The sequence below is a fragment of the Enterobacteriaceae bacterium Kacie_13 genome, assembly GCA_013457415.1.
GTDB lineage: Bacteria > Pseudomonadota > Gammaproteobacteria > Enterobacterales > Enterobacteriaceae > Rahnella.
Window position 1 is genome coordinate 115,343 of sequence record CP045666.1, and the last position, 57,671, is coordinate 173,013.

Sequence of the window (57,671 nt, forward strand, 5' to 3'; positions counted from 1 at the left end):
TTCAAAAGCGGTTGTCCGGTCACAGTTTCAGCCCGATAACCACGTCACCGCCGACTAAGATATTACGATAATGTTAATAAGGAGACGGAAATGACGGTGTTACGCAGTAGTGAGTATTTCCCCTCAGGAGATTTCCCGGTCGCCATTGAACCCCGTTATCCGCAGGAGACCTTTCCTGAACATCATCATCAGGATTTTAACGAAATTGTGCTGGTCGAACAGGGCACCGGCACCCACGTCTTTAACGATCAGCCGTTGATCCTCAGCGCGGGCAGCGTCTGTTTTGTGCGTCACCGCGACCATCATTTGTATGAAGATACCGACAATCTGCACCTGACCAACGTGCTGTACCGCAGTCCGGATGCGTTTCGCTTTCTGAGCGGCGTCGGCGATCTGCTGCCGCAGGAAGTTGACGGGATTTATCCGGCGCACTGGCGCATCAATCCCGCACAGGTCGCGCAGGCCAAAACGCTGATCGACCTGCTGGCGCAAAAACCCGTCGGCCAGTCACCGGAGTCGCAGGCGCAGCAAGAACTCTACTTTATGCAGCTGTTATTGCTGCTGCGTAAAGGTAATCGTGATGTCGGTTATGGCGGGCAGGGCGGCGATCTCAATAATTTGCTCGACTGGATGAACGAACATTACGACGAAGAAATCGACTGGCCGGTACTTGCCGAACGGTTCTCGATGTCTTTGCGCACGCTGCACCGCCAGATGAAACAACAGACCGGCAGCACACCGCTGAACTACCTCAATCGCCTGCGGCTTATCAATGCCCGCAACCTGCTGAGATTCAGCGACAGCTCAATCACTGATATCGCCCATCAGTGCGGCTTCTGTGACAGTAACTACTTTTCGACCCTCTTTAAACGTGAATTCGGCTACGCGCCGCGTAATGCCCGCCTCTGACTCCTGATCTCCTCCTTCATCAATAATTTGCAAAAATGTTACTTCGGGCAGTCCGACCATGACATTTTTGCCATTTTCTACGCCCGGCTGGCAGCCACGGAAAGGTAAAACGCCGGCGGGTGGAACAGGCTGTTAAAACTTCACAAAAAAGAACTTATTTTTTAACAACTCGTTCATCACCTCTATCCTTACTTGGGAGAAATCTTATATGAGCACAGTTCAGAAACGTATGTATATCAACGGCGAATTCGTTGAAAACACCGGCGGAAAGTGGATTGACGTTGTGAATCCGGCGACTGAACAGGTGATCTCGCAGATCCCGGAAGGCTCGCCAGAAGATGCCCGCCGCGCCATCGATGCTGCCGAAGCGGCCCAGCCGGGCTGGGAAGCGTTGCCTGCGGTAGAACGTGGCGTATGGTTGCATAAAATCGCTGCCGGGATCCGCGAGCGCGAGCCAGAACTGACCGGGACGATTATTGCTGAAGGCGGGAAAACCTATGGTCTGGCGCAAACCGAAGTGTTGTTCACCGCCGATTACCTTGATTACATGGCCGAATGGGCACGCCGTTACGAAGGTGAGATCATTCAGAGCGACCGGCCTAACGAGAACATTTTTGTCTTTCGCAAAGCCATCGGCGTGACCACCGGCATTTTGCCGTGGAATTTCCCGTTCTTCCTGATCGCCCGCAAAGCTGCTCCGGCACTGATCACCGGCAACACCATCGTCATCAAACCGAGCGAAATCACGCCTAACAATGCGATTATCTTCGCTGAAATCATCCATAAAATCGGCCTTCCAAAAGGCGTGCTGAACATCGTGACCGGCTACGGTCCGACCGTTGGCCAGGAGCTGGCGGCCAATCCGAAGGTCGGGATGGTCAGCCTGACTGGCAGTGTCGCCGCCGGGATCGCCACCATGACCGCTGCGGCGCAAAACGTCACCAAAGTCTCCCTGGAGCTCGGTGGTAAAGCCCCGGCTATCGTCATGAATGATGCGGATTTGGATTTGGCGGTAAAAGCCATCGTCAGTTCTCGCGTCATCAATACCGGGCAGGTGTGTAACTGCGCAGAGCGTGTTTACGTGCAGGAAGGCGTATACGACGAATTTATCTCCCGCATCAGTGCAGCAATGAAAGCCGTTACGTTCGGCAATACGGCGGAGAAAAAAGAGCTGGATATGGGCCCGCTGATCAGTGCTGCCGCGTTACAACGCGTGGAAGACAAAGTCGCGAAAGCGGTTTCGCAGGGGGCGAAAGTGCTGCTGGGCGGCAAACGCGAAAGCGGCACTGGATTCTTCTATCCTCCGACGTTGCTGGTGGATATCAAACAGGACATGCCGATCATGCATGAGGAAGTCTTTGGCCCGGTATTGCCGGTCGCGACGTTTAAAACGCTCGAGGAGGCCATTGCGATGGCTAACGACAGCGAATACGGGCTGACATCCTCCATTTACACCAGCAATATCAATACCGCGATGAAAGCGCTGAAACAACTGAAGTTCGGTGAAACCTACATCAACCGCGAGAACTTCGAAGCGATGCAGGGTTTCCACGCTGGCTGGCGTAAATCTGGCGTGGGCGGCGCCGACGGTAAGCACGGTTTGCAGGAATATCTGCAAACGCATGTGGCTTACTTGCAATTCCACTAAGATTTGTCACTCAGAGAGCCGGAGCAGGGGAACCTGACTCCGGCTTTATTTTACTTTGTCAGATAAGGATAACGCATGAGCCGCAGCGATTTCCTGACCGCCCTGCGTCAACATAAACTCATCCACGCGTTGTTCCCGCAGGACGACGCCCTGAACGATCCGGTCGACGCTTATGCCCGCGCGCTGACCCTGACCGGAGGAATATGGGATGACACCTTTATGCATTCACCGGCAACCGGTTCCGCCACGCTGAGTGCTTATCTTCGCGCCAAATACCCTGCCGGTTCTGTCTTCTGCTCTGCGACGCCACAGGTTGACGGTGACCGCATTTTGCATGCCGAAACACTGGCATCATCTCTGAAAGAGGTGGACGTCGGCGTGGTAAGCGCGCGTTTTGGCGTGTCGGAGACGGGCGCGGTATTTTTGAGCGAGGATCACGTATGCGTTAACGAACTTAGCACTCATGCCAGGCATTTAGTGGTTTTGCTGGATACGCGAAATATTCTCGACCATCTCTATCAGGCGCATAAACAAAACAGATACTTCAATGCCCGCTACACGCTTTTGATCGCCGGACCTGCAGCGCTCGCTGACAGTGAGAATGCGTTGATATCAGGTGCGAAAGGGGTAAGGAGTTTGCGGGTAGTAGGGATGTGAAGTTATTTAGTTCATTTAATCGATGGGAATTTCAGTTGTGGCGCGGGTTCTGTATTCAGATGCTCAGCCTGAGCCGCCTACAAACGCGCCGTGAACCAGCACAATATTTTTCACTGGCGCAGCGGTTGCCACCTGAGAAGCGAAAGCCGTAACAGCGGCTACTATTAATGGCGAAGCTAAACGATAACGCATGGCAAATACCTCGTGGAGTCGGAAAAAACATCAGTGTGTACAGCCACTCTGCGCGTCTGGCGCTGACAGCGGCGTGACGCACTGATGACATAAACGACATTGATTGCCAGTTGTTTCCAGATGCAGGCAATGCACCATGCGTGCGGTATTTTGTTAAATAATTACATTCGTAAAGTTACGTATGTACTAACAGGAAGAAAATAACTATAGTTAGCGCCTTCCTGATTCTCCATCAGATTGATGGTTTTTTGTCTACTCCTAAAGTCTAAAAGTGAGATGTGCGTCGTATTTTAGCGCGACCTGTCCGCTCGCACTTTTAGCTAACAAGAAAGAACGCCTAAAGTGAACGCCAAAACCTCTGCTTTTATCATCACCTTTTTGTCATTTTGTAGCCCTGTTTCAGTCAGTTACGCACTGTCAGCCACCGATACGCCAAAAAGCGACACTGATGACACCTCCGACTCTTCCTCACTGATGATCATCAAAAAACAAGGTGCAACCGGCCTGTCCGAACTGGACACTCCGGCGGCGGTGAGCGTTATCGACGGCGAAGATTTCCGTAACAGCAAAGCGCAGGTCAATCTCTCCGAAAGCCTCGGCAGCGTGCCGGGCCTGCAGGTGCAGAACCGTCAGAACTATGCACAGGATTTACAACTTTCCGTTCGCGGCTTCGGCAGCCGTTCGATGCACGGTGTGCGCGGCGTGCGGATTTACGTTGATGGTATTCCGGCCACCATGCCGGACGGGCAGGGGCAAACCTCGAATATTGATTTGAACTCGGTAGAGCGCGTTGAAGTTCTGCGCGGGCCGTTCTCCGCACTTTACGGTAACGCCTCCGGTGGCGTGGTTAACGTCGACACCCAAACCGGTACACAACCCGCCACCCTCGAAGCAGGTACATATTTCGGCAGCTACGGATCATTTCGTAACAGCGTAAAAGCCAGCGGCGCAACCGGCGATGGTACCCACGCGGGCGATGTGAATTACCTGATCTCAGGTTCACGTTTCACCACCGACGGTTATCGTGATCACAGCGGAACACAGAAAAACCTCGGTAACGGCAAACTGGGCGTGCGTATTGATGATGCCAGTACCCTGACGCTGATGTTCAACAGCGTTTCCGTTGATGCTAACGATCCGGGTGGCCTGACAGAATCCGAATGGCACGACAATCCGAAACAGGCGACACGCGCCGATCAGTACAACGCACGTAAGAGCCTCGATCAGACTCAGGTTGGTCTGCGCTATCAGCGTCAGATGACCGAAAACGATGAGTTCAGCCTGATGACCTATCACGGCGAACGTCACACTACGCAATACCAGACCATTCCGGCCACGGCGCAGATAAATCCGCTGAACGCGGGCGGCGTGATCGTGCTTGAACGTAAATACTCCGGTGTGGATACCCGCTGGAAACATGATGACCAGATCGGTTCCGTGCCGTTCTCGGTTACCGGCGGTGTGGATTATGAAACCATGACCGAGCGCCGTTTCGGTTATGAGAACTTCAACGACCAGGGCGATTTGGGCGTGAAGGGCAATGAGCGTCGCAACGAAAAGAACGTGATGTGGAACCTCGACCCTTATCTGCAAACCACGTGGAACCTGACGCCGCGCTGGACGCTGGATGTCGGCGCGCGCTACAGCACTGTTAACTTTGATTCCACGGATTACTACATCACCGGTACCAACCCGGATGACAGCGGTTCGCGCCGTTATCACAAGCTGCTGCCGATGGCGTCTTTGAACTACGCGGTGACACCGGCGCTGAATACCTACATTTCCGCCGGTAAAGGTTTTGAAACGCCGACGATTAACGAGCTTTCCTACCGCACTGACGGCAATTCTGGCCTGAACCTCGGCCTGCAACCGTCGACCAGCAAGACCGTTGAGCTCGGTAGCAAATGGCGCGTCGGCAACGGTCTGGTGACCGCCGCCGTGTTCCAAACGGATACCGATGATGAGCTGATTGTCGCACAAAGCATCGGTGGCCGTTCGAGCTATACCAACGCCGGAAAAACCCGTCGTCGCGGGCTGGAACTGTCATTAGATCAACAAATTGAAGAGAACTGGCGTGTGAAGATGGCCTGGACGCTGCTCGATGCAACCTTCCGCAATGAGACCTGTGGATCTGGCGACTGTACGCCAGCGGGCAACCGTCTGCCGGGGATTGCCCGCAACATGGGCTACGCTTCATTAGAGTGGGCACCGGTCGATGGCTGGCACGCAGGGGCGGATGTCCGTTACATGAGCGATATTGAAGTGAATGACGAAAACAGCGAGCAGGCTCCTGCGTATACCGTGGCGAGTGTGAACGCGGGTTATCGTTTCAACTGGGACAAAGTGACACTCGACCTGTTCACCCGCGTCGACAACCTCTTTGACAGAAATTATGTCGGATCGGTCATCGTTAACGAAGGCAACGGCCGTTACTTCGAACCGGCACCGGGCAGAAACTACGGCGGCGGCGCGACGCTCTCTTACAGTTTCCAGTAAGTTCGGTTTAATGAAGTACAAAGTTTTCAGTCTGTAAAAGTAAAGCACCTCGCGACGTTGCCGATGGACTACCTATGTTTAAGTCGGCAGCGTGCGCACGGAATGACACCCGGTGAAAACCGGATGTTCTTGAAGATTTAGCTCATCCTAAATCGACGATTATAAAATCAGTAAGGTCATCAACTATGGAAACGAAAGCCTCGTTATCACGCATCGTCGTAATAATTACCGCTTTGTTCGCCGCGTTAAGCGGGATTTATCTTCTTGTCGGCGGTATCTGGCTGGCAAAATTAGGTGGTTCTCTTTATTACATTATTGCCGGTGTGGTTTCGCTGGTTACTGCGTGGCTGCTGTTCCGCCGTCGCGCTTCTGCATTGTTGCTGTATGCCGTGTTCCTGTTCGGTACCACGGTCTGGGCAGTCTGGGAAGTCGGTACAGATTTCTGGGCGCTGACGCCGCGTCTTGACGTCACCTTCTTCCTTGGCCTGTGGATCCTGTTGCCGATCGTTTACCGTCAGATGGCGGCTAAAAACGCCTTCGCACGCGGCGCACTGGCGCTGTCACTGGTCTTCACCGTGGCGGTGCTCGGTTACTCCATCTTCAATGACCCGCAGGTGATCAACGGCACGATTAAAGCCGCAGACTCTGCACCGGCGAAATCAGATTCCGGCATTCCTGACGGCGACTGGCCTGCTTATGGCCGTACTCAGGGTGGTACCCGTTACTCGCCGCTGAGCCAGATCAACGACCAAAACGTCAGCAAGCTGGATGTTGCATGGACCTTCCGTACCGGTGACCTGAAAACGGCCAACGATCCGGGCGAAATCACTGATGAAGTGACGCCAATCAAAATCGGCGACATGCTTTACCTGTGTACGCCGCACCAGAAACTGTTTGCTCTGGATGCCGCAACCGGTAAAGAAAAGTGGAACTTCGATCCGCAGCTCAAGCCGAACCCGACCTTCCAGCACGTGACCTGCCGCGGTGTGTCTTATCATGAGACCACACCTGCCGCAGAAGGCACCGCAGCGAACGGCGCAGCACCTGCTGTGTGCGCACGCCGCATCATTCTGCCGGTCAACGATGGCCGTCTGTTTGCGCTGGACGCTGAAACCGGCGCACGCTGCCCGGCATTCGGTAACAACGGTGAACTGAATCTGCAAAGCAACATGCCTAACGCAGTACCGGGTCACTACGAGCCAACTTCACCGCCAATTATCACTAAATCTGTGATCATTGTGGCCGGTGCGGTAACCGATAACTACTCTACACGTGAGCCTTCCGGTGTTATCCGTGGCTTCGACGTTGAGAGCGGTAAACTGCTGTGGGCCTTTGATCCGGGTGCGGCTGAGCCAAACAAACTGCCAGCCGACGGTGAACACTTCACACCAAACTCCCCGAACTCATGGGCGCCTGCGTCTTATGATGACAAACTGGATCTGGTGTATCTGCCAATCGGCGTCGCGACGCCAGACATCTGGGGCGGTAACCGTACCCCTGAGATGGAACGCTTTGCGAGTGGTCTGCTGGCGCTGAATGCCTCCACCGGTAAACTGGCCTGGTTCTACCAGACTGTTCACCACGATCTGTGGGATATGGACGTTCCGGCGCAGCCAACGCTTGCCGATATTACTGACAAATCCGGTAACAAAGTTCCTGCGATTTATGTACCGACCAAAACCGGTAACATTTTCGTGCTGGACCGCCGCGACGGTAAACTGATCGTTGATGCGCCTGAGAAGCCTGTTCCACAAGGCGCGGCGAAAGGCGACCATGTTTCTCCGACTCAGCCATTCTCCGAACTGACGTTCCGTCCGGAAGCCAAACTGACCGGTAAAGACATGTGGGGCGCAACGATTTACGACCAGCTGATGTGTCGTGTGATCTTCCACAAACTGCGTTATGAAGGCACTTTCACACCGCCATCCGAGCAGGGCACTCTGGTCTTCCCTGGTAACCTCGGCATGTTCGAGTGGGGTGGGATTTCTGTGGATACCGATCGTCAGATAGCGATCGCAAACCCGATTGCACTGCCTTTCGTGTCTAAACTGATCCCACGCGGTCCTGGCAACCCTATGGAGCCAGACGCCAACGATAAAGGCGGTTCTGGTACTGAAACGGGCATTCAGCCACAGTACGGCGTGCCATTTGGCGTGACGCTGAATCCGTTCCTGTCTCCGCTGGGCTTCCCATGTAAACAGCCTTCATGGGGTTACATCTCCGGTGTTGACCTGAAAACCAACGATATCGTGTGGAAAAAACGTATCGGTACCGTGCGCGACAGCTCACCATTACCGCTGCCGTTCAAAATGGGTATGCCAATGCTTGGCGCACCGATTTCTACCGCCGGTAACGTGTTCTTCATCGCAGCAACCGCAGATAACTACCTGCGCGCGTTTAACATGAGCAACGGTGACAAACTGTGGGAAGCACGTCTGCCAGCAGGCGGCCAGGCCACCCCAATGACTTACTCTGTGAATGGCAAGCAGTACGTTGTTATCGCAGCCGGTGGTCACGGTTCGTTCGGTACCAAACTGGGCGATTACATCATCGCTTACGCACTACCAGACGCTAAGTAATTGCACTGAAGTGTATGAATGTGAAAGGCCGCGAAAGCGGCCTTTTTTTGTGGGTGTCATTTCACCGCCAGACTTATAAGACGTTTGTGTAATACGTTTTTCTTCCTGCGGCCTCAGCCCGCGGTGTTCAATCAGCAATACGTGAAGTGACGATCCATAAACAGGTTCAGCATTAAAAACTTAAAGGTGTAATATCCTTCAGATAAAACAAAAATAGGGAGGAGTAGCAGATGAGAATTCGGAAAAGGGGTTTAGGGTACGTGGCGATCGTGGTTGATGACTATGACCGTGCCATTGAATATTACACTGACAAACTTGGTTTCACCTTGGTGGAGGATACGCCCCAGGAAGGTAAACGTTGGGTTGTTGTTACCCCTCATCCAGAAAGTGATTGTAGCTTGCTTCTGGCAAGGGCATCCAATGATCGGCAGCAAACGTTTATCGGTGATCAGTGTGGCGGAAGGGTATTTTTATTTATGCATACGGATGATTTTTGGCGGGATTATCACAAAATGAAAAGCAAAGGCGTGACATTTTGCGCAGAACCGCGTGAAGAGGAATACGGAACAGTGGTTGTTTTTGAAGACATTTACGGCAACCGATGGGATTTGTATCAGAATGCCTGAGAAGCAGAGCGAAATTACGCGCTCTGCATCATGAATTTTACTTCACGCGTTGCACCTTATCTTGCAAACCGCGCAAACGGCTCACGCTAATCACTATCGCCAGCACAGTCGCTATCACCGCAACCCACATACTCAGCTGAACGGCGTGACCTTCCTGCATTGCGCCGCGGCTTGCCATAACCGAAAGAATCACCCCGACAAACGCCGCCCCCAGACACTGACCGAAGGTGCGCATAATCGCCAATACGCCGGAAGCGTAACCGCTGTTTTCTCGCGAGGCATTGGATAACATTTCGCGGTTATTCGGGCTCTGGAAACAGCCGAAACCGATGCCACAAATCAAACTGCGCAGGCCGATATCCCATGCCTGTGGATGTCCGGGAAGTTGTGCCAGCAGCACCAGCCCAAGGGCAAAAATACTTAATCCCACGGTTGAGATAATTGCTGCCGGATAGCGATCGGCGAGGCGTCCGGCGTGCGGTGCAGCAAGAATAATCCCGATCGGCCAGGGGGTGAAAAGCAAGGCGGATACAAAGGCGCTGTAGCCGTACACGCTCTGAAAGAGAAAAGGCAATGCCACAAACGTGATGCCCTGACTGACAAAAGAGGCCAGTGAAGTGAGCGCTGCCAGCGAAAAGCGTGAGGATGCAAACATGGCCAATGGCAGAAGCGGCTTCGGCGCGCGGCGCTGACGCCAGATAAACGCCATACCGGCGAGGATAGCGGTCAGCCCGTAGATGACGGCGGTAATCAGATCGTCTTTGCCCGGATGTGAGAAGGCGTCTGCCGCCATGATCAACGCACCGAGCATTGCCGCTGACAAAAATGCACCGGCGAAATCGAAAGGTTCCTTCGTTTTCGCCGGATTATTGGGAATGACGCGAAGGGTCAGGATCACCGCAATAATGCCCAACGGGATATTTATCGCGAACAACCATTGCCAGCTCATCGCCGACAAAATCGTCCCGCCCAATACCGGTGCGATGGCGGTGCTGGTGCCAATCAGCAGGGCGTTGATGCCGAGTACTCGCCCGAGCAGGCGGTTGGGAAAGACCGAGCGGAGAATAGCGGGGCCGATACTCAGCGTCGCCGCGCCCCCAATACCCTGAAGAACGCGCATGGTCACCAGCATATCCAGCGAAGAGGATAACGCGCACCCCACGGAGGTTAAGGTAAACACTGTCAGGCCGAGGGCGAACAGCGAGCGAAATCCGATACGGGTAGCGAGCGCGGCGAAAATTGCCAGCGTCATGGCGGCGGATAACAGATAGCCGTTCGATACCCAGACCGTCGCACCGGCGGAGACGTCCAGCGTCCGCGCTATTTGCGGTAACGCGATGTTCACCATCGAACCGTCAAACACGGCCATGGTGGTCATCGTCATCACAGCGGCCATCGCTAAACCGCGCTCTCGGCCTGGCAGTCCTTCATCGCCCGGCTGATCGGTAAATAATGCCATGTCTTTATGTTCTCTCAATAATGTGGAATGCAGGCACTATAGCCTTGCGTGAGGTGCGGCGGAAGGTGCAGCATTTGCACTTAATACCTGCATCAGACGCCTTCTCTCGAATTTCAGCCTGAGTTATCATGAAGCATGACTGAACCCGATTTGAACTTACTCATCGCGCTGGACGTACTTCTGGCTGAAGGAAGTGTGGCGGGCGCTGCCCGTCGCTTAGGCCTGAGCGCCTCGGCTATGAGCCGGACGCTGAGCCGCCTGCGCACGACGACCGGCGATCCGCTGCTGGTGCGGGCTGGGCGTCAGATGGTGCTGACGCCTTATGCCGAAGAGATCCGTGAGCGCACGCAAAATGCCACTCTTGAGGCGCGCGCGTTGTTACGCCCTTCGGCATCGGTACTCAATTTACCGATGCTTGATCGCACCTTTATCCTACGTTCCAACGACGGTTTTGTCCTGGCGTTTGGTGCAACGCTTATCGCCGAGGTGGCGGCGGTGGCACCGCGCGTCTGTCTGCGATTTGCGCCGAAACCGGAAAAAAGCTCGACGCATCTGCGGGAAGGGCGGGTCGATCTTGAGATTGGCGTGCTGAGTAATATGGGGCCGGAAATCCGTATTCAGACACTGTTCCGTGACCGCTTTGTCGGGGTGGTCCGAAAAGGCCATCCGCTTGAACTAAAAAGCGAGATTACCGCTGCCGACTATGCCGCGTGCGGGCATGTGGTGGTGTCGCGTCGCGATGGTATCCGCGGGCCGGTGGATGATGCGCTGGCGGAACTGGGTTTAGAACGTCAAATCGCCACCATTGTGCCCGGCTTCTCCGCCGCGCTGGCGATCGCTCAAGCCTCCGATCTGGTGGCATTAGTACCGGCGTCCTTTCTCATCAGCCAGCCGGTTGTCGAAAGAAACAGCGCATCCGCCACGTTTTGGATTTTCGACCTGCCGGTAAAAACCCGTGAAATCACCATCTCGCAGATGTGGCATCCGCGTTCTGAAGTGGATCCGGCGCACCGCTGGTTGCGCCAACTCGTGCTGAACGTTTGCCGGCAGAAGGTATCGGATCAGGCAAATTAAGAATATACGTAATTATGCTTCCAGATAATGTTTAAGCGTCATACGCAGATCGGGCGTTAACTCTTTAATGTTATTCAGCATCCAGCGTAAATACATCGGGTCATCTTGTGCAATTTCCTCAATCTTCTTACCCCGGTATTTGCCGAACATCATGGTGGTGACCAGTGCGGGACGCCCGGTAATGCCAACCATCTCCTCCGGCGTCCAGTCTGACTCCTCCATGATGCGGATCAGTAACGCAGCGGTGATGTAACAGTCAAACAGCGCGCGGTGATGATGCAGTTCCGCGGGGGTCTGCACATTGAGTTTAAGAGATTTGTATAACGCCATGTTGCTGTACTTGATGCCCGGCCACAGGCGGCGCGAGAGTTTAACGGTGCAAATCCAGTCACCCGGCATTTCCGGCAGCATACGCTGGTCGAAACTGGCGTTGTGGGCCACATAATAAGGGCTGCCGTGATAACGGGGGATCACCTCTTCAATCCACGGTTTGTCGGCTACCATCGCCTCAGTGATTTTGTGGATCGCCATCGCCTGATGGCTGATAGGGCGATCGGGGCGCACCAGATCGCTCATCGGGTTGACGATTTGTCCATCCACGATATCGACCGAGGCCACTTCAACGACGCCACCCTGCAATCCGCAGGTTTCCGTATCAATTACTCGCAACATATTCCACTCCAGAAGTCACCGGGCGCATGCCAGACCATGGGCCGATCCTAAGTTATCTTGCCGGTGAGTTCAATCCGGGGTATCCAGGCGCTACTGCAAGGGACGTCCTCTTTACCCGATAAAGATATTCTGTCGATATCTCCCCACAATCATTCCGTCTATTTCCTGTACAGATCACACTTCTCCCTGCTTTCGTGAAAATGCTCACATTCCCCCGTGCGGATGCCCAAACATACGTCGAAATTTTCGGCTTTTAGCCGTGGAAATGTGCAAATAAAGTGGCTAACTTCGATAATGAAACGCTATTTTATTAATGCTGGATTGCGGTTTTAACCAAGTGTGAGTGCGCTCACAAAGTTGACGGAACCCGTAATCCCGGAGCGCCCTGACGGGCATTCACTCTCTCAGTAATGGCAGGTATCGCTGTGAAAATAAGTTCTGTTGAAGTTTCTGTTTTTACTTATCCGACGCGTCGTGTATCAGACAGCGCGGGTCATTCTCATCCGGGTGAAGAAAGTCTGGCAAAAATGGCGATGTTGACCATTTCCACCGATGAAGGCGATTGCGGTTATTCGTTCGCGCCGCCGGAAGTTGTGCGTCCGCACGTGGTCAATGCTTTCTTTAGAAAAGTATTGATCGGCCAGAACCCGTTTGACCGCGAACGTCTGTGGCAGGATCTGGTTCACTGGCAGCGCGGCAGTGCGCACCAGCTGACCGAGCGCGCTCTGTCGTTTGTCGAGCAGGCGCTGTGGGATTTAATTGGCCGCAAACTGAATATGCCGGTGCATAAGCTGCTGGGCGGATTTCGCGAAAAAGTGCCAGCCTATGGCAGCACCATGTGCGGCGATGAGCTGAAAGGCGGGCTGTCGACGCCGGATGAATTCGGGCAGTTTGCCGAAAAGCTGGTCGCGCGCGGTTATCAGGCGATCAAACTGCACACCTGGATGCCGCCGGTAGCGTTCGCGCCGGACCCGAAAATGGACATCAAAGCCTGCGCTGCCGTGCGTGAAGCGGTCGGGCCGGATATCGAGCTGATGCTCGACGGCTATCACTGGTACAGCCGCAGTCAGGCGCTGACCATCGGTAAAGCACTGGAAAAACTCAACTTCGCGTGGTTCGAGGAGCCGATGGAGGAAGAGAGTATGGCCTCCTACGCGTGGCTGGCAGAAAACCTGTCGATCGACGTTATCGGGCCGGAAAGTCTGGGCGGAAAACATCACAGCCGTGCGGACTGGGTGAAAGCCGGAGCCTGCGACATTTTACGCGCCGGCGCGAACGGCGTCGGCGGGATCTCGCCCTGCATGAAAGTCGCCAGTCTGGCAGAAGCGTTCGGCATGGATTGCGAAGTTCACGGCAACGGCGCGGCAAGCCTGGCGGTGGTCGGTGCAATCCGCAACTGTCGCTGGTACGAACGCGGCCTGCTGCACCCCTTCCTTGAATACGACGAACCTGCCGCTTATCTCAACAGCATCGTTGACCCGATGGATGAGCAGGGTTTTGTACATCTTTCGCATCGCCCCGGCCTCGGAGAGGACATCAATTTTGAGTATATAGAAACCCATACCGTCAGCCGAGACTGACCTGCGGGCAGAAAAAAATAATAAACCTCTGACTCTACCCGGAAGGTACATCATGAACACAGGCACACCCCTCGGGGCGTGGTTCCTCGCGCTCCTGCTTACGGTGAGTGGCGGGGCGGTACAGGCGAAAACGCCGCCCGACCAGCTGCTTATCGGCATGAACATGAACAACCTGCTGACGCTCGACCCGGCAGCGATGACCGGCAATGACATCGTCGGCATTGTGGTGAATCTTTATGATCCACTGATTGAGCTGGATCCGCGTGCGCTGACCAACGTCCGTCCGGCGCTGGCGACCTCCTGGGAGGTCAACGATGCCCGGGATCTGATCACATTTCATCTGCGCGACGGCGTGAAATTTCACTCCGGAAATCCGGTTACGGCGGATGACGTGGTGTGGTCTATGCGCCGGATCCTGCACCTGAATCTGGCGCAGGCATCGGTGTGGAAATCTTACGGCTTCACCAAAAAGAATGTCGATGAGATGGTGCGCACGCCGTCGCCGGGCATTGTCGAAATTCAGCTTCCCAAACCCAATGACCCGAAACTGGTGATTTACTCGCTGGCCGCGCTCGGCAGCGTAGTGGCGCTGGACAGCAAAACCGTCAAAGCGCATGAAGTGAATGGCGACTGGGGCAACCGCTGGCTGACGACCAACGAAGCCGGTTCGGGGCCGTTTCGCCTCGACAGCTGGCAGGCGAAAGACGTGCTGAACATGAGCCGCAATCCGCAGTACTGGCGCGGTGAACCGCGTCTTACCCGCGTCGTGTTCCGCCATTTTCAGGAGTCCCAGACTCTGCGCCTGATGATCGAAAAAGGTGATCTGGACATTGCCAATAATATGGCGGTTTCCGACGTCACCGCGTTAAGCCACGATCCGGCGATGACCGTCGATACGGTAAAAAAAGGCACCATTTATTACGTGGCGATGAGCATGAAGGAGCCGCACTTTGCCAACCCTAAAGTGCGCGAAGCGGTACGCTATCTGATTGATTATCAGGGCATCGGCAAAGCGCTGATGACCGGTTACGGCATTGTTCACCAGCGTCCGATTCAGGTCGGAATGCCCGCGACGTTGCCGGATCCTGGCTACCGACTGGATATCCCACGCGCTAAAGCCTTGCTGGCAGAAGCCGGTTACCCTGACGGTTTTGACACCACGCTACGGGTGCTGGCCGATCAGCCCTTCCTTAATATCGCTATTGCCGTCCAGTCCACGCTGATGCAGGCAGGCATTCGCGCCAAAATCGTTACCGGCACCGGCAACCAGATTTACGGTGCAATGCGCGAACGTAAATTCGACATGCTGGTCGGGCGCGGCGGCAGTGGTGTGGAACCGCATCCTCACTCCAGCCTGCGGGCGCTGGTTTATAACCCTGACAACAATGACGCCGCGCGCCTGACCAATTTTCAGGGCTGGCGCACCGGGTTTTACGATAAACAGCTGAATACGGATATCGATCAGGCGCTGCTCGAACGCGATCCGGAAAAGCAAAAGCAGGATTATTTCGCCATTCAGGAGCGCTACGACGCGTTGATCCCGGCACTGGTGCCGCTGTCGCAAATGGTCGATTCCATCGTGGTGCGTAAGGACGTCAAAAATTATCTGCCGCACCCTTCCGCCACCACTTTCCTGCGTGACGTTTATAAAGATGAAAGTCAGGCGACTACTCCTTCAGCCGGAGGTAAAGGGTTATGACCACGCAAACGCAAACCTGGCGGTCGGGTATTCCGGCCGGTCGGATCGGCAAACGGCTGGTGCAGGTCGCAGTGACGTTGTTCGGCCTGCTGCTGCTGACGTTTTTCATTGGTCGCGTGATGCCGGTTGATCCGGTACTGGCGATTGTCGGGCCGGATGCTGACCACAGCACCTATCAGCAGGTCTATCACCAGCTGGGCTTCGACAAACCGCTGTGGACGCAGTTTGGCATCTATCTGTCCGGACTGGCACACGGAGATTTCGGCAATGCGCTGCTGACGGGCAAACCGGTCACGCAGGACATTTTGCGCGTATTCCCGGCTACGATGGAGCTGGCGACGCTGGCGATCATTCTCGGCGCGGGCGTCGGCATTCCGCTCGGGGTGCTGGCAGCGGCAAAACGCAACAGCGTCGCAGATTACGTGGTACGCATCATCAGTCTGGCCGGTTATTCCACGCCGATTTTCTGGGTCGGGATGATGGGCCTGCTGGTGTTTTACGCCTGGCTCGGATGGGTGGGTGGTGCGGGGCGTCTGGATTTCAGCCTCGACGGACAGGTCACGCGTCACAGTGGTTTTATGCTGATTGATGCGCTGATCGCCGGTAACTGGGAGGTGTTTCGCAACGCGCTCAATCATCTGATCCTGCCCGCGTCGCTGCTTGGTTTTCATTCCCTGGCGTACATCAGCCGTATGACCCGCAGCTTTATGCTGGCGCAGCTTTCGCAGGAATTCATCATTACTGCCCGCGTCAAAGGGCTGAGCGAATGGGATGTGCTGTGGAATCACGCGTTCCGCAACATTCTTGTTCAACTGCTGACGGTGGTTGCGCTGGCCTACGGTTCGCTGCTTGAAGGTGCGGTATTAATCGAAACCGTCTTCTCATGGCCGGGCTTTGGTTCGTATCTGACCAGCAGCCTGATGCTGGGCGACATGAATGCAGTAATGGGCTGCGTGCTGGTGGTCGGCATGATTTTTGTGGTGCTGAATTTGCTCTCTGATCTGCTGTATCAGGTCTTTGACCCGAGGACAAAAGTATGACGATTTCCCTCGATTCTGTGACGCTCAGCGCGGGCGATGAAAAACGTCAGCGCGTGAAACGGGCGTTTGGCCGTCTCACGCATTTTCTGTGGCAGATGGCATGCAATCCGCTGACTGCCATCGGTGGGGCGATTGTGCTGGTGCTGATGTTTGTGGCGCTGTTTGCGCCATGGATCGCGCCGTTCCATCCGCTGGTGCAGGATTTAAACAACGCGCTCAGCCCGCCGTCGGCGGCGCACTGGTTCGGCACCGACGAGTTTGGCCGCGACATTTTCAGCCGTCTGGTGTATGGCTCGCGGATCACGCTTTACATCGTGCTGCTGGTGTCGGTGACCGTGGGTCCGCTTGGTTTGCTGCTCGGCGTCACTGCCGGTTATTTCGGCGGCAAAATCGACATGGTGCTGATGCGCGTGACGGATATCTTCATCTCCTTCCCGAGTCTGGTGCTGGCGCTGGCATTTGTCGCCGCACTCGGTCCGGGCCTGGAACACGTGGTGATCGCAATTACGCTGACCGCCTGGCCGCCGATTGCGCGTCTGGCACGTGCCGAAACCCTTTCGCTGCGTCAGGCCGATTTTATCTCGGCGGTACGATTACAAGGCGCCTCTCCGCTGCGTGTGCTGTGGCGTCACATTGTGCCGCTGTGTCTGCCATCGGTCATCATCCGAATCACCATGAATATGGCGGGCATTATTCTGACTGCCGCCGGTCTTGGCTTCCTTGGCCTCGGTGCGCAGCCGCCGGATCCTGAATGGGGCGCGATGATTTCCAGTGGTCGTACCTACATGATGGAGTGCTGGTGGGTGGCAACGATCCCCGGTCTGGCGATCCTGATTAACAGTCTTGCGTTCAACTTTTTAGGAGATGGCCTGCGTGACATCCTCGATCCCCGAAATGACTGACGCTCCGGCGTTACTCGACGTGCGCGATTTGCACGTCAGCTTTGTGAATGGCCGTCAGGTCACGCAGGCGGTGCGCGGCGTGTCCTTCCAGCTCGGGCGGGAAAAACTGGCGATTGTCGGTGAATCCGGTTCGGGAAAATCTACCGTCGGTCGCGCATTACTTCAGCTGCATCCGGCGAAAGCAAAAATCACCGCCGAAAGAATGCAGTTTGGCGAGGTGGATTTGCTCAATGCTACGCCGAAGCAGATGCGTCAGGTGCGCGGAAAACGTATCTCGATGATCATGCAGGATCCGAAATACTCACTGAATCCGGTGCTGTGCGTCGGCGACCAGATTGCCGAAGCCTGGCGTTCACACCACGCCTGCTCGTATCAGGATGCCAAACACAAAGTGCTGAACATGCTCGACGTGGTCCGTATTCGCGACCCGGAACGCGTGTACGGCCTGTATCCGCACGAGATTTCGGGCGGGCAGGGGCAGCGCATTATGATCGCCATGATGCTGATCACTGACCCGGAAATGGTGATTGCCGACGAACCGACGTCGGCGCTCGACGTCTCCATTCGTTTGCAGGTGCTGGCACTGCTCGACGATCTGGTGAAAACGCGCGGTCTGGGGCTGATATTTATCAGTCACGACATCAATCTGGTGCGTAGTTTCTGTGATCGCGTATTGGTGATGTACGCCGGTCGGGTGGTGGAATCCATCGCTGCGACCGAACTTGATAACGCGCAGCACCCTTACACACGCGGACTGCTGAATGCATTGCCGGACATGGATAACCGTCGTTATCCGCTGCCGGTGATGCAACGTCAGGCCAGCTGGCTGACCGATTAAGGAGACTGAAATGTCAGTAAAAACCATGATCGACGTTCGCAATCTGAACCTGACGTTTGGCGAGGGGGCGAAAACCACGCAGGTGCTGACGGACGTGAATATTGCCGTGCGCGAGGGGGAGATTTTCGGACTGGTAGGGGAATCCGGTTCGGGAAAAACCACGGTGCTGAAATGCCTCGCGGGGTTGTTCACCCACTGGAAAGGCGAACTGGAAATCGACGGGCAGTTGCTCGAGCACAAAATTGGCCGGGATCGCTGCCGTCTGGTGCAGATGGTGTTTCAGGATCCTTACGGTTCGCTGCATCCGCGCCACACGATTGGCGATATTCTGGAGGAGCCGCTGCAAATTCACCGCATCGACCAGCGCGATCGAAGCATTAATACCATTCTGGAGAAAGTCGGCCTGAACCGCGGTTTTCGCAGCCGTTATCCGCACCAGCTTTCCGGCGGTCAGCGGCAGCGCGTCGCCATCGCCCGCGCATTGATCCTAAAACCGCGCGTATTGCTACTCGATGAACCGACTTCTGCGCTGGATGTTTCTGTGCAGGCGGAAATCCTCAATTTGCTGTTCGATCTTCAAAAAGAGGAAGGGCTGACGTATCTGATGGTGACGCACGATTTGGGCGTTATCGCCCATCTCTGCCAGCGTGTTGCAGTGATGAAGTTTGGCAAAATTCTCGAGACGCTGGAAACCGATGCACTGCTGTGCGGTGATATTGCGCAGGATTACACCCGCGTGCTGGTGGACGCCAGTCGAAATTACAGCCGGGAAATGGCGGCGAAGGTCATGTTGTAGGTGACAAAGAAAGTGTAGGTGAGGACTCTGCACCGTTCCGGTCAATTCTTTGGAACGGTGCAGAAAGCATTCGCGTTATTTTTGCAGCGTTGTCTGCGGCTGACGCAACGCAGTCATTAAGTCAGACATGCAGCGATCAACCAGCATTTCAACGGCATCGCTGCGCGACGTGTCCACCAGCATCGCCAGCCGGTCGATTTTTCTGAGCACCGACATGCGCAGAGAGAGCGAAACAGGCTTTTTCTTTTCTTTATCCAGCGAAACGTGGCTGACGGCTTCGCTGCTTTTGTGTTCGTCGCTGGACAGCAGTGCCTGGTGCATCTGGCGAAGGGTTTTTTTATCCAGCGTTCCCGGTCCGGTCAACTGATACGAGTGCGTCGCCTTGCTGTATTTAATCTCAGCCGAATAGGTTTCGCGTATTTCCTTCAACGCCCGTGTCAGCGTGGGTTCGGAACAGGCAAGCTCGGTGATGATTCTTGTTGCCGACACCGGTTGTCGGTTACCGAGCAACTGTGCCAGTCGGAAAATACGTGCTTGTCGTGTGCTGAGTTGCATGATTAGTCAGTGCCTGTCGTCGTGTAATGGGCGATGGTGCATGGAAAATTCGGGTTATTTTTATGTGTTTCCCTTCTTACTACCTTTCCATGGCGCCTGCAGGGCCGAAAATCCTAGCAGGGTTTTCCTCAACATCAGGTAAATCAACCTGTGAGAAAATACTTAATTCAGGTGGTTAGCTGTGAAAAACCGGACGCCATCCTGTATTTCTTCCTGCGCTATACCGTAAATCTGCGCCTGTTCAAGTACGCGTGCCGCCCAGCGGCGGTGAGTCGCAGGTTCACACATCGCGCCCTGAGATTTAAAAACGGCCTGACTGGAATTGAGAATGCGCAGTGCATCGGCATGATCGGCTGAAGTTACCATCAGTGCACGTTCGATTTTGGCGATCTGATTCGGATGGATAGCGGTTTTGCCCACCAGCCCGTGCGCCATGTCCAGCGCCAGCTCCTTTTCCATCACGTCGTGATCGTCAATATGCTCACACACCGGCGAGGTCAGGGCGAAATCCCTTGAACCAAACACTGCGACCAGCATTTTTATCACGTAACCCATCGGGCTGTCATAAAGCGTAAGATTGCGCGGACGGCGCAGTGAAATCACATTCATCAGGTCGTTACCGCCGATGCGCAGAGCGATAATGCGGGAATGACACGGATGCTCCAGCAGCGTTATTGCGAGCTTGCGCATTTGCATCACGTCAAACACATCTTCGGTTTCCAGCGTCGGCATCATACACAGGTGCGTGTCTTTCATGATGTCCCACCAGACCGGCAACGATTCCAGCGTGAACTTAGGTAGAACCAGCCCGTCGGCTGGGGTGAGATCTTCCGTTTCGGTGAGGAATTTCCCCATCTCCGGGTCGCGTGGACGGATAAATACCAGCGGCCAGTCTGCACCCTGACCGGCGTCCTTCGCGGATTTCAGCGCGACCAGTACCTCTCGGAGATTTTGCAGCGCCGCAGGAACGTCGGCGTCGCTCACCGCATCTTCCAGACAGATAACGATGGAACGCAGTCCGTCGATTTGATTGCTCAGAATGCTGCCCGTAATATCGTTACGGGTGGCGGGCATGTAAAGCGTGGCGCCCAGCCGGTAGGGAGATAGTCTCTTTGTCATCAGTGAACCTTTTTGATAATGGTGACGGCGCGGTACTGGCCGATGCGGTCACCGACTTCAGTGATGGTGATGTTTTTTTCACGCGCCAGATAGACCAGCAGCGCGACGTCCGGATCGTTCACGGAACGCACCAGAACGTGCTCCGGAACGCGGCGAAGCACGGCACGCGTGGCCTCGGCGATGCCCGGCTTAATCCGGTTGATGCTCGAAATATCGTATTCAGTTGCCAGCGAAGCAATCACCCGTTCGCTCTGCGTCTTCAGATGCACATAATTTTCTGGCAACCACGGGCTGGCAGGAATGGCATTGAGATCCAGCGCGTTACGGCAGTCGGCCACGGTATCGACCAGCAGGCGGCTGCACTCATACTGGCTCAGGTGATCGCACTTCACGCAGCCGTGCAATCCATCGGATGACCAGATTGAACGAGAAATCAGTCCGGAAACTGGCGCGCCCATGATGCCAAACGGGATAAGCCAGTCGTCGTCACTGGCGGAAAGCCAGGACACGCCACAGGGATCGGCCAGCACGACCAGCCGCGGATCCTGAGGGTAACCGGCACGCGAGGCGAGCGAGCGGCGCAGTTCGCCGGTGATCGCACCTTTGCCGGTCCAGCCATCGACAAATACGATGCCTTCAGTGCCGTGCCGGGTTTCAATCCAGTCCATCGCTGTTTCGTCGATCCCACGGTCACGGATAATGCTGACACCATAATGGTGAGACTGCTTGCCCATCGCCCGCAGAGTCTGCTGCAACATCACGCCCAGTGGCACACCGGCGCGCACCAGACTGACCAGCACCACCGGCGTATCGCCAAATCGGGCGGCCAGCGCTTTCGCCAGCATCACCACTTCTTTCGCCAGGCGGACCGCGCCCTGCTCCAGCGCGCGGGAAAATAAGTCCAGATGCCACGCGGTCGGCTCGGGTTCCTGACTCAGCATCTCGGAATAGTGCTTTTCACCGGACTGAATCAGCTGTTCTTTTTGCTCAACCGGCGTCATTTCCATTTCTACCGGCGTTAACAGAAAGTGTACGTCTTCCGGCAGGTACGAGCCGGAAAATGGCGTAAATGGCTGCATATTATTTCTCCCCGGCGCAATGATGACTTTCTGCGAAAATTTTCTGGTTAATTTCCTCAGCGAACTGACTCTGTTGTGGCATGCCAAACCAGTGACACAGTTTCATAAAACGGTGATCGCTCAGGCTGTCGCCGAGACCGATTACCGGAAATACGCCGCGTTCTGCCCGCAGTTTTTTTAGCAGGAATTGCGTCGCCAGGCCTTTTTCGACCGGTGCTGGCAACCACGCAATGTTGTTGCTGTTGCTGTGAATGTAAAAACCTTCGGTGGAGAACGTGGCTTCGATCTCTTCCCCGATGGTATACAGCTCTTCGAGGCGGGTGCTGTCGGTGTGCTTCATCACCAGATACACCGGCGTGTCGCCATATTCGTAATTAATGCGTGCCCAGCCGCTGATATTGCGCTTAGCCATCAGTTCGGTGATGCCCTGTTGCATAGTGAGCAGGCGCTCGCGGTAGGCCGCCAGACTTTCCAGCATATGGGCTTTCCATTCTTCATCCGGCTCGCCCTGCGGGGTGAGGATCACCGCGCCGTGGGTGGCAATTGCCCATGAGCTGAACGGAATGGTCACGCGGCTGATTTCTTCTGTGCCACGTGCGGTAACCGGAATAAAATCAGCGTGTTCGAGCAGCCAGTCCACCAGCATGGATTGTTCTTCGGTCATGAAGCTGCGTGCGGACATGGAACGATCCAGCGCACCCGGCCTGAACGGCTCGAGCGCCAGTTCATCGACCATCTTACGGCGCGTCTGAAACAGCGTATCGTCCAGATCGGAAAAAACGACCGGCTTATTCATTAATAGTCACCTTCATAAACCACTACCTCAACGGTATTCGCCACGTTTCTCAGAGCATCGAGCAGGGAAGGATCGACGCTGTCGGCGGGCGTTTCCACGCACAGCAATATGCGGTCGAAGCGCTGATGCGCGATGTTGTACACAAAGTTTGGAATGCCGAGCCCGTAGTTGTCCGCAAAGGCAATGGCGGATTTAATGGCATACCCGGTCGAAATTGGAGAGCGGGTAGTGCAACTGAACTTCACGTCAGCGCCAAGTTTTTCGAGACGCTCCGCCAGAAGCAGCGGCTCCCAGACAAATTCGCCCGAACCCAGCACCAGAACTTTCTCGCCTGTGGCAGCGGTGACCGCTTTACCCAGATCGCGCGCCGGAACAGCCATGCCAAGGCGTCCCCAGCTCTGTTTGCCGGTGATGGTAACGCTGCCGGTCGCGGTGACGTTCACTGCGGGCATGACCGGAACCGGCGCATCCGGTTTGCTTTCCCAGTGCCAGTCGCCTTGCACCAAAGAAACCGGTGTGACCGGCAGAGGACAATTGGCTTCAATCGCGTTGCCGCTCCAGTCGGTCAGCGTAACGGTCACCACCTGCTCAAGCTGCGACAGCCCGGTGTCAGCACGCAAGGCTTCCAGCAGATTGATGAAGGTATTACCGGTGGTGGCTTCGTCGTCGATCAGCACCAGACTTTTTGCATCCCGCACTCTGGCGCGAAGGACCGGGTCCGCCGGATGATAGAGCAGGTGATCCGTCGCGTGGCTGTGATTCTCTTTAAATTCGCACAGCAGATCGCCTGCCACCGGATGACGCGTTGAAGTCAGATACACGGAATTTTTATAACGGCTTAAGGCTTCATCATAGACGCCAGCACCAAGCCCTACAGCCGTTTCCGCCATGCCGACAAACAACACCGGCTCGGGCAAATTCGACGGAATTTGCAGGGCGAGCTGACGATAGGCAGAGCGCATCACGGAGGGGGCGATCGGAATATGCCGCCCGAGCACTTTGCTGACGAATAAAAACGCGCGCTTCGGATTGCGGCGCTCTGCGATATCAAACAAAGCGTCCAGCGAATGCTGTCCGCCGGTCGGGGTCACGGTCAGCGTACCGCCGGAAAGCTCACGGCGATAAACAGCGTTAGGGATAATCATGGATTTCCTTGTCCTGAAGACAGATTGTCGAGCGTGGTGTTGTAAGGGATAACATCTGTCATCGAGCGTACAACGGCCGGTGAGAAATTCCCGGTCGCTGCGGTCATAGCCTGAGCTTCTGTGATCAGACCGAGCTTACGGGCGGCAAAAAGGCCGGGAAGATTGACGCCGCTGTGGCGGGTATAACCGATGCCGCCGCTTGGGCGCATGTTAATTTCCAGTAAGACCGGCTCGCCGTGATCGTTATTGCGGGTTTGCACATTCACCAGACCATCAGCCTGCATCACTTCGGCGCACATTTTGCCGAGTTCATATGCCGGGCCAGACTGTTCGAGATATTGCAGCGCCCCTTCTTTACGACGGGCTACCGCCGCGATGACTTTTCCGCGTTCCACCAGCATATCGACAGAGTATTCCGGACCGGGCAGATAAGGCATCAGCACCAGCGGCTCAAAGGTTTCCATCTGTTCTATCGCATGCAGATACATATCCGGGCGCACTTTACGGCTGTCCGGATGAGTGAACGCCGCCATGTGGCTGACGTTGTCATCAAATCGCCAGAATCCCATGCCATAAATACCGACAACGGGTTTCACGCACAGCATGGTGGTGCCGGACAGGGATTCGGAACTGGTGTTGTTGGCGAGTTGCGCCCGTAACTCCTCGGCTGATTCGATACGGATCGAGGGCACAACCGGCAGGCCGTGTTGTTGCATGGCGCTGGCGAAATCCACTTTATCGTCAGCCAGTTCAAACATGGCGTTGCTGACCGCACCGGTGGTGAGTGTGACGCCAGAGGCGACAATGTCAGCGCGATGCGTTTCAAACCACTGGCAATTGCGACCGGTGTGGATGGCATTCACGCCATATTGCGCGACGGTGGAGGTAATAAACGCCAGACGGTCTTCGTCCTCCGGCGGCTCGATAAGTGCGATATCTGCCAGAGAAAGGATTTCATTTCTGTGATGGCGATGAGAGGCAATGACGGTGACATCTTTATTTTCGAATTTAAAAAAATCTTTGATGCCTAAAATAATGTCGCGCTGTGACGACAGACCTTCCATTAACCAAATTACGTGACTCATCGGCGTATATATTCCAGAAATGAAGAGGGGAAGAAGAATTCTCTGAGAGTCTATGTAGGGACCTTGAACTTGTCAATCATAACATGATTTATATTGTCATGTTGTGAATTTGTGGGTCACACTCAGATTTTTGTTATCTTAAATCGTCAGAAAACGTAAATTATCCAAAAATAGACACATCATATCAATGATTTAAATTTTAAATGCAAATTAGAGGTAAATTGAGGCTTGTGCAACTACTTCGTCATGATATGATTTTTAAGTACATGGAATTCTGATTCAAAAAAATAATGATTTAACCTATCTCTGAAGGAATATCTAATGGTTTCATTAAGCAAGAACCAAACTGTTTCACTCAGCAAACAAACGTCTTCGTTAAATCAACTCCAGTTCGGGTTGGGTTGGGATCCTTTGAAAAAGAAAAAGGGGTTCCTGGGTGGTCTTTTAGGTGGCGGCGGTAACGATTCAATTGATTTAGACGCAGGATGCGTGCTGTTAGACCGCGCAGGCCAGACCATCGACACCATCTGGTTCCGCAAACTGAAATCAAGCTGCGGCTCCGTTGTCCACCAGGGCGACAACCTGACCGGTGAAGGCGATGGCGACGATGAAGTGATTACCGTTGACCTGACCCGCCTGCCTGCGCAGGTGGAATATCTGGCGTTCACCGTGAACAGTTTTCGTGGCCAGACTTTCAACGAAGTCGACAACGCATTTTGCCGCGTAGTGGATCAATCCCGTAAAGAACTCGCCCGTTATCAACTGACGGAGCAGGGCTCGCATACCGGTATCATTATTGCGTCGCTTTCGCGCAACAACGGCGAATGGGATTTCACTGCGCACGGCAAAGCCTCAACTGGCCGTACTATTGATGATATGCATTCCGATATCGTGGCTACGGTGGTGCGCTAATGACTATGACGCCGGGAGGCAATGCCTCTATTCCTTCACAGGTTCTGACGGTGCGCGTGCTTTCTGGCGTCCCGGTCGATGCTTCTTCCTTCCGACTTTATGCCACCGGCAAAGTGAAGGGCGATCCTGACATGGTGTTTTACGGCCAGCCCGTCAATGACGATGCGTCAGTAAAACTCTCCGGAGCGGGCACCGATACTGCGTTTACCGTGGACATTAATCGCCTGCGTCCTGACGTCGAGAAGCTGGCTTTCACCGCCACCTGCGACGGCAATATGACGCTTTCCGGCCTGAAACGTCTGACGATTCAGGTTGAGCAGAACGGCAGTGTGCTGCTGACCGGCGATGTCGATGTTAACGGACGTCAGGAAGCTGCGCTGATTCTGGGTGAAATCTACCGTCGCAATGCCGAGTGGAAATTCCGCTTTATTGCGCAGGGATTCAACGGCGGCCTGAAACCGCTGGCCGAGCATTTTGGTGTGGATATTTCAGATGCACCCGTTCCGGCACCTGCTCCAGCCCCGACGCCAGCGCCTGCTAAAATTAGCCTGAGCAAAGTATCTCTGACCAAAGAGAAACCGACCATCAGTCTGGCGAAGCGGGACAACTTTGGTGAGATCAAAATCAACCTTAACTGGAATCAGGAAAGCAATACCGGTTCCGGCGGGGGTATGTTCGGCGGCATGTTCAACAAATCCAAAGGTATTGACCTCGATTTAGGGGCATTTGTTGAATTGCAGGACGGCACCAAAGGGGTCATTCAGGCGCTCGGCAACACGTTTGGCCGTCTGAACGCTGAGCCGTTTGTCCAGTTGCAGGGCGATGATCGCACCGGCCAGGTTCGCGACGGCGAGTGGCTGCACATCAATGGACGTGAGTGGAAGAAAATTCGTGAAGTCCTGATCTACGCGTTCATCTATGAAGGTGTCGCGAGCTGGGATAAAACCGACGGCGTGGTCACGATGCACATTCCTGATCAACCGCCGATTGAAACGCGCTTAACCGAGGGTTCTAACCGCCACAATATGTGTGCGATCGCCCGTCTGGTGAATGAAAACGGGACCATCAAAGTAGAGCGTCTGAACCAGTTTTACAGCGGCCATAAAGACATGGATAACGCGCTCGGCTGGGGCTTTCGCTGGTCTGCGGGCTCCAAATAGTATTGTTACTCAACATAATTTTCATAATCCGAGGGCAGAAAACATGAGTTTCTTCGACAAAGTGAAAGGTGCATTCAACAGCGGTCGTGACGAGTTAACCAAACAGGTTGGCCGTTTCAAAAACAAAAAATTTATGCAGGGTACGGTGGCCGTGTGCGCACGCATCGCCGTCTCCAGTAATGGCGTGAGTTCTGAAGAAAAGCAAAAGATGATCGGCTTCCTTCAGGCCTCCCCTGAACTGAAAGTATTCGAAACCAAAGAAGTGATCGCGTTCTTCAATGAACTGGTGACCAGCTTCAGCTTCGACTACGAAATCGGTAAAGGCGAAACCATGAAATACATTCTGGCGCTGAAAAGCCAGCCAGAAGCGGCCCAGCTTGCGGTTCGCGTCGGTATCGCCGTGGCGAAAAGCGACGGTGACTTCGATCAGGACGAACAAACTGCAGTCCGCGAAATTGCTCTGGCATTAGGTTTCACCCCGGCCGAATTCGGTCTTTAATTTTAACACTCTGGCTTAAGGGCTATTTATGGTATCCACGCATATCGGTTTCCCGGCTGAAACCGTCACGGTATTTGTTGTTCTGGCACTCGGTGCGATTTTCATCGACCTGTTCATGCATCGTCATGACAAGCCGATTTCGCTGAAAAGTGCTGCGCTCTGGACGGTCTTCTGGATCGTCGTGGCGATGGCATTTGCCGGCTTCCTCTACATTCATCACGGCTCTGAAGTGGCCAGCCTGTTTATCACCGGTTATGCGCTGGAGAAGGTCCTGTCGGTTGATAACCTGTTTGTCATGATGGCTATCTTCTCGTGGTTTGCTGTACCGGATAACCTGCGCCACCGTGTGCTCTACTGGGGTGTGATCGGGGCGATTGTGTTCCGCGGTATCTTCGTGGCCATCGGCGCAAGCCTGCTAACGCTGGGTCCCTGGGTCGAGATTGTCTTTGCGGTCGTCGTGTTGTGGACGGCAGTGATGATGCTCAAAAGCGGCGGGGATGATGACGAGATCGAAGATTACTCTCAGCACATCGCCTATCGTATGGTGAAACGCTTCTTCCCAATCTGGCCGAAGCTGAAAGGACACTCGTTCCTGTTAAGCCAGAAAGAAGTCGACGCAGAACTGGCAAAACCTGAGAACAAAGACATTAAAGTGGGTCGCGTAGGGAAAGCGGCGCTGTACGCCACACCGCTGATGCTGTGTCTGGCCGTGGTGGAATTGTCCGACGTCATGTTCGCCTTTGACTCCGTTCCTGCGGTTATCGCCGTAAGCCGTGAACCACTGATCGTTTACAGTGCCATGATGTTCGCCATCCTTGGCCTGCGTACGATGTACTTCGTGCTGGAAGCGCTGAAACAGTACCTGGCGCACCTTGAGAAAGCGGTTATCGTGCTGCTGTTCTTCATCGGTGTGAAACTGGGTCTTAACGCAACCGACCATCTGTGGCATCACGGTTACAATATTTCTGCTAACGCAAGTCTGTTTGTTGTTCTGGGCGTACTGGCTGTGGGTATTATCGTCAGCGTATTGTTCCCGGGAAAACCTGATGCTGAGGAAGGCAAACAGGGCTAAGCCCTTGCCTTCCCACTTGAAAATTAACGTTAACTATAGAGGATATTATTATGGGCGTTTCACTCTCTAAAGGCGGTAATGTTTCTTTAAGCAAAGAAGCACCAACAATGAAAAATGTGCTGATCGGTTTGGGTTGGGATGCCCGCTCAACTGACGGCCAGGATTTCGACCTTGATGCTTCAGCGTTCCTGCTGACCAGCGCAGGTAAAGTGCGCGGTGACGCAGACTTCATCTTCTACAACAACCTAAAATCTACCGACGGTTCCGTCCTGCACACCGGCGACAACCGTACCGGTGAAGGCGATGGTGATGATGAAGCACTGAAAATCAAACTGGATCAGATCCCTGCTGAAGTCGATAAAATCGTCTTCGTGGTGACCATCCATGATGCGACCGTGCGTCGTCAAAGTTTCGGTCAGGTTTCTGGCGCATTCATCCGTTTGGTGAATGACGACAATCATCAGGAAGTGGCGCGTTATGATCTGACTGAAGATGCCTCAACCGAAACGGCGATGTTGTTTGGTGAGCTGTATCGTCATAACACCGAATGGAAATTCCGCGCGGTGGGTCAGGGTTATGCGGGCGGCCTGAGCTCTGTGTGCGCACAGTACGGCATCAACGCCTCGTAATTGAGCAAGATATTTTGTAGTCCAGCAGGCGGCATTCCGCTGCCTGCTGTAATGAACATAACGTATTACAGGAGTTTTAAATGGCAGTTTCTCTGATTAAAGGCGGCAACGTATCCTTAACTAAAGAAGCCCCAACCATGAATGTGGCCATGGTCGGTCTCGGCTGGGATGCACGCGTAACAGACGGCGCAGAGTTTGACCTCGACGCCTCAGTGTTCATGGTCGGTGATGATGGTAAAGTCATTTCTGATGCGAGCTTCATCTTCTTCAACAACAAAACCAGCACCTGCGGTTCCGTGACTCATATGGGTGACAACCGTACCGGCGCAGGTGACGGCGATGATGAACAGGTCAAAATCGACTTGTCCAAAATCCCTGCTGAAGTAAAAAAACTGGTCTTCGCTGTAACGATTTACGATGCAGAAGCACGTAAACAAAACTTCGGTATGGTCAGCAACAGCTTCATGCGTGTATTCAACAACGATAACGGCACTGAAATTGCCCGTTTCGACTTGTCTGAAGATGCGTCCACCGAAACGGCGATGGTGTTTGGTGAGTTGTATCGCAACAACTCAGAATGGAAATTCAAAGCCGTCGGTCAGGGCTTTGCTGGCGGCCTGTCCGCACTGGCCTCTCAGCATGGCGTGAACATCTAAATCGCGCGTAAGTCTGACAGCCCCGCTGGTAAAACCGCGGGGCTTTTTTGTATTTATGAGGAATGCAGCCTGCGGGCACAGTTATTCTCAAATACACAGGATGGTCAAAATGGAATTGCAATCCGGACAAAACATTGCCCTGACACAGAACCTACTACGCATCACCGTTTCTTATCCCAAGGCAGCAACTTTCGGCAGTGATGTCGATGCTTCCGCCTTCATGCTCACAGCACAAAACAAAGTCAGGGGAGATGACGATTTCATCTTCTTCAACCAGCCCGCCGCTCCAAATGGCAGCCTGAGTCTGACGACATCCGGAGAGCGCAGCCTGTTTTCTCTGGATCTGAGTAAGATCGATGCCGACATCACAAAGATTGCGATTACGGTGGTCATTGATGGCCCAGATTCCATTTCCGGTTTGCAGGAAATCCAGTTAAATGTCGAAGGCGTTGCCGTTTTCAATGTCCCGCTCGCCGATCGCAGTGAAAAAGCGCTCATCCTCGGCGAAGTTTATCGCCATAACAGCGGCTGGAAGTTAAGAGCGTCAGGACAAGGGTTCAATGGCGGTCTTGAGCCGCTGGCAGTCAACTTCGGTGTCGATGTTTCGTCTCCCTCGCCGGTTCCTGCGGCAGTCATCACTACGGTCAGCCTTGAAAAACGTATTCAGGAAAAAGCGCCGCGTCTCATCAGCCTGGCGAAAACGGCCACCGTCAGTTTGACCAAACACAATCTCCAGTCGGCCAGGGCGAAAGTGGTCTTTGTACTGGATGCCTCCGGTTCGATGACGAGCGAGTTTAAAAAAGGGCACGTTCAGGCCGTTCTCGACAGGATCGCTGTACTGGCAGTGCAATTTGATGATGATGGCGATATGGATATGTGGGGTTTTGCCGAGAAGCATCGCAAGTTCAAAGACGTCACGTTGGATAATCTTGAAGGATACGTGGCTGATATCCAGAACTCAGGCAGACGAGGACGCTGGGAGCTCTTGCCGGGGTTAGGGGGCACCAATAATGAGCCACCTGTGCTTGAGGAGATTATCGATACCTTTAAACACAGTGATTTACCGGTTTACGTGGTGTTTATAACGGACGGCGGTATCAGTAAAACTCGGGCGATCAAAGATGCTATCAGTCGCTCGGCGAACTATCCTATCTTCTGGAAGTTTGTGGGTCTCGGGGGCAGCGGTTATGGAATTCTGGAGAAGTTAGATACCTTTACTGACCGGCGGCTTGATAATACGCATTTCTTCGCGATCGATGACTTTGCCACCCTGAGCGATGAACGGCTTTATGATCTGCTGCTGGAGGAGTTCAAGGACTGGACTCAGGCGGCGAAGCAGGAGCGTATTTTGCGCTAAGCGCTATGCGTCCCCAAAAGAGGCTTTGTGCATTAGAGGAAAATTTTTCTTGGGAACTCACATATTCTTGCCGCTTAGCCATTCAAACCCGCTTTCGCGGGTTTGGTTTTTCAGTTTATCTTATTTCACCTTGTCTCCATTATTCCACTGCCCTGGATGGGAAACATTAAATAAAACTGAGCGATTTTTATAATTGATTGCACTCATTCCCTTTGCGTATAAGAAGAGCAATAAAGAATTTCATTCAAGAAATTTAAAACGTATAACCTAGTCCTACACGAAAACGCGTCTGACGTTCATCGGTGGTGCTTCGCAATGAGACATTGCCGACTTCCACAAACGGAGACCACGCGCCAATGAGATAAGCAGTTCTGAAATTATATTCGTAGTTATATTTACTGTTATTGTAGAGGTCATACTTATCGGCTTTTTTATAGATCCCTTCCAGTGTCCAGTCGAAGCTATTCCATTTATATCCCGCCCAGACATCCATACGATTTACGGTGTCATCATTGCGCGAGTCGGAAGAGCGGCGAGTGTACTCAAACCGGTAACGGGCACCCAGCCACCATGCCTGATTAATCGTCCAGATAGTGCGTAAATAGGGTTTATAGGTTGAATAGCCACTCCCTGTTTCCAGTACAAACCCCGGCTGCCAGGCAACATCACCCCTGTTGAACTGGTAATTGACTGTGTATTCATTTCCCTGAACTTCTAAATCATTGAAGGCTTTATTGGTGTCATCACCCCCTGATTTTGAAATGGCTTCGACAGCGAATCCAAAGCCGTTACTAAAACGATTAGAGATATAGACACGGTCATAGTTTGCTTTACTGTCATCAAGATATTCATGACGCACATCCATATAGACTGCATGTGCATTTGAGGCTGCCAGAGAGAGTAATACAATAAGATATTTTTTCATGATAAATCCATTTTAATAATTATAAATAAAAGGTAGTAAAAGATGGTGAGCACGAAAGTAATCTTATTGAAAAGCTGTTTCAATAATTTAATTTTGTTTTTATATGAAATTGAATCTTCGTCACAAATGCAGTTAAAGAATAATTCCGCAAGGTAAGGTTATTCGTTTATAAATATTCCGGAAATGTGAAATAAGAAAGTGCAGTCTTCATTTAAATGCCACGTAGTGAATTAAAATGTCATTATTATAAAGGTATTTTAATAGAAATCAGGGACGGAAATGGGGGCGAATTTAGGGGGGGGCGAGAAGGCGAGCACTTCCGCCTTCTCATCATTTCACTTACTCTGCAGTTGCTTAATCCGTGCAATCGGTGGATTTCGTTTTGCCCACGAACCGTGGAAGTGACGCCAGTAAGGTTCCTGCGCGGCGGCCAGCATCTCGTAGTCACCACGGGTGTCACCCCATGCGCGCAAGTGGTAGGAAGAAAGCGGGCCGTACTCAGCTTCCAGACGCTCTACCTTCTGGCCGCAGCGGCAGTTGTGACCGCTGATCCGACCGGTCAGAACGCCATCTTTCACCTCCAGGTTGGTGCCGATCAACCGGATACCCAAACGCTCAGCAAAAGGTTTTAGCACCATCGCCGGAGAGGCTGAGCAAATCGTTACGATCGCACCTGAGTTAACCTGCGTGGCGACGGCTATCAGGCCGGAAGGGCGCATCAGACGCGTCCAGTAACGCTCACAAAACTCGGCAGCTTTCTCTTCAACCCATTTGGCGTCCACGCCGGTCATAAAGGTATGGATCAGCACTTCTTTCAGCTCATCGCGAGTGAGTCGGCGGCCAACGCATTTCAACGTGGGTAAGGCTAAACGCACCATCCGACGCGCGAAGACGCGTTTACCAAAGGCAAAACGCAGGAAGGGCACGAAGCTGTCGTGTTTAGTCAGGGTGCCGTCGAAATCGAAAACGGACAGGGAATTGCCAACGTTTATTACATCATTAACCATCGTTCAATACGCTCCTTCGGTTGTCCCCTGCGAAAAATGAGGGACAACGTAATTCGTTTATAGCGGTAGTGTAATCGCTTTACGGCTGTTGATCATTGTTGTCTGCTGCTGCGTGAGAGGATGAACAAAAAAAAGCCCGCCGATTTGCATCAGCGGGCGGGGGTATTTACAACATGTCTGAAGCTGAAACCTACTTCTCGTCAGGCAAAGCGTAGGCGATCACGTAGTCGCCACGCTCAGGGGACTGGCGTGCACCACCGGCGCTGATAATGATGTACTGTTTACCCGTTTTCGGTGAAACGTAGCTCATCGGGCCAGACTGGCTGCCGACCGGCAGACGAGATTTCCAGATTTCCTTACCGTTAGCGGTATCGAACGCGCGCAGATAGAAATCCTGCGTACCCGCGAAGAACAACAAGCCGGATTGCGTTGACAGGCTCGCGCCCAGCGTTGGCATACCCACTTCCATCGGCATACGCATTTTGATACCCAGCGGGCCGGTATCTTTCACCGTACCAACCGGCACCTGCCAGACGATTTTACCGGTTTTCAGGTTAACCGCAGACATCGTACCGAACGGTGGCTTCTGGCAAGGAATGCCCAGCGGAGACAGGAAGCGCTCACGCACTGCGCCGAACGGTGTACCGTCCATTGGCACCATCCCCATTTCAATACCACTCGCACCGGTCGGTACCTTGGCACGCGGAACCATGTAGTTTGCCAGACCCAGACGCATATCGTTGACGAACATCAGGGCATTGTTCGGATCAACCGAAACGCTGCCCCAGTTCATGCCGCCGAGCGAGCCGGGGAATTGCAGGGAACGATCGAGGCCCGGGGGCGTATACACGCCTTGGTGGCGCATCCCTTTGAACTCAATACGACACAGCAGCTGGTCCATCGGGGTGGCGCCCCACATATCAGATTCTTTCAGCGTCTGGTTGCCGATGTTTGGCATCCCGACGGAGAAAGGCTGCGTTTTGGAGTAGCGTTCGCCAGGCACGTTGCCCTGCGGCACTTCGCGGTTTTCAACTTTCGCGACTGGCTCACCGGTTTCGCGGTTCAGCATAAAGATCATGCCCTGTTTGGAGGTCTGCACCAGTACTGGCGTGCTGCCGCCTTTGTCATTCGGCAGGTCGTACAGCAGTGGCTGTGACGGCAGGTCGAAATCCCACAGGTCGTGATGAGTAGTCTGGAAGGTCCAGCGGACTTTACCGGTTCTCGCTTCAACAGCAACCACAGAAGAACTGTATTTGTCGTCCAGCTCAGTGCGCGTACCGCCGAAGAAGTCCGGCGTTGCGTTGCCGGTTGGCATGTAGATAAGACCCAGTTTTGGATCATACGACATGGCGGACCAGACGTTCGGCGTACCACGTGTGTAAGTCTGACCTTCAGGCGGCAGTTTGGTGATGTTCGGATTACCCGGATCCCATGCCCAGACCAGTGCGCCAGTGTGGACATCGAAGGCACGCACCACGCCCGGAGGTTCGCCGGTAGAGAAGTTATCCGCCACACGACCGCCGACCACAACGACGTTACCGGCCACCAGCGGTGTAGAGGTCTGCTGGTAATAGCCCGGTTTGACTTCGCCCATGCCGACTTTTAGGTCGACCACGCCGTTGTCACCGAAATCAGCGCAAGGCTTGCCGGTGTCAGCGTTGATGGCGATCAGGCGCGCATCGATGGTTGGCAGGAACAGACGACGTTCGCAGGTCGCGCTGACCGTACCCCCGGTGGCAGCCGGTGACTGTGGCGCAGGACTTGTTGCGGTGGCCGCTTCTGCGGCAGTGGTTGATGCGTCAGATGTTGCAGCAGCATCCGCAGCAGGCTGTGCGGCTGGCGCAGCAGAAGCGGAGGCATTCTCGTAATAACCCAGACCACGACAACGCTGCCAGTTTGGCGCGGTTGAGTTGGAATCGTAAGACCACAGTTTTTTACCGTCATCCACCGACAGCGCCAGCACTTTGCTGTACGCGGTACAAACGAACAGTTTATCGCCTACCTGTAGCGGTGTGTTCTGGTCTTCAGCGCCGGAGCCGTTGCTCTGTGGGATATCGCCGGTATGGGCAATCCACGCGACCTGAAGTTTATCGATGTTGGTTTTATTGATTTGATCCAGTGCAGCGAAACGGTCACCGGCGGTGGTGTTACCCCAGTTTTCCCAGTTTTTCTGTTCCGCACCCGTCGCGACCGGCTTCACCGGTGCCTGATCGTTGTCGGCGCTGATAATTGGCGTCGGCACGAAGGTGTTACCGAAAGCGGCGATCAACGCAACGGCCAGCACGGCTGCCAGCGAGAAGCTTGGGCCTTTACGGGCAACCAGCCCTGCGCGCGTTTTCAACAGTGGATACGCCAGCGCGGTCAGGAAGGCCAGAACGCCGAAAGTGAACAGGCGCGAGAACAGCGGCCAGAACGCCAGACCAGCGTCCCAGATCGCCCAGATAATTGAAAGTACGAAGGCCACGGCGTAGAGCCATGCGCCCGAAGGCTTACCTTTGAAAATCAATACGGCTGACACGAAAAGCGCCAGACCCATCAGCAGGAAGTACAGGCTTCCTCCCAACGTGGCCAGATACGCGCCGCCGATGCCCAGCGTCAGACCGATGACAGTCATCAGTGCGCTCAGGAGCCAGAGGAGCCAGGTCCATTTACTCTTAGTAGTTGGCATGATTTATCTCACTGCACATGTGTTATAGAAAAATAGATAGTAGAAAAGATGGGTAGAAGAAAGCTGCGCTGTAAAGGGGTGATACCTGATGACTCTTCGCCATCAAATGAACCAGACAGAACAATTTCGCGCAAATAGTAATACTTCTCAACGTAGTTGTGAATGTGTAACGGAGAGTTTGAATTTCGGTAAAGAAATAGTGTGATATTGAATAGGGAAGGGTTTCTTCTGTATCTATCTGATTTACATAAATAATTATTTATTACATATGCAAATAACAAATGTTTAGTAAGTTAAGTATTCGTTTTTGGTCTATGTAATAGCATTAATGGTACCGTTTACTCTGTCACAAAAAGAGACTTGTGACAGATTTCCCACATTTCTCTCTGCCAATGTGAACCGGATGGTAAGTTTACGGTGCGCTAACGTTACAAATAGCCTTCAATCAGCATCTTCATTTCCAGTGTAATTTGCTCCACCAGACGACTTTTAGGGATCTGTGGTGGGAAAACGGCGAGATAGGCAATGCTGATGTCAGGCGTGAAAGGCTTAATCACCAGATCGCTTTTGTGACTGCGCGCGGTAATGAAATCCACCACGCCGACACCCAGATTATTTCCCGCCATGACGCAGCAATTATTCAGCGATGTTTCGATAGGATTGTTCATATAAAGATCCTGACGGCTCATCACATGATCCAGTTGCTCACGCAGCGGTGTTTTACGGCCAGGGATGATAGGGCGGTAATGGGTGAGATCGGTTGCGGTCACCACGTCTTTTTTCGCCAGCGGATGGCGGGGCGACATCACCGCTACCGCATTCGCTCGAGCCAGCATTTCCGCCTGTAGCCCTTTGACATCCGGCTTGCCGAAAATAAAGCCGACGTCGTATTGATTGCTGGTGACCACATCCGTGATATGCGTGGTACTTTCGATATCCAGAAAAAGAGAGATGTCGTCGATGGTTTCGACAAGCGGCGGCAAAATGTGTTCGACGCACAGCGCAGATAATGCCGCAACCGTGCCGATGCGCAGTACGCTGCCTTTGGAATGACGGATCTCTTCCGCAATGCGCGAAATATGTTCAAGCCCGAGGTACAAACGTTCCACTTCGCGATACAGCTTGATAGCGTCGTCGCGCGGGATAAGCCCCCGGCCGTCACGGTCAAACAGCTTCAGATCGACGGCATATTCAAAGTCACGGATCAGCCGGCTGACTGCAGGCTGAGTGATGTTCATCATATTAGCTGCTGCTGTAATGCTACCGGTGAGGATCACTTTGTGAAAAGCTTCTACCTGTCGGGGATTAATTTTCGTCATATGTCCTCATGATCCATAACATTTGTTTATGGATGTAACACAAAATACAATTTTCAATTCAGATGTCCACCCCCTAGACTCCAGTTTACGATCTGACACACATTGCCTGAAAATCTAAAATAATTAAGGGTTAAATGCATGAGAAAGTCCGTTCCGGCAGTAGTGCTCTCCTCAGCACTGGCCACACTTTTTATTTTACACACAACCTCTGTACAGGCTGCCGATCTCAAAATCGGTCTGGCCGCATCAACGACATCAATGGATCCGCAATTTTACGTGGGCGGTGCCAACAGCGCCATGGCACGCAGCATTTTTGACGGGCTGGTCAATCAGGACGAAAAACAACATATTACGCCTGCGCTGGCGGTATCGTGGAAAATCATCAACGATACCACCTGGGAATTCAGCCTGCGTCCCGGTGTGAAATTCCACGATGGCAGCGATTTCACGGCAAAAGACGTGATCGCCAGCATAAAACGCGTGCCGCTGGCTTCGAAGAACAGCCCGAGTGCCTACACGCCGTACGTCAATGACATCGCAGATGTCACCGAAGTAAACCCTTTAACGGTGAGAATTGTCACCAAAGCGCCAACACCCCTCTTGCTCAACAACCTGAGCCGCGTCGCCATCTTACCGGCCCGGCTTGAGAATGTGCCGTCGCAAACCCTCAACGAAGGGAAAGACGTGATCGGCACCGGGCCATTCAAATTTGTCAGCTGGACACCGGATGACAATGTCGTACTTGCGCGCAACGACCAGTATTGGGGCGGCAAAGCACAATGGGATAACGTAACGCTGCGCGTCTTTAAAAACCCAAGTGCTCGTGTGGCCGCGATCCGTTCCGGCGACGTTGACCTGATTGAAAGCGTACCGACGGCCGATGGCCGCGATCTGGCGAAACAGGCTAGCCTGCATATGGAATCCGTTGCCGGTAACCGCATTCTCTATTTGCACCCGGATCAGGATCGCGATACATCGCCGTTCGCCAAAGGTCCTGATGGCAGCAATCCCCTGAAAAAGCGTGAAGTGCGTGAAGCGATGTCGCTGGCGATCAACCGTCAGGCGATTGTTGACCGGATTATGGACGGGCAGGGCGTTCCGGCCTCACAGCTGGTGCCAAAAGGCTACTTCGGCTACACGCCATCCATCGCCGCACCGGTTTACGATCCGGCCAAAGCGAAGCAATTGCTGGCGCAGGCGGGTTATCCTGACGGATTTACCCTGACATTCCACGCGTCGAATGACCGTTATCCTAATGATTCGAAAATCGCACAGGCGCTGGGCCAGATGTTCAGCCGTGTGGGGATTAAAACCGACGTGGTGACCATGCCGGGCAGCGTTTATTTCTCACGGGCGTCGAAGCGTGATTTCAGCCTGATCATGGGCGGCGCGGCGATTGAAACCGGTGAAGCTTCCGGGGTGCTGGGGCCGTTGCTCGAAACCTTCGGGCCGAACGGTGGACAGGGTAACCGTGGCCGCTACTCGAATCCGGAGTTTGATAAAACGCTGGCCGAAGCGCGTTCGACACTCGACGACGGCAAGCGCGAAAAACTGTTACAGCAAGCCACCGAGATTGCGATGAAGGACGAAGGCACCATTCCGTTGCTGTTCCTCTCGTATACTTGGGCGATGAAAACACCTTATACCTACGTTGGCCGTTCCGACGGTTATACGTTGCCGTACTTTGTTCACGAAAAATAAATCCTACGGGATGCCATGAACGAAGTGCATACCGAACCCACGCGGGAATAGAGCACCAACACCAGGGTTGTTCTAAGAAAAGAGAGAGAAGCTATGACTTCTTTTAGCGGTGTATTTCCCTATCTGGTTTCCCCCGTCACTGACGGTGGTCAGATAGATAAACCGGTGTTAACCGCACTGGTCGAGCATCTGATTAACAGCGGCGTGCAGGGTCTGACGCCGCTGGGCAGTACAGGTGAGTTTGCTTATCTCAGTGCAGAACAGCGCACCGGGGTGGTCAAAACAGTAGTCGAAGCCGCTCGGGGCCGCGTACCGGTGATTGCCGGGGTCGCAGCCACCACCATTCAGGACGCCGTAGCGCAAACCGCTCGTTATGTCGCTCTGGGTGTCGACGGTATTCTGGCTATTCTTGAAGCCTATTTCCCGGTGCCCGATCAGGGCGTCGAGGACTATTTTCGTGCCATCGCGACCGCAGCAGGCACGCTGCCGGTCGTGCTGTACACCAATCCGCAGTTCCAGCGTTCCGATCTCAGCCTGCCGGTCATTGAGCGGCTGAGTCACGTTGCAAACATCAACTATATTAAAGATGCCTCCACTAACACCGGCAGGCTGTTGTCGATCATCGAGCGCACGCAGGGGCGGATGCAGGTCTTTGCCGCGTCGGCGCATATTCCGGTATGCGTGATGATGATTGGCGGTGTCGGCTGGATGGCGGGTCCGGCTTGTATCGTGCCAAAGCAAAGTCTGGCGTTGTACGAAGCTGCGAAGCAAGGTGACTGGACAAAAGCGATGGAATTGCAGCGCCCCCTGTGGCGCATCAATGAAATCTTCGCTAAGTATTCGATTGCCGGATGCATCAAAGCGGCATTGCAGTTACAGGGTTTTGCAGTGGGCGATCCGCTGCCGCCTCAGATTCCGCTCGACGCCGCCGCGCGTCAGGAAATCGCTGAAGTCTTACGTTCGGTAGGTGCCTTGTGAAAACGCTGCCCGTCATTATCGATTGCGATCCCGGTATCGACGACGCTATTGCGCTGCTCAGCGCGTTTGTCGCGCCGCAGCTGAGTATCCTCGGCATCTGCACGGTGTGCGGTAATCAGCCGCTGCCCAATACCTTGCGTAACGCGCTGCAAATCACTGAGCTGGGGCAGAGAATCGATATTCCGGTCTTTGCCGGTTGTCATCAGCCGATGTTTCGCGAACCAATCCACGGCCAGTTTCATGGCGAAAACGGCCTCGGCAATACCGCATTTCCCGCACCGAAAAAACAGCCCGAATCACTCCACGCCGTTAATTTTCTGATCAACAGCTGCGAGCAGGCGATCCGCGAAAATCAGCCGGTTACACTCTGCGTGCTCGGGCCACTGACCAATCTGGCGACGGCGTTGCGCATGAAACCGCAGATCGCCGCCGGGATTGCCCGTGTGGTGCTGATGGGCGGCGCTTACCGTGAAGCCGGTAATCGCACCATGACGTCCGAGTTCAACATGCTGGCCGATCCGCACGCTGCGCATGTGGTGTTTTCAAGTGATCTGAATATCACGGTTCTGCCGCTCGACGCGACGCATCAGGTCATCCTTACGCCTGAACATGTGACCAAATTTATTACTGTCTCCGGGCGTATTTCACAGCCGCTGGGCGAACTGATGGCGTTCTGGGATCGTAATGATATACGCCGATATGGCTCGCGCGGCGGTCCGTTGCACGATCCGCTGGTGATTGCTTATGTGCTCGCACCGGAACTGTTTGTTACCGAGCGCGCGCGGGTGTTTGTCGAATACAACAGCGATTTATGCATGGGACAAACCGTGGCCGACTGGTACGGTAAATCCGGACAAACGCCGAACGTTGATATCGTCACGCGCGTGGACGCCGCAAAGGTGTTCATGCTGTTTTATGAGCTACTTTCACGCTATGCCGGGAACTGACCCTATGAGCCAGCGCATCATTATTGATACCGATCCCGGCGTGGATGACGCCATCGCTCTGTGGCTGGCATTGGCTTCGCCAGAGCTCGAGGTGCTCGGCGTGACGGTTGTGGCCGGAAACGTTGCGTTGAAAGATACCCTGCGCAATGCCTGTAAAATCGTCGCGCTGTCGGGCAAAACCTCAACACCAATTTACGCCGGTGCGCCCGGTCCGCTGGTGCGCGATCAGGTGTATGGCAAATACGCTCACATCGGCGCGTTCAGTAACGAACTGGTGCCGGACAGCGAACTGCAACCTGAGGCGGAACACGCGGTCGATTTTCTGGTGCGAACGCTGAGAAAAGCGGCGCAGGATAACGATCCGATCACAATATGCGCTATCGGCCCGATGACCAATCTTGCACTGGCGCTGGGCATGCACCCGGACGTCGCGCGGGGCATCAAGCGCATCGTCACCATGAGTTGCGCATTTACCGCGCTCGGACATCGCGTACCGTGGGCCGAATTCAACGTGTACGCCGATCCGCACGCCGCCGAAAAAGTGTTCACCAGCGGTGTTCCGCTGGTGGTGATGCCGCTCGATATGACTTTTCAGGCGCTGATCGGCGTTGATGACATTGAAGCGATAAGACAGGATGGCGGCGCGCCGGGCGAATCTATCGCTGCGCTGCTGAGCGCGTTTGATCGCAGTGATCTCACCCGTTTTGGCCGCGAAGGCGGGCCGGTTCACGATGCCACCACTATCGCATATCTGCTGCAACCCGGTCTGTTCTCGGGCCAGAATGCGCGCGTCGGCGTGGCCGTTTCCGGCAACACCGCTGGCTATACCTATGCTGATTTCTACAACAAACTGCCGACGCCGCCGAACGCGCTGGTGATGCAAAAAGTGGATGAATACGGCTTTTTCAGCTTGCTGCGACGTGTACTTTCCCGCTACGGCGCTTCGCACGCATGAGCCGTTACCTGCTGGGGCGTTTCGGACAAACGTTACTGACGCTGTTCGTGATGTCTCTGCTGGTTTTCGGGGGCGTCTATCTGGTGGGAAATCCGGTGGATCTCCTGCTCAGCACTGCTGCCACCCCCGCTGAGCGCCTCGGCGTGATTCAGTCATTCGGCCTTGATAAGCCGGTGTGGGAGCAATACGGCCTGTTTGTGGTCAATGCCCTGCACGGCGACATGGGTAACTCTTTTATCTATAACCAGCCCGCGCTGCACCTGATTTTCCAGCGAATGCCCGCCACGCTTGAACTGGCGCTGGTGGCATTTGTTCTGGCACTGGTGATTGGTATTCCGCTTGGCGTTTACGCCGGTTTGCGCCCGGACGGCTGGCTGTCGAAAACCATCATGACCATATCCATTTTTGGCTTCAGCCTGCCAACGTTCTGGATCGGGCTGATGATGATCATGCTGTTCAGCGTGAGGCTGGGGGTGCTTCCGGCGTCCGGACGCGGCGAAACGGTAGACGTTTTCGGCGTACCCGTCAGTCTCTTTACCGCCGACGGCCTCGCGCATCTGATCCTTCCCGCATTCAATCTGGCACTGTTCAAAATTTCGCTGATTATCCGCCTTACCCGTGCAGGCGTGCTTGAATGTCTGCAACAAGATTTCATCCGTTTTGCCCGCGCGAAAGGGTTATCCGAGAGCCGCATCGTGCTGGTTCACGTTCTGAAAAATACGCTGATCCCGCTGATTACTGTGATAGGACTTGAGCTTGGCTCACTGATCGCCTTTGCCGTCGTCACCGAAACCATTTACGCGTGGCCGGGCATGGGCAAGCTCATCATCGATTCCATCGCCGTGCTCGATCGCCCGGTGATTCTGGCATACCTGATGATTACCGTAGTGATGTTTAGCCTGATCAACCTGCTGGTGGATGTGCTCTACGTGCTGGTCGACCCGCGCGTCCGGCTGGGGGGCGAAGACTGATGCCGTCAAATTCGGTTCATTCTCGCAACACCACGCCACAGACGGCGCACTCGGCCTTTTACAACACGCTGACGGCGCTGATGCGGAACAAATTCTCGCTATGCGGCCTGATTATTCTGGGCATTGCCATTTTGCTTTCGGTGCTCGCACCGTGGATCTCTGCGCAAAACCCTTATGATTTATCGCAACTCGATATTATGGATGGCCGTCTTAAACCCGGCTCAGCCAGCATGAGTGGCATGATTTACTGGCTGGGCACCGACGATCAGGGGCGCGATTTACTCAGCGCGATGCTTTACGGTATGCGCACCAGCCTGCTGGTCGGCGTCTCCAGCGCAGTGATTGCGCTGACGATTGGCGCGGTGCTTGGGCTTACCAGCGCCTGGGCGGGGGGCAAAACCGATGCGCTGATTATGCGTATTGTCGATATTCAGTTGAGTTTCCCACCGATCCTCATTGCGCTTATTCTGCTTGCCGTGCTCGGGCAGGGCGTCGATAAAATTATTCTGGCGCTGGTGGTCACGCAGTGGGCGTACTACGCGCGCACGGTGCGAGGCTCGGCGCTGCTGGAACGACGCCGCAGCTACGTGGACGCCGCGCGCAGTATGGCGCTGTCGAATCCGCGCATCCTCCTGCGCCATATTTTGCCCAACTGCCTGCCGCCGCTGATCGTCGTCGCCACCATGCGCATTGCCTATGCGATTATGCTCGAGGCCACGCTGTCATTTCTCGGCATTGGTTTACCCGTCACCGAACCTTCGCTGGGATTGCTTATCGCCAACGGATTCGACTACCTGATGTCCGGCGATTACTGGATCAGCGTTTACCCCGGCATCACGCTGTTGATACTGATCGTGGCGATCAATTTAGTGGGTGATGCCTTGCGCGACATCCTCAATCCGAGGAATAAGGACTGATGATGCACAATCCGGTGCTACAGGTCGAAAAACTCAATACTGCGTTTTCGGTGGAGGGCGACTGGCTGAACGTGGTGCGCGATCTCTCCTTTTCGATTGGTCCGAAAGAAACGCTGGCGCTGGTGGGTGAATCCGGCTCGGGTAAAAGCGTGACTGCTATGTCAGTCATGCAATTGCTGGACGCCAGGCAAACGCGTTACTCGGGCAGCGTGATGTTCGGTGGACAGAATTTACTGGCCCTGAATGCCAGACAAATGCAAAGCATTCGCGGCAACCACATCGGCATGATCTTTCAGGAACCGATGACCAGCCTGAATCCGGTTTTAAAAATTGGCGTGCAGATCACTGAGGTGCTCAAGCGGCATCGCGGGATGGACGACGCGACTGCGCGTATCGAAGCAGTCCGCCTGCTGGAAAAAGTCAGGATCCCTGCTGCTGCATCACGGCTCAACGAATATCCGCTGAGCTTTTCCGGCGGAATGCGTCAGCGGGTGGTGATCGCCATCGCGCTTGCCTGTAATCCACGTTTGCTAATCGCCGACGAACCCACCACTGCACTGGATGTCACCATTCAGGCGCAAATTCTCGCGCTGATAAAATCCTTGCAGGAAGAAGAGGGGATGTCGGTGCTCTTCATCACTCATGACATGGGTGTGGTGGCCGAAGTGGCTGACCGCACGCTGGTGATGCACCGGGGCGAAGCGGTGGAACAGGCGACTACCCGGGAGATTTTCCATCTTCCGCAGCATGCTTATACGCGGGCGCTGCTGGCGGCGGTGCCGCGTCTCGGCGCGATGACCGGCATCGCTTTGCCCAAAAGATTTCCTCTTATGGATATGCACACAGGCATTCCGCAGCCGGTGGCAGATTCTGTCGATACCCTGCGTCCGGGTCAGCCGGTGCTGGATGTCAAAAACCTGGTCACGCGTTTTGATGTGAAGTCTGGCCTGTTGCGCCGCGTCTCTGCGCGTGTGCATGCGGTGGAAGATCTCTCTTTCAGCCTGCAGCCGGGCGAAACACTCTCGCTGGTCGGGGAATCCGGCTGCGGAAAATCGACAACTGGCCGCACGATTTTACGGCTGACCGAAGCCACCTCCGGCGACGTACTGATTACAGGCGAGGATATACGCCGCGCCGACCGGGCACATCTTGCAGAGATCCGCACGCAGGCACAGATGATTTTTCAGGATCCGTTTGAGAGCCTGAATCCGCGCATGCGCGTCGGGCAGGCGATTGCTGAACCGATGATAAGCCTTGGGCTGCATGATGCGGCCAGCGCCAAAATCCGCGTGGCGCAGTTGCTCGAGCAGGTCGGGCTGCAAAGCAATATGGCATCGCGTTTTCCGCATCAGTTTTCCGGCGGGCAGCGTCAGCGGATTTGTATCGCGCGCGCGCTGGCACTGGAACCCAAACTTATTATCGCCGACGAAGCGGTATCGGCGCTGGATGTTTCGGTCAAAGCGCAGGTCATCAATCTGATGCTCGATCTCCAGCAACAGCTGGGGCTGTCGTACCTGTTTATCTCTCACGATATGGCCGTGGTCGAACGCATCAGCCATCGCGTCGCCGTGATGTATCTTGGCGAAATTGTCGAAATCGGATCCCGAGCCGATATTTTTGAAAATCCGCAACACGCGTATACCCGCAAACTTCTGGCTGCCGTGCCGGTACCGGATCCCACTATCCGCCGTAAACGGGCTGTTGTTCCGGAAGAACTCGCCAGCCCGTTGCGCCCGGCCACGTATCAGCCACCCGTCCGCCATTATCGCGAAGTCAGCGACGGGCATTTTGTGCAAACCACCTGATCCTCCCGCTCTTTCTCTCGCTTAAAGGGTCATTTTACTCTTTTAGTTACAACATACTTTATACGTGGAAACATTTCCTGATCGAGTTATCAGGATGTGCTCTGCAAATATGCGGCGCGGATCCCTCTATAAGCCGCATGGCAGGCGGGAACTGGCTTAGTCCAAATCGCCATGAGTCATAACATAACGGTTATGAGTAAACATCTTGACCAGGTGACGGCGATCACGTTTTATGGCAACCGGACGACCCCCTAATTCACCTGCAAAGGATAATAATAATGACTGAGTGCGCATCGCTGGACACCCGGCCACATACTTCTGCTTTCCGCCGATGGCTGGCGGTCTTTTCACTTGCCTGCGGCACGTTCGTGCTGGTTAATACCGAATTTCTGCCGATTGGTTTGCTTTCGCCCATCGCCCGTTCGCTGGGCGTTACCGAAGGCCACGCAGGTCTTGCGGTGATGCTGCCGGGGCTGGTTGCCGCGATTTCTGCTCCACTTATCATGCTGTTTGCCAAACGTATGGATCGCCGTAAGTTGCTGTTATTGCTCTCCGCGACGGTAATAATTGCTAACGGTATTGCCGAGATAGCCGAGTCCTTTAACGTTTTGCTGATCGGACGCATTATTCTTGGCGTCGGAGTCGGCGGATTCTGGTCATTCGCTATCCCTTCCGGACGACGACTGGTGCCGGAAGAGCAGGGCGCACGGGCTATTTCGTTGATCACAGCCGGCGTGGCAGTCGGCACGGTGGCCGGTGTGCCTGCGGGCGCGTTTATTGGCGATCTTTATGGCTGGCGAATGGCGTTCACCCTCAATTCTTTGCTGGCGCTGGTATTCTTCGTGTTGCAGTGGATTGCGTTACCCCCACTTCCGGCCCAGCAATCCATCGGGCTGCGTGCCATGCTTGGCGTGGTCAAAGTGCCTGGTATCCGCTACGCATTGATTATCGGCGTATTTATGGCAGGAGGCCATTTTGCGGCTTACACCTATCTGGAACCGTGGTTGCGTTTCGATCTGCACCTGTCGGCCAGTGATATTTCGTTGTTATTGATGGGGTACGGGATTTCCGGGTTATTTGGCACGTTAACGTCCGAATTCACCGTGCGCGAGTTCGGTGTGAAGCGGGCATTTATGCTGAATATGCTATTGCTTAGCGTTTCAGTGCTGGTGTTATCGCTGTTTCCTGTGCCACTGGCAGTGGCCAGCGCGCTGGTGATCTTGTGGGGACTGGCGTTTGGCGCATTGCCGGTGTGTCTGAATATCTGGACATATCAGGCGTCACCCGCCTTGTTCGAAACTGGATCTGCGTTGCTCGTCTGCGTATTCCAGACGTCACTGGCGCTCGGCGCGTTGTTCGGCGGCGTGCTGGCGGATAACGCCGGTGTTAGCAGCGCTTTCCTGCTCGGCGGCGCGCTGACCTTACTGGCGGCCATCACCATTTTCCTGTCGCGTCCGCAGCCCGCGCAGTTGCGCGAGACTGAAGCATAGTGTGGATTCTTAACAGGAAATCTTTCCACGTATACGACAGATCATTATTTAGCCGGCCTGGGTGCCGGTTAAAGTTGATACAAAGCAAGGTTAAAGCGCTTAGATTAACTTTATTATTCGCCTGAATGGACGTCCGCTGCTACTTTCTAAGAATTAGCATATTACCGACGGGAGGGTGTTAAATGAAAGTGCTGAAAAATGAAACAGACTATATTTCCTGGATGTTTGACAATTACTTTCAGCTGTCTAAGGCTACCGTATCACCTTTAATGAGTGATGCAGAGATCAGGGAAGTGCTTAATGAATTGCATCCTGAATCGTTCCCTTGTATCGGATATTTAACTTTATCTTCAAGTGGTTGTATGTACGAAGTAAATTATATATCACGAGCGATGGTATCAGAGTGGGCGGTTGAACTGGATATAAACTAAAATTCATTTCATTCTGGTATCACTTTTTTGGAAGGTCTGGAGGTATCTCCTGACCTTCTTTTCATTTGTGTTATCCATTTTCAGGATAGGATTTAAAGAAGATCCTTAAAGCACAGGCATCACTCGAAATAGAACCACGCGGTTTTAATCAGGTTATTTTCCACTTCGAATACTGCGATGCTGTTGATCGGTTGTTCGTAGATGCCGTGAATCAGTTCGTGATCAAACACCTTGTTGCCAAGCACAGTTCTCGACAGCAGTTCGGCGCGCAGCGCTTTATTATTGAAGCGATGATTTCTGTAAAACGTGATCAGCGCATCTTTACCCTGTAAGGACGGCGTCATCGTCGGCATACGATAAGCAGTGAAATCTTCGCTATAGCAAGCGGCGAACGCCTCCAGATCGTGGGCGTTGTAGGCGTTGAACTGATTTTCAACGGGAGTGGCTGCGTTCATGAATCTACCTTTTGTGAATTTATATGTTAACAAAACGCATAATAATTCATAACACACAGTCTGGCAAAGGCTCATTTAAGAAAGTTCCTGCTTTGGCAGGCTGACTCGCGTAACCCCTCTCAGCGTCTATACTGGATCTGAATGTAAAACAAATCGGAGGAAAAACATGACCATTCATAAAAAAGGCCAGGCGCATTGGGAAGGCGACATCAAACACGGAAAAGGTTACATCTCTTCTGAAAGTGGTGCACTCAAAGATCAACCGTACGGTTTTAACACCCGTTTCGAAGGCAAACCGGGTACTAACCCGGAAGAACTTCTCGGTGCAGCACATTCCGCCTGCTTCTCAATGGCACTGTCACTGATGCTCGGCGAAGCAGGGCACACCCCTGAAAGTATCGACACCGTCGCAGATGTATCGCTCGACAAAGTGGATGGCGGATTTGCCATCACTAAAATCGCGCTCGACAGCACCGTGAAACTGCCAGGGATCGATAAAGACAAATTTGATGAAATCATCAAAGCGGCGAAAGCCGGTTGCCCGGTTTCCAAAGTGCTTAACGCAGAGATTACTCTGACCTATAAGCTGGAAAACTGATCGGCTTTGTCTGAATCAGTCTTTGCCACTATTAAGCCATGCTAAGTTTGCATGGCTTTTGTGTTTTTGATCCCAAATATTCAATCCTTTATTCCGCCGGTTTGACAAAAAATCTCCGTCTGCCTTAACTCAATCATTCCATTTAACCGAATGGTGACCCCATGAGTTCGGTTTTTTATTGTGATGATGAGATGACCCTATGCTGACACTTCGCCAGATCCGCCATTTTATTGCTGTTGCTGAAACCGGTTCTATTTCTGCGGCGGCGCAAGCTTCGTTTGTCTCTCAGTCCTCATTAACGCAGGCCATCCAGCAGCTGGAGGTCGAAACCCAAGCGCGACTGTTTGACCGCCACGCGAAAGGCATGACGTTAACTCATCAGGGGCATCAGTTTTTACGCCAGTCCTATTTGATCCTCGCCACGGTGGATAACGCTAAACGCAGTCTGCAAATGGGCACCGAAAGCGTTACCGGGCAGATTACGCTTGGTGTAACCAGTCTGGTTGCCGGGTATTTTTTGGTGGATTTACTCAAACAATTCAATGCCTACTACCCAAATGTGGAAGTCAAAGTCGTCGAGGATGAGCGTCAGTACATCGAGCATTTGCTGGTCAGTGGCGAAATCGATATCGGCGTGTTGATCCTCTCCAATCTGGAAGACCGCGACGCGTTGCAAACGGAAGTCCTGACCCATTCCTCCTATCGCCTGTGGCTGCCGCCGTTGCACCCGTTGCTTGAGCGTGAAAGCATTTCTCTGGCCGATATTGCCAATGAACCGCTGATCCAGCTGAACGTCGACGAAATGGAAAAACATGCGCAGCGGCTGTGGGCACGGGCGGGGCTGAAGCCGAATATCGCGATGAAAACCGCTTCAACCGAGGCTGTTCGTAGCCTGGTGGCCGCCGGTCTGGGCGTATCCGTACAGCCGGATATGGCTTACCGCGCATGGTCGCTGGAAGGGAATATGATCGAAGCCAGCAAACTGGAGGATTCCATCGAGCCGCTAGATATCGGGTTGGCGTGGCGTCGCGGCAGTGCCCGGCCTGAGCTGGTAACGCCTTTTCTGACCATCGCGCGAGAAAACAGCGCCAAGCGCAAGCCCTGAGAACCGAAGCATTCGGTTTATCCGAACGCTGCCTTCAGTAATTGCTATTTGTTGCCCTCAGCGAAATTATCTAATGTGAATGTAATGTGTTTTCTTGTTACGTCCCGATAACAATTACATGAATTAAGGATGATTCCCGAAGCTGAGGGTTGAATGATGTCGGATGCTGAGTTCGTTGCCGGTTTCTCTCAAAAACATGTGATCAATGGCGACCTCCTTCAGGGTGAGGGCGCAACGCAAAGTATTTTCAATCCCGCGACCGGCGAAGTGATTGCCGAAGTCGCCGAAACCTCTCTGGCTCAGGTCGCTCAGGCTGTTAACGCCGCCAACTCTGCATTCTCTCGCTGGTCGCGCACCACTCCCGCCGAACGCGCCACCGTGCTTTTACGTATCGCCGACGCTGTCGAAAAACAGGCGCAGTCGCTGGCGCAACTCGAAGCGCTCAACTGCGGTAAACCGCTGCATCAGGCATTGAAAGATGACCTTCCGGCGGCAATTGACGTCTTTCGTTTTTTTGCCGGTGCGGTGCGTTGTCAGCAGGGGCAACTTTCTGGTGAATATTTGCCGGGCCACACCTCCATGGTGCGCCGCGACGCGCTGGGCGTGGTGGCATCGATTGCGCCGTGGAATTACCCGCTGATGATGTCAGCGTGGAAAATCGCGCCTGCTCTGGCGGCGGGCAATACCGTAGTATTCAAACCTTCCGAGCATACGCCGCTGACCATTCTCGCGCTGCTGCCGGCCTTACAGGATATTCTGCCGCCCGGCGTGCTGAACGTGATCACCGGCAGTGGTGAAGGTGTAGGTAATGCGCTGGTCAGTCATCCTCATGTGCGTCTGATTTCTCTGACCGGCGATATTGTCACCGGGCAGCGCATTTTGCAGGCCGCTGTCAAAACGGTGAAACGCACGCATCTTGAGCTGGGCGGTAAAGCGCCGGTTATTGTGTGCAATGACGCCGATATAGATGACGTGGTTCAGGCTGTCAGTACCTGGGGTTATTACAACGCCGGGCAGGATTGCACGTCAGCCTGCCGCGTTTATGCGCAGGCCGGGATCTACGAGCGGCTGGTGGAAAAACTGGGTGAGGCGGTTTCTCAGCTGTCATTCGCCCGAAAAAATGACAGTGACAACTTTATGGGGCCGCTGATAAGCGCCAGACAGCGGGATCGGGTTTCCAGCTTTGTCGAACGAGCGCTGAGCCAGCCGCATATCGAGCGCATCACCGGCGCTGCCTCGCACTCTGGCCCCGGATTCTTTTATCAGCCGACGCTGCTGGCGGGATGTTTGCAAAGCGATGAAATCGTCCAGCGCGAAGTCTTCGGGCCGGTGGTCAGCGTGACCCGTTTCGATACTATTGAGCAAGTGCTGAACTGGGCCAATGAATCCGAATACGGGCTCGCATCCTCGGTCTGGACACAAAATATCGATTTAGCGATACAAATCTCCACTCATCTGCAATATGGCACTACCTGGATTAACACGCATTTTTCTTTAGTCAGCGAAATGCCTCACGGCGGATTAAAACGCTCAGGGTATGGCAATGATCTCTCCAGTTATTCGTTACAGGATTACAGCGTAGTCAGACACATCATGGCGAAGTTCAAACCACAATTCTAATAACAGAAAAATACGACGACAGGACAGGGGTAACTCATGAAAATATTATCTGGTAATAGACAAATTTCGGCAGTTTGTTTGGGTATTCTCAGTGTTTTAAATACGGCCCTGGCCGCTGAATTACCGACAAATATAGGTAAAGGCGAAGGGCAATTAAATATTGTCGCCTGGCCGGGATATATCGAACGCGGCGAAAGTGATAAGAATTATGACTGGGTGACACAGTTCGAAAAACAAACCAGTTGTAAAGTGAATGTCAAAACGGCGGCAACTTCCGACGAAATGGTCAGCCTGATGGCGAAGGGCGGTTACGATTTGGTGACGGCGTCGGGCGATGCCTCGCTGCGTCTGATTTATGGTAAACGCGTCCAGCCGATTAACCCGTCGCTTGTCGCCAACTGGAAGAATATCGACCCGCGTTTACTCAAGGGGGAATGGTTTAACGTCGCCGGGAAAGTGTATGGCACGCCCTATCAGTGGGGGCCAAATCTGCTGATGTACAACACCAAAACGTTCCCGATCGCGCCTGACAGTTGGTCGGTAATTTTCGTCCCTCAGAACCTGCCTGACGGTAAACCCAATCAGGGCCGCGTACAGGCCTATGACGGACCGATCGCCATCGCTGACGCCGCGCTGTACCTGAAAAGTACACAGCCTGACCTTAAAATCGAAGATCCGTATCAGCTCAACGAAACGCAGTATCAGGCCGTGCTGAAATTGCTGCGCGGCCAGCATCCGCTCATCCACCGTTACTGGCACGATGCTTCCGTACAGATGAGTGATTTCAAAAATGAAGGCGTGGTTGCCAGCAGCTCCTGGCCGTATCAGGCCAACGCGCTTAAAGGTGAGAAACAGCCGATCGCCACTGTCTTCCCGAAAGAGGGTGTCACCGGCTGGGCGGATACCACCATGCTGGCTGCCGATGCAGAACACCCGAACTGTGCCTATCAGTGGATGAACTGGTCGCTTGAACCGAAAGTGCAGGGCGACGTCGCCGCGTGGTTTGGTTCTGTACCAAGCGTACCAGCCGGTTGTAAAGCCAGCCCGTTATTAGGCGCGGAAGGTTGCGAAACCAATGGCTTTAACAAATTCACGGCAATTTCATTCTGGAAAACACCGCAATCCGAAGGCGGAAAATATATTCCTTATAGCCGCTGGACTCAGGATTACATTGCCATTATGGGCGGACGCTAAATACACGTCATCCTTTGAGCCGTCTCTGCGCTGGCTGTCGTCGCGAACCCCAGTTACATACTTTTGTATGCTCCAGGGGATTCGCTCAGTTGCCGTCCTGATACAACTCAAATGATTTTGCGTACTCCAAAATGATATTGAGGAATTAACTATGCCCGCCGTGCAATTTATTAATGTTTCTCGTTTATACGGGGAAACAAAAGCCGTCGATAATGTCTCGATTGATATTCAGGACGGTGAATTCTTTTCCATGCTCGGCCCCTCGGGATCGGGGAAAACGACTTGCCTGCGTCTCATCGCCGGTTTCGAAACGCTGACCTCCGGCTCGGTGCGTATTCATGGGAAAGAAGCCTCACAGCTCGCACCCTATGAGCGCGATGTGAATACCGTGTTTCAGGATTACGCACTGTTTCCGCACATGACAGTGCTGGAAAACGTGGCGTATGGCCTGATGGTAAAAGGTGTGGGTAAAAAAGAACGTAACATCCGTGCGATGGAATCTCTGGAGCGGGTTGCGCTTGGCTTTACCGCTGCGCGCAAACCGGCGTTTTTGTCCGGCGGACAACGTCAGCGTGTGGCGCTGGCGCGCGCGTTGGTGAATCAGCCAAGCGTTTTGCTGCTTGACGAACCGCTCGGTGCGCTGGATTTAAAATTACGAGAGCAGATGCAGGGTGAGCTGAAAAAGCTGCAACGCGAGCTGGGTATCACCTTCATCTTCGTGACGCATGATCAAAGTGAAGCGCTTTCGATGTCTGACCGCGTCGCGGTATTCAACAATGGCCGTATCGAACAGGTCGATACACCGCGTGAGCTGTATCTCAGCCCGCGCACCGCATTTGTGGCGCAATTTGTTGGCACTGCAAATGTGCTGACTTCAGATCTCTCCCTCAAAATCACCGGTGTATCCGGCAGCCGTTCTATTCGCCCCGAGCATATTCGTCTTGCCCCGCAGCCGCTGGCAGGAAGTGATGCGGTGCAGGTCAACGCCATCCTCAAAGACATCCATTTTCAGGGTGCGGCAACACGCTACGAACTGGCGCTTGAAGGGGGCGAAAAGTTGTTCGTCAGCGAACCCAACAATCTTGCGGCCAGCGCGCAGACCTCGTACCGGCAGGGGCAGCCGGTCGTGGCGTGCTGGGACAGAGATGCAATGGTGGCGCTGCTTGAGGGCTAAACGATGGATATCAGTATGACTCCTTACGAGAAGCGCGCCCGTCGTGGCCGCGCGCTGATAACGTATCTGCATCATCGCCCGGGTTTTTATCTGGCGCTGCTGCTGGTGCCACCGCTGCTATGGTTTGGCGCGATCTACTTAGGCTCGCTGTTTGCCTTGCTGTGGCAGGGTTTATACACCTTCGATGACTTTACCATGACGGTGTCTTCGACGCTGACCACCGCTAACATCCGTGCGCTGTTTGACCCGGTGAATGCCGACATTATTGTCCGGACGGTCACGATGGCGCTGCTGGTGTCGTTTTTCAGCGCGGTACTGGCGTTTCCGATTGCGTACTACATGGCGCGTTACATCACCGGCAAGAAAAAAGCGTTCTTTTATGTCGCGATCATGTTGCCAATGTGGGCGAGTTATATCGTCAAGGCCTATGCATGGACATTGTTGCTTTCCAAAGGCGGCGTACTGCAATGGTTCCTCGAACATCTCGGGCTGGAACCGCTGCTCTCGGCGATGCTGAGCCTGCCGGGCATCGGCGGTAATACACTGTCGACCTCGGGGATCGGCCGCTTTTGGGTGTTCGTTTATATCTGGCTGCCGTTTATGATCCTGCCGATCCAGGCGGCGCTGGAACGGCTGCCGCCGTCGCTGCTACAGGCCTCTGAGGACCTGGGGGCGAAGCCATGGCAGACGCTGCGCTACGTTGTCTTCCCGCTGGCGGTGCCGGGCATTGCTGCCGGTTCGATCTTTACGTTCTCGCTGACGCTGGGCGATTACATTATCCCGCAGCTGGTGGGGCCGCCGGGGTATTACATCGGCAATATGGTCTATTCGCAGCAGGGTTCGATTGGCAACATGCCGATGGCCGCCGCGTTCACGCTGGTGCCTATCGTGTTGATTGCCTTGTACTTGTCGATGGTTAAACGACTGGGAGCTTTCGATGCACTCTAAACGCGCACCCTGGTTACTCAAACTCTCCGCGTGGGGCGGGCTGGTTTTCCTCCACTTTCCTCTGCTGATTATTGCGGTCTACGCCTTTAACACCGAGGACGCGGCGTTCAGTTTCCCGCCAAAGGGCTTCACGCTGCACTGGTTTGCGGTGGCGGCTGGGCGCCACGACATCCTCGATGCCATCTGGCTCTCGGTGCAAATAGCCTGTTGCGCCACCCTTATAGCGATGGTGCTCGGCACACTGGCGGCTGCGGCGCTGTATCGGCGTAACTTCTACGGCAAAAACAGCATCACACTATTGTTCATGCTGCCGATTGCCTTGCCGGGGATCATTACCGGGCTGGCGCTGCTTAATGCGTTTCACGCCGCGCAGATAGAGCCGGGAATGCTGACGATTGTTATCGGGCACGCTACTTTTTGCATGGTGATTGTCTACAACAACGTGATCGCCCGTTTTCGCCGGATCACGCACAGCCTGATTGAAGCCTCTATGGATTTAGGCGCTGACGGCTGGCAGACCTTCCGCTACATCATTTTGCCGAACCTCAGCACTGCGTTGCTGGCGGGCGGAATGCTGGCTTTTGCACTGTCTTTCGATGAAATCATTGTTACGACGTTTACCGCCGGACACGAACGTACGTTGCCGATCTGGCTGCTCAACCAGCTGGGCAGACCGCGTGAAGTGCCGGTGACTAACGTTGTTGCGCTGTGCCTGATGGTGCTCACCATGATCCCGATTCTGGGCGCGTGGTATCTCACAAGAAATGGGTCAGATGTGGCCGGTGATGGCAAATAATAAGGAAGAACTGATGCAAACGAACATGTTGATCAATGGTGAGCTGGTTGCCGGTGAAGGGGCGTCATTACCGGTTTTCAACCCGCATACGGGGCAGGAAATAGTACGTCTGGCGCAGGCCAGTGCAAAACAAACCACTCAGGCGGTCGATCTGGCGCATCACGCCTTTACTGAATGGGGCCAGACTACACCGAAAACCCGCGCCGAGCTGCTGCTGGCGCTGGCGGACAGCATCGAAGAAAACGCCGAAGCCCTGGCTAAACTTGAATCGCTCAACTGCGGCAAGCCTTATCATCTGGTTTTAAATGATGAGCTTCCAGCGGTGGCCGATGTCTTCCGATTTTTCGCTGGCGCCAGCCGCTGTCTGAACGGATTAGCGGGCGGTGAATATCTCGCCGGGCATACCTCGATGGTACGTCGCGATCCGCTGGGCGTGGTGGCCTCTATCGCGCCGTGGAATTACCCGCTGATGATGGCCGCGTGGAAAATTGCTCCGGCGTTGGCAGCGGGCAATTGTGTGGTGATCAAACCCTCTGAGATCACGCCGCTGACCGCCCTTAAGCTTGGTGAACTGGCGCGCGATCTCTTACCGGCGGGTGTGCTTAACGTGCTGTTTGGCGAGGGAAAAACGGTCGGTAACGCGCTGACGCATCACGATAAAGTGCGGATGATTTCACTGACAGGATCCGTGGCTACAGGTGAAAAAATTGTCGCGCAGGCCACCAGCGGCATCAAACGTACGCACATGGAACTCGGCGGCAAAGCACCGGTGATTGTCTTCGATGACGCGGATATTGATCAGGTGGTGGAAGGGGTGCGTACTTTCGGTTTCTACAATGCCGGACAAGACTGCACAGCCGCCTGCCGCATTTACGCGCAAAAAGGCGTTTATAAGCAGCTGGTTGAGGCACTCGGCGAAGCGGTTTCTACGATCAAACTCGGTACCGATGAAAGCAGTGAAATGGGACCATTGGTTTCGGCTGCACATCTGGAGCGGGTCGAAGGGTTTGTGCGCCGGGCAAAAGAGCTCGCACATATTCAGGTCGTGACCGGCGGGGAACGCGTCAGCGGTGAGGGTTATTACTTCCAGCCGACGTTACTTGCCGGTGCGCATCAGGAGGATGAAATCGTACAGCGCGAAGTGTTTGGTCCGGTGGTCAGCGTGACGGAATTCGATACCGAAGAACAGGTTCTGACCTGGGCAAATGAATCGAATTACGGTCTGGCATCTTCCGTCTGGACGCAAAACATTGGTCGCGCTCACCGTCTCAGCGCCCGCCTGCAATACGGCTGCACGTGGGTGAATACCCACTTTATGCTAGTCAGCGAAATGCCGCACGGTGGCCAAAAACAATCCGGCTACGGAAAAGATATGTCGATGTACGGGCTGGAGGATTACACGGCAATCCGCCATGTAATGTTCAAGCACACGTAATCAGTAAGGTGTTTTACGCGTTATTCTTTGAAATGAAACAGGGAGCCTTATGCTCCCTGTATTCTTAGAATGCGATGTTTTACGCTGTCGCTGACGTGGCAATTTTTTTGCGCGCAATATCGATAAATAAAATGCTGGCAGCAAAAGATATCCCTGCACCAATTATAACAGTGAGCAGATATGAGGTGAGGTAATTATATTCTTTATCAATTAAGGTGAGCTGTTCGGAAATTAAATCAATGTTGTCAATGACGTAACCTCTGGCAACATAAATGCCGCACCAGAATGCGCTAAAGCCAATCAGGCAGGTATAACAAACATAGCTGAATTTTCTATCAATATATTCAAGGTAAAATTTAGGGTCTGAATACGCCATTTTAAGCAGGCCTAAAAAACACCCCAGATAAATACCAATTAACCACTTCATGATGTCCCAGTTCATACGACTCTCTGAATACTGCCGCTGCCGGCATTGAAGAATAAAAATTAAACGATGCTCTGACGCCCTTTGGGCGAGGGATGAACAAGGTCACCAAAACACTAATAAACTGATTTTATTTGGTTTTTGTCTGAAATGACGCGCTGCATTATCACACTCTGTCAACATTCTGGCAAGAATGATGACGCTGACCGCAGAGTAAATTTAGCAGGAAGGAAAGACCGAGTGGGCCGGGGGACGCTGAAGGGAATGTGCGAATGCAATTCGCAGGGCTGGCGGCGATGTCGTCAGCCCTGATAACGTTAGATCTTCCTGGCTAAAAGCGTCGCAAACCTCAGCTTGTAACGATCGCCGTTTTCATCGCGTTTATGCAATTCACCCACATCTTCATTGTATTTCACGATTTCCCATCCGCGATAGTAATCACGCAGTTCTTCCGGTTTGAAGGTGAACGGAAAGGGCAGCGGGCAAGGATAATCCGGGCTATCCATCGCCGCGACGATCAGATTATAACCGCCGGTTTTGGTTGCCGCGTGCATGTCTTCGATGATGTGCGGGATGC

Annotated in this window: 52 protein-coding genes and 1 pseudogene (1 of these 53 cut by a window edge); 37 read left to right on the forward strand and 16 right to left on the reverse strand. The window is 53.9% G+C overall.

Going from position 1 to position 57,671, the window contains the following annotated elements:
* Positions 1-90 precede the first annotated feature (90 nt).
* The 3 genes from GE278_21885 to GE278_21895 all read left to right on the forward strand — a co-directional run bounded on the left by GE278_21885 (position 91) and on the right by GE278_21895 (position 3,214).
* Positions 91-909 (forward strand): HTH-type transcriptional activator RhaS, encoded by an 819-nt coding sequence (locus GE278_21885; protein QLK63448.1) that lies wholly within the window; start codon positions 91-93, stop codon positions 907-909.
* Positions 910-1,117: 208 nt separating this feature from the next.
* On the forward strand, positions 1,118-2,557 hold the full coding sequence (aldA, locus tag GE278_21890) for an aldehyde dehydrogenase (GenBank protein QLK63449.1): 1,440 nt from the start codon (positions 1,118-1,120) through the stop codon (positions 2,555-2,557).
* 75 nt (positions 2,558-2,632) lie between these two features.
* Entirely contained in the window at positions 2,633-3,214 is a 582-nt protein-coding gene (locus tag GE278_21895; GenBank protein ID QLK63450.1) for a hypothetical protein, read from the forward strand.
* A gap of 66 nt (positions 3,215-3,280) precedes the next feature.
* Here the strand turns inward: GE278_21895 and GE278_21900 are convergent.
* Positions 3,281-3,406 (reverse strand): annotated as a pseudogene (locus tag GE278_21900) (alpha/beta hydrolase).
* Between the two features lie 342 nt (positions 3,407-3,748).
* Between GE278_21900 and GE278_21905 the strand changes: the two are divergent.
* From GE278_21905 to GE278_21915, 3 genes are all read left to right on the forward strand, one after another.
* A complete protein-coding gene (locus tag GE278_21905; GenBank protein ID QLK63451.1) occupies positions 3,749-5,902 on the forward strand; it encodes a TonB-dependent receptor in 2,154 nt (717 codons plus the stop codon).
* Positions 5,903-6,087: 185 nt separating this feature from the next.
* On the forward strand, positions 6,088-8,481 hold the full coding sequence (locus GE278_21910; protein QLK63452.1) for a membrane-bound PQQ-dependent dehydrogenase, glucose/quinate/shikimate family: 2,394 nt from the start codon (positions 6,088-6,090) through the stop codon (positions 8,479-8,481).
* Positions 8,482-8,711: 230 nt separating this feature from the next.
* Entirely contained in the window at positions 8,712-9,107 is a 396-nt protein-coding gene (locus GE278_21915) for a VOC family protein (GenBank protein QLK63453.1), read from the forward strand.
* Between the two features lie 37 nt (positions 9,108-9,144).
* Here the strand turns inward: GE278_21915 and GE278_21920 are convergent, their stop codons facing one another.
* Entirely contained in the window at positions 9,145-10,566 is a 1,422-nt protein-coding gene (locus GE278_21920) for an MFS transporter (GenBank protein ID QLK63454.1), read from the reverse strand.
* A gap of 135 nt (positions 10,567-10,701) precedes the next feature.
* Between GE278_21920 and GE278_21925 the strand changes: the two genes are divergently transcribed.
* Entirely contained in the window at positions 10,702-11,640 is a 939-nt protein-coding gene (locus GE278_21925) for a LysR family transcriptional regulator (protein QLK63455.1), read from the forward strand.
* Positions 11,641-11,652: 12 nt separating this feature from the next.
* On the opposite strand, the gene exoX is transcribed toward GE278_21925, so the two are convergent.
* Positions 11,653-12,312 carry an exodeoxyribonuclease X gene (exoX, locus tag GE278_21930; GenBank protein QLK63456.1) on the reverse strand — a complete coding sequence of 220 codons (660 nt, stop codon included), beginning with the start codon at positions 12,310-12,312 and terminating at the stop codon, positions 11,653-11,655.
* A gap of 425 nt (positions 12,313-12,737) precedes the next feature.
* Between exoX and GE278_21935 the strand changes: the two genes are divergently transcribed.
* From GE278_21935 to GE278_21960, 6 genes are read left to right on the forward strand one after another with little or no spacing between them, the layout of a single operon-like run.
* Positions 12,738-13,892, forward strand: coding sequence for an enolase (locus GE278_21935; GenBank protein ID QLK63457.1), 1,155 nt, complete (start codon positions 12,738-12,740; stop codon positions 13,890-13,892).
* Between the two features lie 52 nt (positions 13,893-13,944).
* The gene (locus tag GE278_21940) at positions 13,945-15,591 is read left to right on the forward strand and encodes an ABC transporter substrate-binding protein (GenBank protein QLK63458.1); all 1,647 of its coding nucleotides are present in this window, start codon (positions 13,945-13,947) and stop codon (positions 15,589-15,591) included.
* On the forward strand, positions 15,588-16,631 hold the full coding sequence (locus GE278_21945) for an ABC transporter permease subunit (protein QLK63459.1): 1,044 nt from the start codon (positions 15,588-15,590) through the stop codon (positions 16,629-16,631). The genes GE278_21940 and GE278_21945 overlap by 4 nt, the downstream gene beginning before the upstream one ends.
* On the forward strand, positions 16,628-17,533 hold the full coding sequence (locus GE278_21950; protein ID QLK63460.1) for an ABC transporter permease subunit: 906 nt from the start codon (positions 16,628-16,630) through the stop codon (positions 17,531-17,533). Before GE278_21945 ends, GE278_21950 begins: the two co-directional genes overlap by 4 nt.
* Positions 17,505-18,371, forward strand: a complete 867-nt coding sequence (locus tag GE278_21955) for an ATP-binding cassette domain-containing protein (protein ID QLK63461.1) — start codon at positions 17,505-17,507, stop codon at positions 18,369-18,371. Before GE278_21950 ends, GE278_21955 begins: the two co-directional genes overlap by 29 nt.
* A gap of 25 nt (positions 18,372-18,396) precedes the next feature.
* A complete protein-coding gene (locus GE278_21960) occupies positions 18,397-19,167 on the forward strand; it encodes an ATP-binding cassette domain-containing protein (protein QLK63733.1) in 771 nt (256 codons plus the stop codon).
* Between the two features lie 75 nt (positions 19,168-19,242).
* On the opposite strand, the gene GE278_21965 is transcribed toward GE278_21960, so the two are convergent.
* The 6 genes from GE278_21965 to GE278_21990 form a co-directional block, all read right to left on the reverse strand.
* Positions 19,243-19,722 carry a tellurium resistance protein TerW gene (locus tag GE278_21965; GenBank protein ID QLK63462.1) on the reverse strand — a complete coding sequence of 160 codons (480 nt, stop codon included), beginning with the start codon at positions 19,720-19,722 and terminating at the stop codon, positions 19,243-19,245.
* A 162-nt stretch (positions 19,723-19,884) separates the two neighbouring features.
* A complete protein-coding gene (locus tag GE278_21970) occupies positions 19,885-20,841 on the reverse strand; it encodes a citrate lyase subunit beta (GenBank protein QLK63463.1) in 957 nt (318 codons plus the stop codon).
* On the reverse strand, positions 20,841-21,920 hold the full coding sequence (locus tag GE278_21975; GenBank protein QLK63464.1) for a hypothetical protein: 1,080 nt from the start codon (positions 21,918-21,920) through the stop codon (positions 20,841-20,843). Before GE278_21975 ends, GE278_21970 begins: the two co-directional genes overlap by 1 nt.
* 1 nt (position 21,921) lies before the next feature.
* A complete protein-coding gene (locus GE278_21980; GenBank protein ID QLK63465.1) occupies positions 21,922-22,716 on the reverse strand; it encodes a hypothetical protein in 795 nt (264 codons plus the stop codon).
* Positions 22,716-23,861, reverse strand: a complete 1,146-nt coding sequence (locus GE278_21985) for an adenine/guanine phosphoribosyltransferase (GenBank protein ID QLK63466.1) — start codon at positions 23,859-23,861, stop codon at positions 22,716-22,718. Before GE278_21985 ends, GE278_21980 begins: the two co-directional genes overlap by 1 nt.
* Positions 23,858-24,946, reverse strand: coding sequence for a carbamoyl-phosphate synthase large chain (locus tag GE278_21990; protein ID QLK63467.1), 1,089 nt, complete (start codon positions 24,944-24,946; stop codon positions 23,858-23,860). Before GE278_21990 ends, GE278_21985 begins: the two co-directional genes overlap by 4 nt.
* Before the next feature lie 321 nt (positions 24,947-25,267).
* On the opposite strand from GE278_21990, the gene GE278_21995 reads away from it, so the two are divergent.
* The 7 genes from GE278_21995 (at position 25,268) to GE278_22025 (ending at position 31,231) form a co-directional block, all read left to right on the forward strand.
* On the forward strand, positions 25,268-25,858 hold the full coding sequence (locus GE278_21995) for a tellurium resistance protein TerZ (GenBank protein ID QLK63468.1): 591 nt from the start codon (positions 25,268-25,270) through the stop codon (positions 25,856-25,858).
* Positions 25,858-27,018 (forward strand): tellurium resistance protein TerA, encoded by a 1,161-nt coding sequence (locus GE278_22000; GenBank protein ID QLK63469.1) that lies wholly within the window; start codon positions 25,858-25,860, stop codon positions 27,016-27,018. The genes GE278_21995 and GE278_22000 overlap by 1 nt, the downstream gene beginning before the upstream one ends.
* Positions 27,019-27,061: 43 nt before the next feature.
* A complete protein-coding gene (locus GE278_22005; protein QLK63470.1) occupies positions 27,062-27,517 on the forward strand; it encodes a Tellurium resistance protein TerB in 456 nt (151 codons plus the stop codon).
* Between the two features lie 28 nt (positions 27,518-27,545).
* On the forward strand, positions 27,546-28,589 hold the full coding sequence (locus tag GE278_22010) for a TerC/Alx family metal homeostasis membrane protein (protein ID QLK63471.1): 1,044 nt from the start codon (positions 27,546-27,548) through the stop codon (positions 28,587-28,589).
* 50 nt (positions 28,590-28,639) lie between these two features.
* The gene (locus tag GE278_22015) at positions 28,640-29,218 is read left to right on the forward strand and encodes a chemical-damaging agent resistance protein C (protein ID QLK63472.1); all 579 of its coding nucleotides are present in this window, start codon (positions 28,640-28,642) and stop codon (positions 29,216-29,218) included.
* An 80-nt stretch (positions 29,219-29,298) separates the two neighbouring features.
* A complete protein-coding gene (locus tag GE278_22020) occupies positions 29,299-29,874 on the forward strand; it encodes a chemical-damaging agent resistance protein C (protein ID QLK63473.1) in 576 nt (191 codons plus the stop codon).
* 109 nt (positions 29,875-29,983) lie between these two features.
* Positions 29,984-31,231 carry a tellurium resistance protein TerF gene (locus GE278_22025; GenBank protein QLK63474.1) on the forward strand — a complete coding sequence of 416 codons (1,248 nt, stop codon included), beginning with the start codon at positions 29,984-29,986 and terminating at the stop codon, positions 31,229-31,231.
* Between the two features lie 253 nt (positions 31,232-31,484).
* Here the strand turns inward: GE278_22025 and GE278_22030 are convergent, their stop codons facing one another.
* From GE278_22030 to GE278_22045, 4 genes are all read right to left on the reverse strand, one after another.
* On the reverse strand, positions 31,485-32,156 hold the full coding sequence (locus GE278_22030; protein ID QLK63475.1) for a hypothetical protein: 672 nt from the start codon (positions 32,154-32,156) through the stop codon (positions 31,485-31,487).
* A 335-nt stretch (positions 32,157-32,491) separates the two neighbouring features.
* Entirely contained in the window at positions 32,492-33,163 is a 672-nt protein-coding gene (locus GE278_22035; protein QLK63476.1) for an HAD-IB family hydrolase, read from the reverse strand.
* Between the two features lie 190 nt (positions 33,164-33,353).
* Positions 33,354-35,831, reverse strand: a complete 2,478-nt coding sequence (locus GE278_22040) for a membrane-bound PQQ-dependent dehydrogenase, glucose/quinate/shikimate family (GenBank protein QLK63477.1) — start codon at positions 35,829-35,831, stop codon at positions 33,354-33,356.
* A gap of 428 nt (positions 35,832-36,259) precedes the next feature.
* Positions 36,260-37,150: a LysR family transcriptional regulator gene (locus GE278_22045; GenBank protein QLK63478.1), complete on the reverse strand. Its 891-nt coding sequence runs from the start codon at positions 37,148-37,150 to the stop codon at positions 36,260-36,262.
* A 138-nt stretch (positions 37,151-37,288) separates the two neighbouring features.
* Here GE278_22045 and GE278_22050 point away from each other — a divergent pair, with 138 nt between their 5' ends.
* From GE278_22050 to GE278_22090, 9 genes are all read left to right on the forward strand, one after another.
* The gene (locus GE278_22050; GenBank protein QLK63479.1) at positions 37,289-38,851 is read left to right on the forward strand and encodes an ABC transporter substrate-binding protein; all 1,563 of its coding nucleotides are present in this window, start codon (positions 37,289-37,291) and stop codon (positions 38,849-38,851) included.
* Positions 38,852-38,944: 93 nt separating this feature from the next.
* The gene (locus tag GE278_22055) at positions 38,945-39,829 is read left to right on the forward strand and encodes a dihydrodipicolinate synthase family protein (GenBank protein ID QLK63480.1); all 885 of its coding nucleotides are present in this window, start codon (positions 38,945-38,947) and stop codon (positions 39,827-39,829) included.
* Positions 39,826-40,776 (forward strand): nucleoside hydrolase, encoded by a 951-nt coding sequence (locus GE278_22060; GenBank protein QLK63481.1) that lies wholly within the window; start codon positions 39,826-39,828, stop codon positions 40,774-40,776. The genes GE278_22055 and GE278_22060 overlap by 4 nt, the downstream gene beginning before the upstream one ends.
* 4 nt (positions 40,777-40,780) lie before the next feature.
* A complete protein-coding gene (locus GE278_22065) occupies positions 40,781-41,731 on the forward strand; it encodes a nucleoside hydrolase (protein QLK63482.1) in 951 nt (316 codons plus the stop codon).
* A complete protein-coding gene (locus GE278_22070; protein ID QLK63483.1) occupies positions 41,728-42,702 on the forward strand; it encodes an ABC transporter permease subunit in 975 nt (324 codons plus the stop codon). Before GE278_22065 ends, GE278_22070 begins: the two co-directional genes overlap by 4 nt.
* Positions 42,702-43,619, forward strand: coding sequence for an ABC transporter permease subunit (locus GE278_22075; protein ID QLK63484.1), 918 nt, complete (start codon positions 42,702-42,704; stop codon positions 43,617-43,619). The genes GE278_22070 and GE278_22075 overlap by 1 nt, the downstream gene beginning before the upstream one ends.
* Before the next feature lie 2 nt (positions 43,620-43,621).
* Entirely contained in the window at positions 43,622-45,424 is a 1,803-nt protein-coding gene (locus tag GE278_22080; protein QLK63734.1) for a dipeptide ABC transporter ATP-binding protein, read from the forward strand.
* A 278-nt stretch (positions 45,425-45,702) separates the two neighbouring features.
* Positions 45,703-46,914 (forward strand): MFS transporter, encoded by a 1,212-nt coding sequence (locus GE278_22085; protein ID QLK63485.1) that lies wholly within the window; start codon positions 45,703-45,705, stop codon positions 46,912-46,914.
* 182 nt (positions 46,915-47,096) lie between these two features.
* Positions 47,097-47,345 carry a hypothetical protein gene (locus GE278_22090; GenBank protein QLK63486.1) on the forward strand — a complete coding sequence of 83 codons (249 nt, stop codon included), beginning with the start codon at positions 47,097-47,099 and terminating at the stop codon, positions 47,343-47,345.
* 119 nt (positions 47,346-47,464) lie between these two features.
* Here GE278_22090 and GE278_22095 read toward each other — a convergent pair whose 3' ends face one another.
* Positions 47,465-47,800 (reverse strand): steroid delta-isomerase, encoded by a 336-nt coding sequence (locus GE278_22095; protein QLK63487.1) that lies wholly within the window; start codon positions 47,798-47,800, stop codon positions 47,465-47,467.
* A gap of 166 nt (positions 47,801-47,966) precedes the next feature.
* On the opposite strand from GE278_22095, the gene GE278_22100 reads away from it, so the two are divergent.
* The 8 genes from GE278_22100 (at position 47,967) to GE278_22135 (ending at position 56,670) form a co-directional block, all read left to right on the forward strand.
* Positions 47,967-48,398, forward strand: coding sequence for an OsmC family peroxiredoxin (locus tag GE278_22100; protein ID QLK63488.1), 432 nt, complete (start codon positions 47,967-47,969; stop codon positions 48,396-48,398).
* 199 nt (positions 48,399-48,597) lie between these two features.
* Positions 48,598-49,503 carry a LysR family transcriptional regulator gene (locus GE278_22105; GenBank protein QLK63489.1) on the forward strand — a complete coding sequence of 302 codons (906 nt, stop codon included), beginning with the start codon at positions 48,598-48,600 and terminating at the stop codon, positions 49,501-49,503.
* A 156-nt stretch (positions 49,504-49,659) separates the two neighbouring features.
* A complete protein-coding gene (locus GE278_22110; GenBank protein QLK63735.1) occupies positions 49,660-51,123 on the forward strand; it encodes an aldehyde dehydrogenase family protein in 1,464 nt (487 codons plus the stop codon).
* A 36-nt stretch (positions 51,124-51,159) separates the two neighbouring features.
* The gene (locus tag GE278_22115) at positions 51,160-52,317 is read left to right on the forward strand and encodes an extracellular solute-binding protein (protein QLK63490.1); all 1,158 of its coding nucleotides are present in this window, start codon (positions 51,160-51,162) and stop codon (positions 52,315-52,317) included.
* 151 nt (positions 52,318-52,468) lie between these two features.
* Entirely contained in the window at positions 52,469-53,491 is a 1,023-nt protein-coding gene (locus GE278_22120; GenBank protein QLK63491.1) for an ATP-binding cassette domain-containing protein, read from the forward strand.
* A 15-nt stretch (positions 53,492-53,506) separates the two neighbouring features.
* Positions 53,507-54,439, forward strand: a complete 933-nt coding sequence (locus tag GE278_22125) for an ABC transporter permease subunit (GenBank protein QLK63736.1) — start codon at positions 53,507-53,509, stop codon at positions 54,437-54,439.
* Positions 54,429-55,235: an ABC transporter permease subunit gene (locus tag GE278_22130; protein QLK63492.1), complete on the forward strand. Its 807-nt coding sequence runs from the start codon at positions 54,429-54,431 to the stop codon at positions 55,233-55,235. Before GE278_22125 ends, GE278_22130 begins: the two co-directional genes overlap by 11 nt.
* A gap of 13 nt (positions 55,236-55,248) precedes the next feature.
* A complete protein-coding gene (locus GE278_22135; GenBank protein QLK63493.1) occupies positions 55,249-56,670 on the forward strand; it encodes an aldehyde dehydrogenase family protein in 1,422 nt (473 codons plus the stop codon).
* Between the two features lie 79 nt (positions 56,671-56,749).
* On the opposite strand, the gene GE278_22140 is transcribed toward GE278_22135, so the two are convergent.
* Complete coding sequence (locus GE278_22140) at positions 56,750-57,097, reverse strand: hypothetical protein (protein QLK63494.1); 348 nt, start codon at positions 57,095-57,097, stop codon at positions 56,750-56,752.
* 314 nt (positions 57,098-57,411) lie between these two features.
* On the reverse strand, positions 57,412-57,671 hold the 3' end of the coding sequence (gene tehB / locus GE278_22145; protein ID QLK63495.1) for a tellurite resistance methyltransferase TehB. 340 nt of this gene lie beyond the right edge of the window; 260 of the gene's 600 nt are visible here — the last part of the coding sequence; the start codon falls outside the window, past its right edge; it ends in the stop codon at positions 57,412-57,414.

What these genes read in the sequence shown, in the direction of transcription:
- GE278_21885 (QLK63448.1), top strand. Translation starts at nt 91, where the DNA reads ATGACGGTGTTACGCAGTAGTGAGTATTTCCCCTCAGGAGATTTCCCG.
- aldA (QLK63449.1), top strand. Translation starts at nt 1,118, where the DNA reads ATGAGCACAGTTCAGAAACGTATGTATATCAACGGCGAATTCGTTGAA.
- GE278_21895 (QLK63450.1), top strand. Translation starts at nt 2,633, where the DNA reads ATGAGCCGCAGCGATTTCCTGACCGCCCTGCGTCAACATAAACTCATC.
- GE278_21910 (QLK63452.1), top strand. Translation starts at nt 6,088, where the DNA reads ATGGAAACGAAAGCCTCGTTATCACGCATCGTCGTAATAATTACCGCT.
- GE278_21915 (QLK63453.1), top strand. Translation starts at nt 8,712, where the DNA reads ATGAGAATTCGGAAAAGGGGTTTAGGGTACGTGGCGATCGTGGTTGAT.
- GE278_21920 (QLK63454.1), bottom strand. Translation starts at nt 10,566, where the DNA reads ATGGCATTATTTACCGATCAGCCGGGCGATGAAGGACTGCCAGGCCGA.
- GE278_21925 (QLK63455.1), top strand. Translation starts at nt 10,702, where the DNA reads ATGACTGAACCCGATTTGAACTTACTCATCGCGCTGGACGTACTTCTG.
- exoX (QLK63456.1), bottom strand. Translation starts at nt 12,312, where the DNA reads ATGTTGCGAGTAATTGATACGGAAACCTGCGGATTGCAGGGTGGCGTC.
- GE278_21940 (QLK63458.1), top strand. Translation starts at nt 13,945, where the DNA reads ATGAACACAGGCACACCCCTCGGGGCGTGGTTCCTCGCGCTCCTGCTT.
- GE278_21945 (QLK63459.1), top strand. Translation starts at nt 15,588, where the DNA reads ATGACCACGCAAACGCAAACCTGGCGGTCGGGTATTCCGGCCGGTCGG.
- GE278_21950 (QLK63460.1), top strand. Translation starts at nt 16,628, where the DNA reads ATGACGATTTCCCTCGATTCTGTGACGCTCAGCGCGGGCGATGAAAAA.
- GE278_21960 (QLK63733.1), top strand. Translation starts at nt 18,397, where the DNA reads ATGATCGACGTTCGCAATCTGAACCTGACGTTTGGCGAGGGGGCGAAA.
- GE278_21965 (QLK63462.1), bottom strand. Translation starts at nt 19,722, where the DNA reads ATGCAACTCAGCACACGACAAGCACGTATTTTCCGACTGGCACAGTTG.
- GE278_21970 (QLK63463.1), bottom strand. Translation starts at nt 20,841, where the DNA reads ATGACAAAGAGACTATCTCCCTACCGGCTGGGCGCCACGCTTTACATG.
- GE278_21975 (QLK63464.1), bottom strand. Translation starts at nt 21,920, where the DNA reads ATGCAGCCATTTACGCCATTTTCCGGCTCGTACCTGCCGGAAGACGTA.
- GE278_21980 (QLK63465.1), bottom strand. Translation starts at nt 22,716, where the DNA reads ATGAATAAGCCGGTCGTTTTTTCCGATCTGGACGATACGCTGTTTCAG.
- GE278_21985 (QLK63466.1), bottom strand. Translation starts at nt 23,861, where the DNA reads ATGATTATCCCTAACGCTGTTTATCGCCGTGAGCTTTCCGGCGGTACG.
- GE278_21990 (QLK63467.1), bottom strand. Translation starts at nt 24,946, where the DNA reads ATGAGTCACGTAATTTGGTTAATGGAAGGTCTGTCGTCACAGCGCGAC.
- GE278_21995 (QLK63468.1), top strand. Translation starts at nt 25,268, where the DNA reads ATGGTTTCATTAAGCAAGAACCAAACTGTTTCACTCAGCAAACAAACG.
- GE278_22000 (QLK63469.1), top strand. Translation starts at nt 25,858, where the DNA reads ATGACTATGACGCCGGGAGGCAATGCCTCTATTCCTTCACAGGTTCTG.
- GE278_22005 (QLK63470.1), top strand. Translation starts at nt 27,062, where the DNA reads ATGAGTTTCTTCGACAAAGTGAAAGGTGCATTCAACAGCGGTCGTGAC.
- GE278_22010 (QLK63471.1), top strand. Translation starts at nt 27,546, where the DNA reads ATGGTATCCACGCATATCGGTTTCCCGGCTGAAACCGTCACGGTATTT.
- GE278_22015 (QLK63472.1), top strand. Translation starts at nt 28,640, where the DNA reads ATGGGCGTTTCACTCTCTAAAGGCGGTAATGTTTCTTTAAGCAAAGAA.
- GE278_22020 (QLK63473.1), top strand. Translation starts at nt 29,299, where the DNA reads ATGGCAGTTTCTCTGATTAAAGGCGGCAACGTATCCTTAACTAAAGAA.
- GE278_22025 (QLK63474.1), top strand. Translation starts at nt 29,984, where the DNA reads ATGGAATTGCAATCCGGACAAAACATTGCCCTGACACAGAACCTACTA.
- GE278_22030 (QLK63475.1), bottom strand. Translation starts at nt 32,156, where the DNA reads ATGAAAAAATATCTTATTGTATTACTCTCTCTGGCAGCCTCAAATGCA.
- GE278_22035 (QLK63476.1), bottom strand. Translation starts at nt 33,163, where the DNA reads ATGGTTAATGATGTAATAAACGTTGGCAATTCCCTGTCCGTTTTCGAT.
- GE278_22040 (QLK63477.1), bottom strand. Translation starts at nt 35,831, where the DNA reads ATGCCAACTACTAAGAGTAAATGGACCTGGCTCCTCTGGCTCCTGAGC.
- GE278_22045 (QLK63478.1), bottom strand. Translation starts at nt 37,150, where the DNA reads ATGACGAAAATTAATCCCCGACAGGTAGAAGCTTTTCACAAAGTGATC.
- GE278_22050 (QLK63479.1), top strand. Translation starts at nt 37,289, where the DNA reads ATGAGAAAGTCCGTTCCGGCAGTAGTGCTCTCCTCAGCACTGGCCACA.
- GE278_22055 (QLK63480.1), top strand. Translation starts at nt 38,945, where the DNA reads ATGACTTCTTTTAGCGGTGTATTTCCCTATCTGGTTTCCCCCGTCACT.
- GE278_22065 (QLK63482.1), top strand. Translation starts at nt 40,781, where the DNA reads ATGAGCCAGCGCATCATTATTGATACCGATCCCGGCGTGGATGACGCC.
- GE278_22070 (QLK63483.1), top strand. Translation starts at nt 41,728, where the DNA reads ATGAGCCGTTACCTGCTGGGGCGTTTCGGACAAACGTTACTGACGCTG.
- GE278_22075 (QLK63484.1), top strand. Translation starts at nt 42,702, where the DNA reads ATGCCGTCAAATTCGGTTCATTCTCGCAACACCACGCCACAGACGGCG.
- GE278_22080 (QLK63734.1), top strand. Translation starts at nt 43,622, where the DNA reads ATGCACAATCCGGTGCTACAGGTCGAAAAACTCAATACTGCGTTTTCG.
- GE278_22085 (QLK63485.1), top strand. Translation starts at nt 45,703, where the DNA reads ATGACTGAGTGCGCATCGCTGGACACCCGGCCACATACTTCTGCTTTC.
- GE278_22090 (QLK63486.1), top strand. Translation starts at nt 47,097, where the DNA reads ATGAAAGTGCTGAAAAATGAAACAGACTATATTTCCTGGATGTTTGAC.
- GE278_22095 (QLK63487.1), bottom strand. Translation starts at nt 47,800, where the DNA reads ATGAACGCAGCCACTCCCGTTGAAAATCAGTTCAACGCCTACAACGCC.
- GE278_22100 (QLK63488.1), top strand. Translation starts at nt 47,967, where the DNA reads ATGACCATTCATAAAAAAGGCCAGGCGCATTGGGAAGGCGACATCAAA.
- GE278_22105 (QLK63489.1), top strand. Translation starts at nt 48,598, where the DNA reads ATGCTGACACTTCGCCAGATCCGCCATTTTATTGCTGTTGCTGAAACC.
- GE278_22110 (QLK63735.1), top strand. Translation starts at nt 49,660, where the DNA reads ATGTCGGATGCTGAGTTCGTTGCCGGTTTCTCTCAAAAACATGTGATC.
- GE278_22115 (QLK63490.1), top strand. Translation starts at nt 51,160, where the DNA reads ATGAAAATATTATCTGGTAATAGACAAATTTCGGCAGTTTGTTTGGGT.
- GE278_22120 (QLK63491.1), top strand. Translation starts at nt 52,469, where the DNA reads ATGCCCGCCGTGCAATTTATTAATGTTTCTCGTTTATACGGGGAAACA.
- GE278_22125 (QLK63736.1), top strand. Translation starts at nt 53,507, where the DNA reads ATGACTCCTTACGAGAAGCGCGCCCGTCGTGGCCGCGCGCTGATAACG.
- GE278_22130 (QLK63492.1), top strand. Translation starts at nt 54,429, where the DNA reads ATGCACTCTAAACGCGCACCCTGGTTACTCAAACTCTCCGCGTGGGGC.
- GE278_22135 (QLK63493.1), top strand. Translation starts at nt 55,249, where the DNA reads ATGCAAACGAACATGTTGATCAATGGTGAGCTGGTTGCCGGTGAAGGG.
- GE278_22140 (QLK63494.1), bottom strand. Translation starts at nt 57,097, where the DNA reads ATGAAGTGGTTAATTGGTATTTATCTGGGGTGTTTTTTAGGCCTGCTT.